The following is a 57,671-nucleotide window of genomic DNA, read 5'->3' on the forward strand; positions in this document are numbered from 1 at the left end:
ATCTATTTCCTAAAATTGTATCTCCCACAATATCACCGTCCTAATTATACTTTTATTACTATCACCGAAACATTATCTTTACCAGAAACATCATTGGCCATGCTTATCAATTCATCACTTATATCACTAATTCTCTCATATTCATAATCTAATATTAAACTTCTTATATCTTCGTCATAAATAAACCCGGTTAATCCATCTGTTGCAAGAAGTATTATATCACTTTTTTTGATTTCCTTCTTAAAAATATCTACAACAACCATATCATCTGTTCCAATTGCTCTAGTTATTCTATTTCTCTGTGGATGTCTTCTCGCTTCTTCTTCTGTAATAACATGAGCCATCATAAGTTCTTCAACCACAGAATGGTCTATAGTTATTTTATCAAATTTTTCATCTGTTAACAAATAACATCTGCTATCTCCAACATTTGCCACATACAAGACATTATTATACACTATCGCTGTAACTAATGTAGTTCCCATTCCTTCAAATGCTATATCTTCCATAGATTTCTTGTGCACAATTGAGTTTACATTATTATAAGCCTGTTTTAGTATATCATCTATATAGTCTATTTTTACATTATCATGCTGTAATAAGTTTTCTTTTAGAAAATCAATTATATTTTCTACTGCTAACTTACTGGCGACTTCCCCTTTTTTATGTCCACCCATTCCATCAGCTATGGCAAATATTCCTATTGGACCATGTTCTGTATCTATAACTTCTCCCTCACAATAGTCTTCATTGTTTTTTCTTACTTTTCCTATATGGGAGGCACAACTATAAACCATACGACTTCCTCCTTACATATTACTTGTATTTTCTTCTCAATTGGCCACAAGCTCCACTAATATCAGAACCCATAGACATTCTAACTGTAGCAGGTATATTGTTTTTCTCTAAACTATCTCTAAACTTATAAATAAATGCCTTGTCTGGCTTTTCATATTCTCTTTCTTCAACCTTATTTATTGGTATTAAATTTACATGGCATAGCATACCTTTTAAAAGCTTTGCTAGTGCCTTTGCCTCATTTTCTGAGTCATTTACACCTTTTATAAGAGAGTATTCAAATGTAACCCTTCTATTTGTCTTTTTTATATAATATCTACATGCATCTAGTATTTCTTTAATAGAATAGGCATTTGCTACAGGCATAATCTTTCTTCTTTCTTCATCATATGGTGAATGAAGTGATAAAGCCAAATTTATAGCTATTTTCAAATCAGCCAACTCGTACATTTTTGGCACTATCCCACAAGTTGAAAGAGTTATATGTCTATACCCTATATTAAGACCATTTTTTTCATTAATTATTTTTAAAAATTGTTTTGTATTTTCAAAATTGTCAAGTGGTTCACCACTTCCCATTAAGACAAGATTTGATACTCTTTTGCCAGTATCTTCTTGAATCTTAATAACTTGGTCTAAAATCTCCCATGGTTCTAAATTTCTAATCAGTCCATCCATTGTAGATGCACAGAAGTTACATCCCATTCTACATCCTACTTGATTAGAAACACAAACAGTAACCCTACTGTCATAATCCATCATCACAGTTTCTATTATATTTCCATCATCTAATAAAAACAAATATTTTTTTGTCCCATCTACCTTAGATTCTAACTTTAATTCTATATCTATATGACCTATACATGAAACTTCTTCTAATTTATTTCTCAAACTTTTTGGTATATTATTCATGTCATCGAAAGTTTTTGCACCTTTATATATCCAAGAAAATATTTGGCTCCCTCTAAAAGGTTTTTCATCTATAGTTTTCATAAATTCCTTGAGTTCATCTTCAGTCAAGTTTTTTAATACTATTTTTTTCTCTTCCATTCTATTCACTACCTTATTCTCTTTAATTTTGCTATAAAAAAACCATCTATACCATGAATATTGGGATATATTTTTAAATATCCTTTATCTTGCTTGTCTAAATCTACATTTATTGTATCAATTGGAGTCAATTCAAAATTATTGTTTTCTTCAATAAAAGAATTAATTATATTTATGTTTTCCATATCTTGAACTGTACATGTACTATATACTAAAGTTCCTCCAATTTTAACATACTTTGATGCATTTTCTAATATTTTCTTTTGTATAGAAGTAATATCTTCTAACTCTTCTTCTTTCTTGTATTTAATTTCTGGTTTACGTCTTATTATACCAAGGCCAGAACAAGGAACATCTGCTAAAACATAATCAAATTTATTTATGCTATTTTCATCAATTTCAGAAGCATCAAATCCTTCTACACATACATTTTTAAGACCAAGTCTATTTACAGTAACTTTTATAAGCTTTAGTTTATGCTCAAAAATATCTCTAGCTATTACTTGACCTGTATTATTCATTAAAGTGGCTAAGTGAGTAGATTTTCCACCAGGAGCACTACATACATCCAAAATCAATGAATCTTCCTTTGGATTAATTACTTTCCCTACTATCATAGAACTTATATCTTGAATTGTAAATAAACCAGCCTTAAATAACTCATTATTTTCTATATTTTTTAATTTTTCGACTTTTATAGCTTCTTCCACCATAGGGACTTTCAAACACATAATACCCTCTTGATTTAATTTTTCAATAAGCTCTTCTCTGCTGATTTTAAGTGTATTTGTTCTTATATAAATACTAGGCTTTTCATTGTTTGCTTCTAATAAATCTTCAGTAAATTCTTGTCCAAAATTATCTATCCAATTTTTTATAATCCAAGAGTTGTAAGAATACTTTATAGATAAGTATTTTACACTATCTTCCTCAGTTATGTCCATTATAGTATCTTTATTTCTTATTTCATTTCTAAGAATAGCATTTATAAAACCAGAAGATTTTTTATCATATTTTTTAGATAATTTTACAGTTTCATTAACTGCTGCATAATCTGATATACTATTTAAAAATAAAATTTGATATGTTCCCATTCTTAAAAAGATTTTAACATAAGTTGACATTTTTTTTACTTTTATTTTTGAAAGTTTATTAATTATATAATCTAAGTAATATTTATTTTCTACTACTCCATAGATTAACTCTGTTGCAAGTCCTCTATCCATGTCGCTTATTTCTAAGTTTTTAAAATGCTTATTTATTGCAATATTTGAATAGTTATTATTTTTCTCTATATCGCATAATACTTTAAATCCAATTTCTCTTGCATCCATATAAATTTCTCCCTTTTATTAAACATAAAAAAGGGTTGTTTCTAAACAACCCACTTTATTTTTAGTCATCTCTTCTTTGAGCTATTAGTAACAATCTAAGTAATTGAAGTATTGAAACTAGTGCTGCTGCAACATATGTTAAGGCTGCTGCTGAAAGCACTTTTCTACTTTGTCTTACCTCACCCTCATCTATAATACCTAGATTTCCAAGTTGAACAATTGCTCTACTAGAAGCATTAAATTCTACAGGCAATGTTATTATTTGGAATAATACTGAAGCTGAAAACAATAATATCCCAATTTTTAGAAATGGTCCAGCCATAATAAATCCTAGAAATATTAAAAACCAAGAAATGCTTGAAGCAAAGTTTACTACTGGCACCAAACTACTTCTTATTTGAAGAGGTGCATAACCTTTAGCATGTTGCATTGCATGACCACATTCATGTGCAGCTACTGCAACAGAAGTTATTGATGTTCCATAATATACATCCTCTGATAATCTTACAGTTTTTCTTCTTGGGTCATAGTGGTCACTTAAATGCCCTCTAACCATTTCTATCCTTACATCATACAAACCATTTGAATCAAGTACTCTTCTTGCTGTCTGTTCTCCAGTATATCCTCTACGTGTATTTACTCTTAAATACTTATTTGTTGTTGAGCTCACTTTAAATTGAGCATATGCAGTGAATAATATAGCTGGAATTAATATAATCATCGTTGGGTCAAATCCCCAAAAACCGCCATATACAGGGTACATAAATAACACTCTCCTAAAATATATTTTTATTATACATCCTCTTTAATATTCACATAACTTAAAAACAGTTTAATTACAAGCTAATATACTTTTCCTGTTAAAAAACTTATAGCTTTTTTAATATCCACTATATCTACATTAGTATTTATACAAGGTCCATTAGGTCTTTTGTTAAATACCCCTAAAACAGGAATTTTTTTAATGTCTTGTATTCCAGATGTTAAATCTCTCTCACATGCAACAGCTATAACAGCTTTAGGTTTATTGTCAATTATAATTTTTCTAGCTAGAGTCCCTCCTGTAGCTACAAATACTTTTACTTTAACACTTTTATTTAGCTCAGCTAATTCTCCTATATTGCATTTTCCACATTTCTTACAATTATCTATATCATTAGTAACTTTTAGTTTGCAACTATTCTCTTGAATACAATGAGGTATTAAAATTATTATATCCTCTGGATTAAAATTATATTTATTACTGTATATATATTCATTATTTAACTTTATATATATCCTTCTAATTTCACTTTTTGACATACCAAATGATGATGCAATAAAAGATATAATGGGAAATAATACACTAACAATTTTAAAATTTATTTTCATTATATTTGAGTTAACATTTTTTCCTTTAATTACTCTATACGTAACTATTGTTGAGCATAGTATTATAAGTATTAGTGATATTACTACAGTATTTATTCCTAAGGAAAATATTTGAGTCAAACTAATTATAAAAAAGTTTGTAACTCCCATTAAAATCCCTAATATTAAGACTAAAATACCAACACTTGTTAAATACTTTTTTATATCTGTCATACTTTTCACCTAACTCAATACTACACCAATTTCTATAGTATTTCCTTTTATATATTCTCCAACCAGCATTCTCTTCTTATTTGGCATCTGAATTTCTTCAATTAAAAGTACCTTATCTTTAGTACTTACTTTTATGCCATCTTTATTTACCTCAATTATTGTACCTGCATCTTTGGTACTTTCTTCCTCTAATACTTTAGTTTTCCAAATTTTCATTGTTACACCATTATAAGTAGTATAAGCACTTGGCCATGGATTTACACCTCTAACTAGATTGTGTATTTCCTTAGCATTTTTTGAAAAGTCTATATTACCTAGTGATTTATTCATTATTGGTGCATAAGAAAATTCCTCATGATTTTGTACTTCTCTTGGGGCAGTACCTTCTTCTATCAACTTTAATGTTTCTTTTAAAGTTTCTGCTCCTATATTCATCATTTTATCATGAAGTTCTCCTGCTGTTATATTTTCATCAAGATTTACTTCTGTCTTTAATATCATATCTCCAGTGTCTAAGCCTTCATCCATATACATAGTTGTAACACCAGTTTTTTCTTCGCCATTGATTATTACCCAATTTATAGGTGCCGCACCTCTATATTTTGGAAGTAAAGAAACATGTACATTTATACATCCAAACTTAGGAATTTCTAATATTTCTTTTGGAAGTATCTGCCCAAAAGCCACTACTACCATTACATCTGGATTTAAAGATTTCATTGTGTCTATAAAATCTTTGTCTCTAGCTTTAATTGGTTGATATACAGGTATATTATTTTCAATTGCAAGCTCTTTTACTGGACTCATGCCAAGTTTTTTACCTCTTCCTTTTGGTTTATCTGGCTGAGTTACAACTCCTAGTATTTCATACTTTTCATCTATTATTTTTTGTAAACAAGGAACTGCTATATCAGGAGTTCCCATAAATACTATATTCATCAAATCAACCCCTACTATTTTTCTATTTTATCAACAAATAGTATTCCATCTAGATGGTCTATTTCATGACAAAATGCTCTAGCTAAAAGTTCTTCCCCTTCTAACTCTATTGTTTCTCCATTTCTATTTAAAGCTCTAACTTTTACATAGTTTGGTCTTCTAACCTCTCCAGATTCTCCAACAACACTTAAACAACCTTCATCATCTATTTGTTCTCCAGATGTTTCTATTATTTCTGGATTTATAAGTTCTATAAGTTCTTCTCCAATATCAATTACTACCACTCTTTTTAAAATTCCAACTTGAGGTGCAGCCAGTCCAACACCATCTGCATCGTACATAGTTTCTGCCATATCGTCTAACAATTGTATTATTTTTGCATCAATTTTTTCAACTTTTTTTGATTTCTTTCTTAGTACTGGTTCTCCTATTTGAACTATTTGTCTTAAAGCCATTACACTTCCTCCTAAATTTATAATACACTATTTGGATTAATATCTATAGATACATTAATATTCTTATCAAATATCAAATCTCGTTTTGTTATACATATATATTTTATTATACCCTTTAAGAGATTAATTTCAATATTTTCATCTTTAAAGAGTATCTGCCATCTATAATTTTGATTTATTTTTGATATTGAGCATGGATTGGGTCCTAATATAAACTCTAAGTCATTTATACTCCTTTTTTCTAATAAATAAATCAAAGATGCATGCATATTTTTTATATTTTTTATAACTAATCTTTCATCTTCGCCACTAACAACTACACTTAACATGTTATTAAAAGGAGAATATCCAAATGCCCTTCTTATCTTTATCTCATCTTCATAAAAACCTTCATAATTGTACTCTATGGCATGTTTAATAGCATAATGCTCAGTATCATATGTTTGAAGTACTACTTTACCTTCTTTATCTGCTCTTCCTGCCCTTCCAGAAACTTGAGTTATCAACTGAAAGGTTGTTTCAAAACTTTTAAAATCAGGAAAATTTAGTATCATGTCTGCTGATAAAATGCCTACCAAAGTTACATTGTCAAAATCCAATCCTTTACTTAACATCTGCGTTCCTATCAATACATCTGCTTCTTTATCTTTGAACTTATTTAGTATTTCCTCTAATGAACCCTTTTTTGAGGTTGTATCTTTATCCATTCGCAAAGTTTTTATATTTGGAAAAATACATTTTAACTCTTCCTCGATTTTTTGAGTTCCTACTCCAAATGGCTTGACATAATGACTTCCACATTCTGGACATTCTTTTGGAATTTCTCTTTCATATCCACAATAATGGCATCTTCCAATATTACTTTTTTTATGATATGTCAAAGATATATCGCAATTTTCACATTGAAACACATAACCACACTTTCTACATGATACAAAATTTGCATAACCTCTTCTATTTAAAAATAGTATTACCTGACTATTTTCTTCAATCGCCCAACTTATTTCTCTTTGAAGTTTTAAGCTAAATATACTTCTATTACCTCTATCTAATTCATCTTTCATGTCTACAACTTCAATATTTGGAAGTGGTTTATTGTTTGCTCTATTTTTTATATTTATAAGTTTATATTCACCAGTTTTTGCTCTATAATACTCTTCAATTGAAGGTGTTGCTGAACCTAAAATAAGAGTTAGATTATTTTTTAATGCCATAAATCTAGCTACTTCTATAGCGTTAAACTTAGGATTTTTTTCAGACTTATATGATGACTCATGAAATTCATCAATTATTATCAATCCTAAAGAATTAAAAGGAGCAAATAGTGCTGACCTAGCACCAATTAAAACTCTTATCTTTCCAGCTTTAACAGCTTTATAAACATCGTGTTTTTCTCCTTCAGATAGTTTACTGTGAAACACTCCAACTAAATCCCCAAACCTACTCTTTAATCTATCTATAGTTTGGGGAGTTAATGCTATCTCAGGAACCAAAAATATACTATCTAAACCTTGGCTTAATGCAAATTCTATTATTTCCATATAAACTTCAGTCTTTCCACTTCCAGTTATACCATGAATTAAATATGGCTTTTTATCATCTATAAACATACTTGAATTTATCTCATCAACCGCTTGTTGTTGCTCATTGTTTAATTTTATACTTTTTGATATAGATTTGTAAATACTTTTTGGCTCTCTATAATAATCTTTAAATTCTAAAGTTACTAACTCTTTCTTACTTAAAGAATTTATACTCTGCTTTGAAGCATTTAATAAATCCAATAAATCATTTATCTCTACATTTTCATTGTTTTTAAGAAAATTTAATATCTCTTTTTGCTTGCTTCCTATGCTTATTTTATTTTGTTCTATATAATCATCAATTTTATCATTTTCTAAACCCAAAGATACATAGCATACTTTCTTCTCATTTTTATGATTTTTGTATTCCCAGCATAATTTTATAATTCCATTTTTATTCATTGTATATAGAGAATTATTTAGATTCGGTATATATTTTAACTTATCAACCTTAATTTTTCCTTTACTCTCAACTACTTTTTCTACTATCTCTTTATTTTTATCACTCAGCTTCGATATCTTTTCATCTAATTCAATCTCACTTAATCCATTTAGCTTTTCACCTAGTAAAACTACTTTGTAATTATTTAGTTTATATCCTTTTGGATATATCAAATTTATACACTCTATATAAGTACACAAATATCTATTTTTCATCCAGTAAACCAACTCTAAATCTTCTTCTCTAAATATTGGATTTTCATCTAATATATCTATGATTTCTTTAGTCTTTATTTTTTCATCTAAATTATCTGTAAGTTGAAATACAAAGGCTTCTGTTGGTTTATTACCTCTTCCAAATGGCACTAATATTCTATGCCCAACACTTATAACTTCCTCTAAAAATACAGGAATTTGATATGTAAATAAATTGTCTGTGTATATAGTATTACTTCTAACTATTACCTTTGCATATTTTTTCATTGTAAAACCCCTACTTAAAATTAATCTACTGCTCATATTTTAACACATTTTATAATATATCAAAAAATCTCAGCATACCTAAAAAGTTTCAAGTTATTACTAATATTAGATATATCTTAATAATTAACTATTAATCATATTTTATACTTTATGGCAAAATAAATGCTGAAAACCACAATTTAACTGACATTTGCGAGTTTTTACTCGCTAAAAGTAAATTGTAGCTTTCAGCCACTTTAGCTGTGATAAAATACACAAATATCATATTTAAAAAAGTTCTTATTTCTCAAGTAACACTTTAATCTTATTTAAGATAACATTAGCTACTTCTTCCTTTTTCATTTTAGGGTACTCAGTAATATTTCCTTCTGTATCTATTATTTTTACAATATTAGTATCAGTTCTAAAACCAGCTCCCTCTTTAGTTAAATCATTTGCCACAATAAAATCTAAATTTTTCTTTTCAATTTTTCCTTTGGCATGTTCTATTAGGTCGTTAGTTTCAGCAGCAAATCCAACTAATATCCTATCTTCCTTTATTTTTCCTATTTCATAAGCAATGTCATAATTCCTACTTAATTCTATTGATAAATCATCATTATTCTTTTTAATCTTTTTGTCAGAATAAGTTTTTGGCTTATAATCTGCAACTGCTGCACTTTGAATTACTATTTTATTTTCGTTTAAATTTGATACTACTGCCTCATACAAATCTTGTGCTGATTCTATTTGTACAAATTTTTTAAGGTTTTGTGGAATAGAGAGATTTGTAGGACCTGATATTAATGTTACATCAGCACCTCTAGATATAGCCTCTTTAGCTATAGAATATCCCATTTTACCAGAAGACCTATTAGTTAAATACCTTACTGGGTCTATACTTTCTACAGTTGGTCCAGCTGTAACTATTATACTTTGACCTTTTAAATCTTGCTCTTTCGTAAGATTAGCTAAAACTGCCTCTACTATTACATCTGATTTAGCTAGTTTTCCTGCTCCAATATCTCCACATGCAAGTCTTCCACTTTCTGGTTCTATAAATTTATATCCAAATTCCTCTAAAGTTTTTATATTTTTTTGGACAATTGTATTTTCATACATATTAGTATTCATAGCTGGTGCTATTAAAACTTGTGCTTTTGTTGCCATAACAGTAGTTGTTAGCATATCATCAGCTATACCATTTGCAATTTTTCCTATAAAATTTGCACTTGCTGGTACTATTAAAAACAAATCTGCTTTTTTCGCTAATGATATATGTTCAACTTCCCAAGATTTTGGTTCTTCAAACATATCCTCTACTACATAATTTTGACTTAGTGATTGAAGTGTAAGTGGTCTAACAAATTCTGTTGCTGATTTTGTCATTATAACATGGATATTTGCATTTAACTTTTTTAATTTACTTACAACATCACAAGCCTTGTATGCAGCTATTCCGCCGCTTATGCCAATTACAACAGTCTTATTTTTTAGCATTACCTTACTCCTCTTCTGAAATTTGTTGGTGTTGCTCAGCGTAGTGTCTAGCTTCTTCTATCTCTATTTCTTCTTCTGTTAATAATCTATATGTTATCTTTCCACTTGCAACTTCTTTAGTAGCTACACATACAGGCTTTTCTTTATCTTTGTTTGGAACATATGGCTCTTCTCCATCAATTAATTTTCTTGCTCTCTTTGAAACAGTCCCTACTAAATAATATCTGTTGTCTATTTTTTCTAGTACCTCATTGATAGATGGTTTTAACATAATTATAATTCCTCCTTGAATTTCTCTATTATAATATTTTTATATCTGCTAACTTTATTCTTTTCAGATGATATTATACCTTCTATTTCTTTAGCAGATATTTTTACATCTTCATTAAATATAAAATAATCATAATCCTTAATCATTTTTATTTCTTCATATGCACAACTAAATCTCTTTTCTATTTCTTCTTCTGTCTCTGTACCTCTTCCAACAATCCTATTTTTTAATTCTTTAAGTGATGGAGGTAGGACAAATATAAATACGCCTTCTGGACAAACCTCTTTTATTTGTTTTGCTCCTTGCATTTCAATTTCTAGTAGCACATCCTGTCCTTTTTCTAAACATTCCATTATTGCTGCTTTTGGAGTTCCATAAAAATTATCATAAATTTGAGCATACTCCAAAAACTCACCTTTTCCTATCATATCTTCAAACTTTTCTTTACTTATGAAGAAATAATTTACTCCATCAACTTCTCCTGCTCTTGGTTTTCTTGTAGTAGCTGATACAGAAAGTTTTATTGTATCATTCTCTCTAAGTAGTTCTTTGCAAATAGTACCTTTTCCTGCACCTGATGGACCTGATACAACTAGCAATAATCCTTTTTTTGTAAACATTTAAATATTCCCCTTCTAATATTGTATTCTTACTCTATATTTTGTATTTGTTCTCTTATTTTTTCTAACTCACTTTTCACTTCTACTACTAAATTAGTTATATTTATATCAGATGATTTTGAACCTATTGTATTAGTTTCTCTGTTCATCTCTTGTATTAAGAAATCAATTTTTCTACCTATAGAATCGTCTTTAAATATAGTTTTTTTAAGCTGACCAATATGACTTTTAAATCTAACTATCTCTTCTGTTATACTACTTTTATCTGCATATATTGCAACTTCTTGTGCTAACCTATTTTCATCTATTATACTTGGGTCTTCTAGCATTTCACTTATTCTTGAATTTAGTTTTTCTCTATAGTCTTCTACAACACTATTTGAATGTTTTTCAATTTCTTCTATATGATTTTTTAATAAGTCACATCTCATTGTAATATCTTCAGCTAGTTTTTTACCTTCTTCACTTCTCATTTCTCTTAGTTTTATCATTGCATCTTCTACAGCTTGATTCAACATCGACCATAATAAATCTTCATCTTCATCTTTTTCTTCTATTTTTATAATATCAGGAAATCTTGCAACATTCATAACACTAATATCATCTATAATATCAAATTTGTTTTTTATTTCTTTTAATATATCTATATATTGAGATGCTAATCCTTCATCGAAATTTAAGTTTACATCTTCTTTGCCTAGTAAGTCAAATTTTATGTATAAATCAACTCTTCCTCTTTTTACATAGTTTTTTACTAAATTTCTAACTTTATCCTCTAAAAATGAAATTTTTCTTGGAAGACGTATATTTATATCTGAATATTTATGATTTATTGTTTTACATTCTACTAAAAAATAATAGTTGTCGTCTTTGTATTCTCCTCTTCCAAAACCAGTCATACTTATAGCCATTACCTAAACCTCCAAAACACCTTCACATATTTTTACTGCTGGACCTGTCATATAAGAAAAATCTCCTATATCTATACGTACTGTTCCTCCTTGAGAAGTCACATTTACACTATTTTCTACCATATTAAGTAGATTACATACTATTGCTGATGCAGTCATACCTGTTCCACACCCTAAAGTATATCCACAACCTCTTTCCCAAGTATAGACATGTATATTATACTTATCTTCTACTTTTACAAAATTTACATTCGTTTTTTTAGGAAATATTTTATTATTTTCAATCTCTTTTCCATATTTACAAACTTCATCTACATTTAATTCATCCACTATAACCACAGTGTGAGGAACCCCCATCAACATAGATGTAATCTTAAACTCTTTATCTAAAACTTTTATATTTTCTTGTACAAAATGTTCTTTATCAGTTAACACAGGAACATCTTTAGCTAAAAAACTTCCTTTTCCCATATTAACTTTTATAGTATTTATTTCTCCATTTATAGTGTTTATTTTTATATTTTTTATACCATCTAGTGTATCTACTGTAAAGTTTTCTTTTTTAACTATGCCATTATCATAAACAAACTTACAAAAACATCTAAGTCCATTTCCACACATAGCTGCTCTTGAACCATCAGAATTATAATACACCATTTCTACATCTGCAATTTCTGAATTTTTCACAACTAGTAACCCATCCGCTCCTACAGAAAATCTTCTATGGCATACTTTTTTTGCTAAAACAGTATAATTTGATGAATCTATTTGGTCAAATCTTCCATCTATTGCAATAAAATCATTGCCTATTCCATGTAGTTTCCAAAATTTCATAAGTATCGCTCCTTTGTAAATTAACACTTAAACTATTATAACATAAAAAAATTCCCATAAACTTATAATTTATGGGAAAAGTTTTGTAATGACAACTATAATTTGAGGATGTGAGGGAGAGTTGCCATTACAATTAGGGTAATTATATTATGTTTTTAAGCTAGTTCTTTCTATGTTTATATAATAATATTTCTATATGAATTTTATGTATAGTTTATTTAAACTGTATATGAATTTTTAAAATAAAATATTTAACATATGCTATTTAGTTTTTTTGAACATACCTAATTAGCATACACCTATTAATTCTTTAAGTGTTTTTAAAACATAATCTAAATCTTCTCTAGTAATATCTACATGAGTTACAAATCTATACTCCCCATTTTCCATTTTATTGATTTTTATATTTCTTTCAAAAAACTCTTTTATTAAAACATCTTCTTTTATTACATCTTCACTCATTTTAAAGAATACCATACTCAGGTCTGGATTAGTGTTATTTACTTCAATGCCTTCAATTTTATCCAACTCACAAGCTAAATATTTTGCATTATCATGGTCTTCATTTAATCTCAGTGTCATTTTTTCAATAGCAATTATACCAGCTGCTGCAACTATACCAACTTGTCTCATTCCCCCACCCATAACTTTTTGCTTTCTTCTAGCTTTTGCTATAAATTCTTTACTTCCAGCAAGAATAGAACCCATTGGTGCAGCTAAACCTTTTGATACACAGAACATAACACTGTCACAACATTGTGCAATTTCTTTAGCTTCTACACCTAAAGTTAATGCTGCATTAAATAATCTCGCTCCATCTAAATGCACTGGTAAATTGTGTTTTTCAGCTATTTTTTTAATTTCTTTTAAATTGTCAAGACTTACAACAGTTCCACCTGAGTATGCATTTTCTACACATATAAGACCTGTTTGTGGTTCATGTATATCATCTCTCCTAATTGCCTTCTCAACAAGCTCAGGATTAAGAGCTCCACTTTCATCTTCATCTATAGTTCTAAGTTGAACTCCAGCTATTACAGCAGGTGCTCCAACTTCATGAGTCACAATATGATATCCTTTACCAATAATGATTTCTTGACCTCTTAGGCAGTGAGTAAACAAAGCTAACTGATTTCCAAAAGTTCCACTTGGAAGGAAAATAGCATCTTCTTTTCCAACTTTAGCTGCTGCTAATTCTTCAAGTTTATTTACAGTAGGGTCATCTCTAAAGATTGAATCTCCAACAGGAGCCTTTGCCATGGCTTCTCTCATTTCATCAGTAGGCATAGTAACAGTATCACTTCTTAAATCAATAAATTTCATTTTTTCAACCTTCTTTCATATTTATATATTATACAGCTTTAATATTTATTTAGTTTTGTAAAGTTTATATACTCTTATAAGTTATTCTTTACACACTAATTATACTACATTTGTTTTATATTTAAGCAAATTTAAATTATTAATTTGAAAATATAATGCTGATTCTATTGTGAGTATATCCTGTAAGTATAAATAATTATAAAATTTATACATTAATCCATGTTGTTTAAATTCCCCCTAGTCATAGAGCATATATTATGTGTATAATTAATTTACTGACTTATTTTGGTCAAAGAAAGGGGTGCTATATATGGCATTAGATGGATTAGTTATACATTCAATAGTAGATGAATTATCATCAAAACTTACAGGTGGAAAAATAGATAAGATTCATCAACCTGAAGATGATGAGGTAATTTTTAATATAAGAAACAACAAAGAAAATTTTAGATTGGTTTTAAGTGCAAGTGCTTCAAATCCTAGGGTTTATTTAACAAGCAATTATAAAAAAGAAAATCCCCTAAAGGCTCCTATGTTTTGTATGTTGCTTAGAAAATATATACAAGGTGGAAATATTATAGAAATTTCTCAAATTGGTTTTGAAAGAATAATAAAAATCAGTGTTGAGTCTTTAGATGAATTAAAAGAAAAGACAATCAAAAATATTATAATTGAAATTATGGGAAGACATAGTAATATAATAGTAACTCATAATGAAGATGATAAAATTATAGATTCTATAAAAAGAGTGCCTTTTAGTATAAGTAGAGTTCGTCAGGTTTTACCTGGTCATAGTTACTCATTGCCACCAAAGCAAGATAAACTTAACCCTCTTGATAATATATCTAAAGATTCATTTATTGGCAATCTAAATGAATTTGATGGCCCTATTTTTAAGTCCATATATTCTAAATTTTTAGGTATAAGCCCTACTATCGCCAAAGAAATTTGTTATAGGGCAGATGTAAATCAAAATGATATTATCAAAGATATATCTAGTCAGCAGTTTGATTCTTTATACAAGGAATTTTGTAGTTTATTTAATGATATAAACTCTAATAAATTTTCACCTTGTATTGTTATAGATAAAAAATTAGATAAAGTGGTTGATTTCAGTTGTGTCAATCTTACATTGTTTAATGATTTATCATATATCAATAAGGAAAGTATGTCTACTATACTAGAAGATTTCTACAGAAATAAAGATATTAAAGATAGAATCAATCAACGTTCATCTGACTTAAAGAAAAGCATATCTGTTAAACTGGATAGACTTTATAACAAACTTAGAAAGCAAGAAGAAGAATTGTTAGAGTCTGAAAATGCAGCTATTTATAAAGTAAAGGGTGAACTAATTACGTCTTATATATATATGGTAGAGAAAGGGATGGAAAGTGTTGAGGTTGCCAATTTCTATGATGAAGAGTGTAAAAATGTAACAATAGAATTAAATAAAAACTTGACTCCATCTGAAAACGCTCAAAAATATTTTAAAAAGTATACTAAAATGAAACATGCCAAAGTTGAAATATCTCACCAAATTTCATTGAACAAAGAAGAAATAGATTACTTAGAAAACATAATTTTGAGTATTGAAAACTGTGAAAATTTGGCTGAATTACAAGATATAAAAGAAGAACTTGGTAAAGTTGGATATATCAAAGCACAAAAGAAAAGTAGTAAAAAAGACACTATGCCTTCTACAAAACCTCATGAATTTATTTCTTCTGATGGATTTAAAATCTTAGTTGGAAAAAACAACAAACAAAATGATTATCTTACACTAAGACTTGCTGATAATGATGATTTATGGATGCATACAAAAAATATTCCAGGTTCTCATGTAATAATAAAATCTGCTGGTAAAGAAGTCCCTGATAACACTATATTTGAGGGAGCTATGTTAGCTGCATTTTTTAGCAAGTCAAAGCTTTCTTCTCAAGTACCTGTAGATTATACAAAGAAAAAAAATGTAAAAAAACCTAGTGGCTCTAAACCTGGTATGGTTATCTATGAAACTAATAGTACTATTTATGTTACTCCTGAAGAAGAAATGGTAGCTAAACTTAAGATTAAATCTGAATAAAGTATATCTCATAAATATAAAAATTACTGACTGATAAATAATAATATATTTATCATATTAACTAAAAGTAGTGGCATTCTTATTATATAAGAATGCCACTTTTAATTTTATTTATTTTTAGCTCTTTAATAACTAATGTATATATTTAAATCAATTAATTTCTGTTTTTATAAAAATCCAACAATTAGTTTAATTTTGAGAACTATTTTTTATACTTCTAATTTGTTTTAATAACTCATTATATTCTAATTCATAACACTCTTTTTTTAAGTTATCTTTTTCTATTGACAGCATAGATATAATGTTTGTAAGTCTGTTTTCTAATACTAAAAGTTTTTCTTGTTTAACTTTACTTTCTCTACTAGGAGTTTTTTTATTTCTACTAATGATATAATCATTATAATTACAATCAAACTCCTTTATATGCCTATCTTTTATTTCTAAAAAATAGTCACAAATATGAGATATAAATACTCTATCATGAGACACTATAAGCACAGTTTTATCAGTATTTATCAATGCTTTTTCCAATGCTTCCATAGATTTTATATCCAAGTAATTAGTTGGCTCATCAAGAACTAAAAAATTATTATCTTCTAGTATTATTTTACATAGAGCTATCTTTACCGTTTCTCCTCCACTAAGAACCTTAACTTTTTTATAAACAGTATCACCTTTAAATCCAAATAAACTTAAGTTTATTCTTATAAAAGACTCATCAAATGAACTATTTGATTTGATATTGTACAAAATACTCTTTTCCTTATCTAATGAATCTTGGTTTTGGTCAAAATAACCTATCTTTACCTTGTTATTTATCTTTATACAATCGTTTTTATTACTAAGTATTTCTCTTATCAGAGTACTTTTTCCACATCCATTATCACCTAATAAAGCTATTTTCTTCCCTCTTTTTACCTTGAAAGAAATATTATCCAATAAAAGCTTATTTCCTACCTTTAAAGTTAAATCCTTTAATTCCACTAAGTTTTTGCTGATTATTTCCATACCATCCTGTATTTTAATATTCATATCTGCAGAGACCTTAGGTTTATCTTTCACTTCCAATTTTTCAATTCTACCTTCTAATGCTTTTACACTTGAGTCTACTTTTTTCTTATTTTTTTGACCACCCATTTTATGCAATCTAGCTTCTGAATTCCCCATTCGTTTTGGAGTCTTCCTTATACCATCACTTAAAGATTTTTTACCTAAAAGAGCCTTCTCCAATCTTTTTTTCTCATTTATATATTCATGATATTCAAAGTCAGCTCTTTTTATCTCTTCATCCTTTTGTTCTAAATAATCAGTGTAATTACCTTTATAAGCTTTTAATTTGCCACTTTCCAGCTCCAATATAGTTGTACATAATTCATCTAAAAAACGTCTGTCATGAGATATTAATAATAATGCTCCTTTATGTCTTTTAAACATATTTTCCAAAATATCTATACTCTTTTTATCTAAATTTGAAGTGGGTTCATCTGCTATTATTATATTTTTCTTATTATTCAGTGCATCTGCTATCTTTAGCTTAACTTTTTCTCCTCCAGATAAATAATCTTCAAATTTATCTGGTGCATTTAATAGACTCTTTTCTTTACTATCATTACATTTTTCAATATTATTTTCACTCTGACTTATATATGAATAGCTATCTGTAAGATAAACACAACCATTATCAATTTCTATTTCACCTAATATTGCTCTTAATAAAGTTGTTTTTCCTTGACCATTTGAACCAACTAAACCTATTCTCTCATTCTCTAATATTTCAAGTTTATCTATATCCAAAATTAATTTATCAGCATAATATTTTTTTAAATTTTCTACTTTTACTAACATCATAAAAAAATCCCTCCCTGGTATACTTAAATATAAGGAGAGATTTACATAAATAGGCACAATAACTAAACGTATAGACTATAATCTACTCTCCTTAATTTAAGCATCATAAATAAAGCCACCAATATAGGCTTTTCAAAATTTACAATACTTTAAATTATAAAAAATAGATTATATTCTCATCTTCCCAGTTACCTTACCCTTTCTTTTATTTATTTTTAATCATTATATCAACATTAGTTACTAATGTCTATATAAAATTGATTATTTAAAATAATATATACTTAATTAATTATTATTTTTCAACTTTAAAATCTTGATTATTCAATATTCTATTTAGTACAATACCGACAATTGCAGCCAAACTAAGACCAGTTATCTTTACAGTACTTGTTATAGGAATTCCTATAGAAATCCCTTTATTAGATAAGTAGGTTGTTCCAAGACCTATCAATAATATAACTGCTATTATCAATATATTTACTTTACTTTCTACACAAGAACTATCTCTTATAGTTTTTAATCCAACATAAGTTATCATTGAAAATAACATTATACTTATTCCACCCATAACTGAACCTGGTATACTTTGAAGAAATCCTCCAAACTTCCCTACACATGCAAGCAATATAGCAAATACTGCTGTACGTCTAAGTATTGAAGGGTCATAGTTTTTAGTTATCGCAAGTACTGCTGTATTTTCTCCATAAGTTGTGTTAGCTGGTCCACCTAAGCAACCTGCTACTATAGTTGCAAATCCATCACCAAGTAACGTTCTGTTTAATCCTGGATTCTCTATAAAGTTTTTTCCTACAACGGCACCGTTAGTAGTCATATCTCCTATATGCTCCATAAATACAGCTAAAACAACTGGAGATATAATCACAATTGCACCTAAACTAAACTTAGGAATTGTAAAGTTAGGTATCGCAAGTAAACTTGCTTCTGTAATTGTAGTTATATCTACTAATCCCAGTACCAAACATATTATATATCCAGAAAAAACGGCTATTAATATACCTAATTGTTTTATAAATCCTCTACCAAACTTATTAGTCAAAATTGCTATTGCTAAGGTCATGAATGCTATTATAAAATTAGCTGAAGCCATATTAAAAGCTGTTGGCAATAAGTTTAAACCTATAACTGCTATCATAGCTCCTGTAACTTGTGCTGGAAAATATAACTTAATTTTATCCACCCCAACTACTTTCACTATAATTGACATTATAATATAAATTAATCCTGCTACTATTATACCACCCTGAGCATATGCTAAATCTCCTCCATAAGCTTCTTTAGCTGCTAGTATAACAGGGATAAAAGCAAAACTTGAACCTAAAAATGCAGGTACTTTTCCTTCTGTGCAAAAATGAAATATCAATGTACCAACACCAGCGCAAAAAATTGCAACTGATGGGTTAAAGCCTGTTAAAATGGGAACTAATACTGTCGCTCCAAACATGGCCAATAAATGTTGTAAAGACATTATCGTTTTTTTCATAAAAACCTCCAAAAATTATTATATATGAATAAATCCTTTGTTCAATTAATATATTTTAATTAATTATAATTCCCTAGATTCTATTTTTTAATCTCTATATACTTATTATGCAAATCATCATTTTTTTACATTTTACGACATTGAAAGCCCAAATAAAGGAGAATAGAAACTACATTAATCTACACATTAATAAACTTGTATTATTTATTTTGTGCAATATATGTAAGCTTTATCCTCCTCCATGACTATACAATGCTGAGCTTTTATATAATATTAAAAAATCACTATTCTTTGATTGTAACTGAATCTTCTCCATCAATTTCTAATAAACTAACAGATATAATTTCATGTCTTGAAGTAGGGACATTTTTTCCTACATAATCTGCTCTTATAGGCAACTCTCTATGTCCTCTGTCCACTAATACTGCTAATTGTATTGATTTAGGTCTTCCTATATCAATAATAGCGTCAAGTGCTGCTCTTACAGTTCTTCCTGTATATAACACATCATCAACTAAAACTACTGTTTTATCATCTACATTAAAGTCTAGATATGTTCCCTTGACTACTGGTTCAACATTAACTTTTTCTAAGTCATCTCTATAAAGTGTTATATCAATATCTCCAGTGTCTACTTTTGTTCCTTCTATTTGTTCTATTCTTTTAGAGATTCTATTTGCAATTGGTACACCTCTAGTCTTTATTCCAACTAATACTAGGTTTTCTACACCTTTATTTCTTTCAATTATCTCATGACTTATCCTAGTAATTGCTCTTGCTATAGCCTTTTCATCCATTAATTGAGCTTTTTCTACCATATCATAACTATTGTCAAAAAAATATACTCTCTTTTATTTTGACAAATCTACTCCTCTCTCTTAAATTTTTACAACACCACTTTATTAAAATTTTCAATTTAAACAACAAAAAACTTCTCATCACAAGACAAGAAGCTTTTATATAAAAAATATATAGTCTAATTCAGCAATTGTCTTACGATATCTCTGTATCGTTTAAAGATAATTTTTATACTCCATTAACTCAAATTATATATTTATATTTCAAATTTTTCAAGCTTTTTTAATCAAAATACTTTAATATAAAATATTTTAGCTAAACTTCACTAATTTTATGACTTGTATAAATCTAATTAGATGATTTATAATATCATATAAATTTTTATTTAATTTTTCTAAGAACTTCCTTAAAGTATTCTGGTAATTCTGAATCAAATTCAATATATTCCTTAGTGGTAGGATGTATAAATCCCAATTTCTTAGCATGTAAAGTTTGTCCCTTTAGTTTAAACTTATTTTCTTTAGGTCCATATACACTATCACCTAAAAGTGGATGATTTATAGATAAAGCATGCACTCTTATTTGATGAGTTCTACCAGTTTCAAGTCTAGCTCTCATATGAGTAAATTTATCAAACCTATCTACCACTTCAAAATGAGTTACTGCATTTCTTCCATCTTTTACTACAGCCATTTTTAATCTATCCTTAGGATTTCTTCCTATAGGTTTGTCTACAGTTATTTTATCTTCTTTAACTACACCATAACATATAAATTCATACTCCCTAGTTATAGAATGCTCTTTTAATTGTTCTGCTAAAAAATTATGTGCATAATTATTTTTAGCTACCATAAGAAGACCAGAAGTATCTTTGTCTATTCTATGAACTATGCCAGGTCTAATAACACCATTTATTGATGATAACTTATCTTTACAATGATACAAAATTCCATTTACCAATGTATTTTCATAATTTCCAGGAGCAGGGTGAACAACCATATCCTGAGATTTATTAATTATTAAAATATCATCATCTTCATATACAATATTTATTGGTATATCTTGAGCTACAACCTCTAAAACTTTAGGTTCTGGTATTTCTATAATAATCTTATCTTCTTCTTTAACTAAATATTTTGCTTTTTCTACTTTATTATTAACTTTTACTTTACCATCTTTTATAATTTTTTGTATGTAGCTTCTTGACATATCTCCTAATTGTTCTGCTAGATAAACATCAAGTCTAACCTCTTCTTCCTCTTCAAGCACTAAAAACTCTCTTACATTCTCCATCAAATCACCTACTTTTACTTTCAAAAAATAAAACATATATACATAAAAATACAGTTCCTACAACTACAAATACATCTGCTACATTAAATACATACTCCCATATAATCCTAAAGTCAAAATAATCTACTACAAACCCTAATCTAACTCTATCAATTAGATTTCCTAATGCACCAGATATTATTAATATGATTCCCAACTTCCCAGATGTATGTACTTTTCTTGTATTGAGATAGTATAACCCAAACACTGTTGCAAGTAATGCAACTATTATAAATATCCATTGATTATTTTGTAATAGTCCAAATGCTGCACCTCTATTTTCAACGTAAGTTAGATGAAATACATTCTTTATTATTGGTATTGTAGATACATTAACCAAATTGTTTAACACCCATAGTTTAGACAATTGGTCTAATCCTATAAGCAGAATTATTATTAACACATATAACAATGATTTTTCCCCCTATAAATTATTTAAAAATCAATTTTGATTTAAATTCACTATTACCATTATACAAAAAAAATACTATAAAGAGCAACTCTGTTAAAATTGAATTTTTTAGTGAAACTAATCAAAAATAATATTAACCTTTCTGTATTATAAACCGTTACACATTTAAAATTGTATTATTATATATAAAAGATTTAAAAGTACTCTATTATTCAATACTTTTGTGTATTTTATAGCTTAAAGATTAATGATGCTTGTATTTTAAATTTACAAGCATCATTAATCTTTAAACAAATATCCTTTATTTTTGCACTTGTTCATTTTTATCTAAATGTTGTATAAGTTCAGATACTGTTACAAATTTATACCCTTTTTCTTTTAACTTGGGAATTACTACTTCCAAAGCCTGTATAGTCTGAGATTTATTATTTCTCTTATTATTGTAATCATGTAAAAGTATTATATTTCCGTTTTGTACTTTTGTAAGAATAGTATTAATAATACTATCAACACCAGGATTTGACCAGTCTCTAGGGTCTAAGTTTGACCAAAGAATTATATTCATACGTTTAGAAACTATAATATCACAAACACTTTTGCTCATGGCTCTATATGGAGGTCTAAATATTTTTGGCTCTACTCCAATTACACTCTTTACAGCATTTTGTGTATCTGTTATTTCTTTTTCTACTTTATTATAGCTATTTTTTTCAACATTTATATGTGTAAATGTATGATTTCCTATCTCATGACCTTCTTCATACTGTCTTTTTAGCAATTCTTTGTTATATTCAACTTTTTCTCCAACTACAAAAAAAGTTGCCTTTACATCATTTTTCTTTAATATATCAAGTACTTGTGGTGTAAAGACCTCATCTGGTCCATCATCAAAAGTCAATGCTAGAATTTTTTCGTCATCATTTCCTTTCTTGATTATTACATCTTCATAATCGTCCTTTATATTGTCATTTAAACTATAGGCTTCTTTTGAGATATTTTGATTATGTGTATTTTGATTATATGTATATACACCTACTATTGATAATACGAATATACATATACCCCACATTGCTTTTTTCATGTCATTACCTCTTTTCTTAATTCATTCTAACAATATATGATGTCAATTTTTTAATCTCTTAATGTTCCATTTTTGTTTAAATCAGTTAAATTTGTTAAGTCTGTTGAATAAAAATTAGAATCCTCCACATCAGGATTTTCACTTGCATCTCCTAATAAATCCTCTTCTTTTTTTGCACACTCATTGCATAAATTTGTATCAGGTAGTATATCCAATCTTTCTAAATCTATTTGATTATGACATAAATCACAAAGTCCATATGTTCCATTTTCTATTTTAGATAATGCCAAATCTATTTGATATAATCTGCCTTCTTCATGATTTATTAAACTATTTTGCATATTTTGCATATATAAATCTGTTCCCATATCTCCTATATGATTATCATAACTAGATAACTCTCCTGATGAATACTTTTCACTGGTATGTTTAGTTGTATCTCCAAATAAAGTATTGTCTTTCATATCTCCCACTAAATTAGTCAAATTTTCTCTTTCTTTCAATAATTTATCTTTGTATTTGTTAGTATCCATTTTCAACACCTCTAATTTTAATATTTATATTGTAAAAATAGTATGTGGAAAACTAAATTAAAAATACAATAAAAAGTAAGATTTGATTTTTTCAAAAAAAATTTGTAGGCAAATTTTAAATTCACCTACAAATTTTTAAAACATAATTTAAATTTTATATTTTTTATTTTTTGTAATGATTGTATTAACTTGCTAATTTATGAGTATTTTGTTCTTTTATATCTTTAGCTTTTTTAAAGAATAAAATACCAAGAATTATTGCAACAGCAATACCTATTCCATTAGATATATTTACTGGTAGTCTAAAACCTTCTTTTGCTTGCATTATATAACTAAATGTCACTACAGTCATAAAAAGTGCTGGCAATGTAGTTATGTAGTGATTTTTATTTGCTTTAACCAAATATGCAGAACCAGTCCACAACATTATCATAGCAAGTGTTTGATTTGCCCAAGAGAAGTATCTCCAGATTATATTAAAATCTATAAACGTAAGAGCAACACCTACTGCAAACAATGGTAAAGCTATTAAAAATCTATTTTTAACTGCATCTTGATTGTAGTTCATTGCATCAGCTATTGTTAATCTGGCACTCCTAAATGCTGTATCACCTGAAGTTATAGGACATGCTACAACACCAAGTATAGCCAAAGCTCCTCCAATAGGTCCCATTAATCCAACAGACACTGTATTTACAACAGTAGCTGCTCCACCATCATTAAATATTACATTAAGTTGAGGTATACCATGGAAATATGACATAGCTGCTGCTGCCCAAACTAAAGCTATTATTCCTTCTGCAACCATTGAACCATAAAATACTGGTCTTGCTTCACTCTCTCTTTCAACACATCTTGCCATAAGTGGTGATTGTGTTGCATGAAAACCTGATATTGCCCCACATGCTATTGTTATAAATAAATATGGGAATAGAGGTGTTCCATTTGGATTCATATTTTGTAAATTTATATTTGGTATGTTATAACCCTTTATTATTAATCCTCCTGCTACACCTACTGCCATAATTAATAAAGCAGCTCCAAATAAAGGATATATTTTTCCAATTAACTTATCTATTGGTAAAACAGTAGCCATTATATAATAAAGAATTATTACTCCAACCCATATTTGTGTATTTACTCCTGTTAATGTTTTTAGTAATCCTGCTGGACCTGTTACAAAAACAACTCCAACCAATACCAAAAGAATAACACTAAATATTCTCATTGCTATTTTTGCACTATTACCTAAGTAAAGACCTACTAATTCTGACGCAGATGTACCTTTATTCTTCATTGATAAATATCCAGAAGCAAAGTCATGTACACCACCTGCAAAAATTGTCCCAAATACTATCCATAAAAATGCTGATGGCCCAAATAATGCACCTTGTATAGCACCAAATATAGGACCTAAACCTGCGATATTTAAGAATTGAATTAAGAAAATTCTTTTCCATTTCATTGGAACATAATCTACACCATCTCTACAAGCTATAGCTGGAGTTTGATTTTTATCATTAATTCCAAAAACCTTTTCTACAAATGTACCATAAATAAAATAACCTACTATAAGTACCACTATTGAACCTAAAAAACTTACCATAAATTCATCCCCTTAGTTTTTTATATAATTGCTTTATAAATTTTTATAAGTTTAAGAAAACTATTTCCAGTTCAAATAGTAATACTTTTTTGTACTAATATAAATGTTAATCACATTAAGTGCATATTTAAGTACATGAAATGACTTTATATATGCATTAATAGCCTGAATTCTTTTATTTTACTTCTACTTACAGTTACTTCATAATTGCTATCTTTTAACTTCAATATGTATGTATTATTAAACCATGGGATAATTTCTTTTACTTTAGTTAAATTTACTATGTAAGACCTATGTGTTCTAAAAAAAGTTTTATCATTTATTATATTTTCTACTTCTGATATGCCCTCTTTCAGTATAAAAGTTTCCTTTTCAGTATATATAAATGTCTGTCTTTCATTAGCCTCACAGTAGTATATATCATCAATATCTATTACAACCAATTTATCACCTTTCCAAAGGCTAATTTTATGTGTTATTTCCTCTATATTTTGATTTATTGTACCTTTTTTATCACTAGATACATAATTATTATCACTAGATATTTCACTACTATTTGTTTCACTTTTCTCTAACTTATCCAACATTGATGTAATTCTATCCTCAGAATAAGGCTTAAGTACATAGTCAAATACACCTAATGAAAAAGCATCTACTGCATAATTTTCATATGCCGTTATAAAAACTATTTTGGGTCTTGCTTTAAATTGATTTAATGTTTTTGCAAGTAACATTCCATCAAGATGAGGTATATTTATGTCCAAAAAAATTACATCTATTTTATTTTCTTGAATAAAATCTAGTACCTCTATACCATTAGTAAATTCACTTACTACCTCAATCTTGCTTTTATTTTCAATAAAATATCTTAATTCCTTTCTTGCTGGAAACTCATCCTCAACTATTATCGCTTTCATCTTCCTACTCCTTTACATAAAACATAATTAAAGTTCCTTTATCAGTTCTTCTCATATTAAGACCACTTCCATACATTAGCTTAAGTCTTAAATGAACATTATAAAGGCCAATCTTATTTTCTGGCATATTATCTTGATATACATTATTTATAACTTCTTCACTTATACCTATACCATCATCCTCAATCGATATTCTCACAGTATTTTCTAATGAATGTTGTAACTTTTTTATAGATATTTTTACTACACCAGCTCTTCCACTTTCCAAAATCCCATGTATTATTGCATTCTCTACTATTGGCTGTATAATTAAGCTTGGAATTTTTATATTTACATCATCTATATCATAAATTATAGTCAATAAATCTCCAAATCTAGCCTTTTCTATTTCTACAAAAGATTTAACTTGCTCAATCTCTTTATTTATGTCTATCAAGTTATCACTATATTCAAGATTGTATCTCAAATAAGTTGATAAATTTATTATGAGTTCTCTAGCTTTATCTGGATTAAATCTTATAAAGGATGCTATCGTATTTAAAGAATTAAATAAAAAATGTGGATTAATTTGCCTTTGAAGTGCTTTTATTTCCGCTTTATTTCTTGCTTCTATATCCTTTTTATCTTTTTCAATTCCCTCAACTATAGATATAACAAACCCTATACCAATTTGTCCGACAATTAAAGGTAAATATATCACATTAATTATTTTAATTGCCAGAGAATGAGGCTGTGATATTAAATATATAAGTAATATAGTAAAACTTTCAGAAATCATACCTACTAGTATTCCATATATCACTCTATGCTTTTTTGGTATCTTTTTATATAAAAACCCTGATAACACACCTGCTAGTATGCTTGATAAAAGGCAGGGCATGGATGTTATACCTCCAATATCCATAAAATACCTATGTATACCTGACAGCAACCCTGCTGTAATACCTACAATTGGTCCAAATAAAACACCACCTGATACTATAGATATTATTCGAGTATTTACTATTGACCCCATATAATTTATACCATTGTAAGTACCAAATATAGCTAGAAAAGTAAAAACTAAAGATATACAAATCAAATCATTCAAGCTATATTCTTCTTTTTGAAATATTTGTTTAAATGTTTTTAGCTTTGTTATTAGAAGAAATAATACTACAATAAGGCTTGTTTTCTCTACTAATGCTATTAAAATTGATGTTTTCATGTTTTTCCCTCTTATTTTCCCTGTTAAAAATAATTTTTACATATGTTATTGGTATTATTTTTATGGTTTATTAAATACATAAAAAATAATTGCCTTAATTATTGTATCATATCAGTTAAACATAAAATCAAACTCATTTAATTATATATATAAATTTTTTAAAACGTTTTTTTGATATATTATTGACAATTTTCTTTATAAGAGTTAAAATTAATTCATAAATTACATATTGAGTATAAAGTATAATGGATGTATGTTCAAGGTTAGTTCAGAAGGCTCTGGTTTTCTGATTTTTTTATGCTCAGTAGTGATATGCAAAAAAGAACAAAGTTAACGTCAGTTAACTTTTACCTTTATTCTACTTTCCCCAAAGTAAGAATAATCTAACCCCTTTGAGATGAGCAAAAGCTCATCTTTTTTTATTACAAAACTAAAGAGGATATTATCTTAATAATATCCTCTCTATTTCCTATAATATACTTTTTTAATAACTTTAAAATTTGTTTATTAAAGAAGATATATAATATAATTAATATCTTCTCTCTATAAATCCAACTTTTTTATAAACTTTTCTAAGAGTTTTTCTAGCTTGTTTTTCAGCCTTTTCAGCTCCCATAGTATATATTTTTTCTAAATAATCTTTATTATTAAGAAGGTCAACGTATTTTTCTCTTATCGGTCTTAAAGCTTCTGATACTACTTCAGCTACATCTTCTTTAAATACTCCATAACCTTTACCTTCATACATATTTGCAATTTCTTCTACACTCTTTTTGCTTAAATTAGAATATATATCAAGTAAGTTTTTAATACCAGGTTGTTCGTCAGTGTACTTTACAACACCTAAAGAATCAGTAACACTTCTCTTAATCTTTCTCTTTATAGTATCTGAATCATCTGCCAATAATATAAATGCATTGTCATTTGAATCAGATTTACTCATTTTCTTAGTTGGTTCTTGTAAACTCATTACTCTTGCTCCACCTTTTGGATAGTATCCTTCTGGAACTACAAATGTAGGTGAAAATCTATTGTTAAATCTATTTGCTAAATCACGAGATAATTCTAAATGCTGTTTTTGGTCATCTCCAACTGGAACCAAATCAGCTTGATATAATAGTATATCAGCAGCCATAAGAACTGGATACGTAAATAATCCTGCATTTAGATTTGCTTCACTCTTTTGTGATTTATCTTTAAATTGAGTCATTCTACTTAATTCACCCATATAAGTCATTGTATTTAATATCCACATAAGTTCAACATGTTCTTTAACATGTGATTGTATAAATATAGTATTTTTTTCTGGGTCTAATCCACAAGCTAGATATTGAGCAAGTAATTCTATAGTATTAGCTCTCAAAACTTTAGGGTCTTGAGGTACTGTTATTGCATGTAAATCAACAATACTATAATAACAATTATAATTTTCTTGAAGTTCAGTCCAGTTTTTTATAGCTCCTAAATAGTTTCCTAGAGTCATCTTACCTGATGGTTGTGCACCACTAAATATAACCTTTTTTTCACTCATATGATTTGTACCTCCTTATATATTTATATTGATTTTAACATGCTTAATACGATATCTTTAGAATTGTTGGCTGCCTCATGTACAAATACTTCATATGCAACACCAGCACTTCCATCTGCTTTATCAGACATCGCTCTTATTATGACAAATGGAACATTATTTAAGTAACATACATGAGCTATAGCTCCACCTTCCATCTCTCCACAATACCCGCCAAAATCATTTACTAATTCTTCTTTTAATTCTTTAGAGTTTATAAATATATCTCCTGTTACTACTCTTCCTTTTAATACTTTATGAGTTTTTGTTTCTTCTACAGAAGATTTATAGGCAGCTTCTACGAGTCTTTCATCTGCTTTAAATACAGATGTTTCCATTCTTGGTATAACACCTTTAGGGTCTCCAAATGCAGTAGTATCTATATCGTATTGTATCGCATCAGTTGAAATTACTATATCATTGACATCAAGATTTTCATTTAAAGCCCCTGCAACACCTGTATTAACAATAGCATCAACTTTAAATTCACTTATTAATATTTGTGCACAAAGAGCAGAGTTAACTTTTCCTATACCACATTTTACTAATACAACATTTTTTCCTTCTAAAGTTCCTTTATGAAATTCTAAGCTAGCTTTTTTTACAATTTCTTTAATATCCATTAAATTTACTAATATACTTACTTCTTCATCCATTGCACCTATAATTCCTATTACGTTCATTTTGCCTCCTAAATTTTCTATATTAAAAAATCCGTCCTAAATCAATAGGACGGATATATTTTCCGTGGTACCACCTAAATTTATATATACTCAAATCTGAATATATATATCTTAATATATGCTATAACGTGCACACACGATATCAGATAATCTACAGTCTTAAACTGCATTTCACCTTACTCCTCAAAGACCCATTCAATAAACACTTTTTATTAAGCTCTCAGCACCCTTAATTCTCTGTGTAAAAGTCTATTTATTTACTCTTTCTTATCTCAGGATTTAATTTATTAATTTCTTTATTTTATAATATTCCTTATGATATAAATTGTCAACTATATATATAATAATATCCAAAATATATATTTAAAATACATTTTTATTTAGCTGATCTCTTTTCGTATCTATTCCATAACCATAGACCAGATAAGATAACTAGAAGACCTCCACCAATCATTTCTATTTCATATATGATATTTTCAGCAAATGTAGGCATAACTGGTGCTGCTGATAACAATATACCAACTACAGTTACAGTTAAAACCATTTTAGCTAAACCTATACAAGTACTTGTTGATTTTGCCATAGTATATGGTCTAATTTCATCTGGTCTCTCTTTTCTTAGTTTAATATAAGAAGCATATAACAACACATATGGGAATAATGCAGTTAATGCTGTCATAGTTACAAGAACATTGTATATAGCATCAACAGAAGGCATTAATGTAGTCACCAATAATATTATAGTAACTATTATTGCTTGAAGTATAACTGCTTTAGAAGGTATCTTATGTTTATTTACTTCTACCAAACTATCTGGAAATACTCCTTTTTTAACACTACCAAATAACATTTTTATTGGTGATGCTATATAAAGAACTATTGCTCCTAATATTGAAAAAGCTATACCAAAAGCTATCAATTGAACTAACCAAGAACCTATTCCTAAAGATTCACAAACAGCTGCAAGTGCATCTAATACACCTTTAGAAGCAGTAATTTGGTCTGGTGGTATTATCATTGTTATTGCAATAGAACCTAATACATATAATGAAGCAACTATTCCAGCTGATATTAATATAGCTTTAGGGAAGTTCTTTTCAGGCTTATCTATTTCTGTTATAAAGTTAGCTGCAGTTTCTGCTCCTGCTAAACCAAACATTATAGCTGATATAGCAACAAATGCATCCATATTAAGTTTTGGAGTCATTGAAGCTATTGTATATGTTGAAGCTATATCATGTTTTTTCAATACTAATACTGCTAAAAATGAAAATATTATAAGTATAGCACTTGGTATTGTTGAACCTAATGCACCTGTATTAGTGAATATTTTTGTAAAACTTATTCCTTTAGTTGCTATAATAGATAATACCCAGAATATTACTAAAGATAATATAAGTACAAATATCTTATTATCTGCAAGTGCTGGATTTCCTATTGTATAAGAAACATTTACTGCTAAAAAAGTTAGGAATGAAGAATACCAAAATATTTTAGCTGTCCAGTTTAACCAAGAAACTAAAAATCCATATTTTTCTCCAAAGGCTTCCTTAACCCAATCATATAAACCTCCATCACCTTTTTGGTATGTAGAAGCTAATTCAGCACAAATTAAAGCTCCTGGTACGAAATATATAAATGAGAATAATAACCACATAGGTATTGCACCTAATCCTAAACCGAAGCTTGACGCTGTCGACTTAGCTATCCATCTTATACCATATAAAGCTGATACATTCATAAATACCAAACTCCATAGGCCTATTTTTTTCTTTTCCATCCTATTATAATTTCCCCTCTCTTTATTAATTAAAAATTGATTTCATAACTGTTAAAATAGATTCAGCCTATAAAATACTTCAATTTAACCTATAAAATACTTTAAATAGAAATATTTATACTTCAAATTTAGATATTTTGAAATCAAAATTTACTAAAAGTGATAAATTTTGAAAGTTCCATCACTTTCTCTTTAATGATACTAAATTTTTAAAATTGTTTCAATATTATTTTAATATAAAAATTTTTTTATTAATTTTCATAATTATATAACTATCTCAAATATATATTTTTACTTATTCAAGTTATTATTTTTATAAAATTTTCACAATATAAACTGATTTTACTTTTCTTTTAATGTAAAATGAGGAATTAAATTTAATATAAAAGATATATGTTAAAAATTTTTTATATTTCTAGAAGAAAAGTATACTAATTTTTGTTTAATAGTGCTAAAATTGATTTGTATCGAATTTTGATTAGGAGGAAATTATTATGAAGACTCAAAGATTAAATGCTGTACTTGAACAAATGAAAAAAGATGATATTTCTCAAATGTTGGTAAGTGATCCTACTTCAATATTTTATTTAACAGGATTACTAATCCACCCAGGTGAAAGACTACTAGCTTTATACCTAAATTTAAATGGTAATAATAAATTATTTATAAATGAATTATTCCCAGTTGCAGAAGATTTAGGTGTTGAAATGGTTTGGTTTAATGATACTCAAAATCCAATAGAAATAGTAACTGAACATGTAGACAAAAATGCTACTATGGGTGTTGACAAAAACTGGCCAGCTAGATTCTTATTAAGCTTAATAGAATCAGGTGGAGGAAGCAAATTTGTAAACTCATCTTATATAATAGATACTTTAAGAATGTGTAAAGATGAAGAAGAAAAAGAATTAATGAGAATAGCTTCAAGATTAAATGACAAAGGTATGGAACAACTTAAAGCTACTGTTTCTGGTGAACTTACAGAAAAACAACTTGTTGGTAAATTATCTAAAATATATGAAGACTTAGGTGCTGATGGATTTTCATTTGACCCTATCATAGGATTTGGTCCTAATGGAGCCAATCCACATGGAGAACCAGGAAATGCTCTTGTAAAACCAGGTGACGCAATAATATTAGATATAGGTTGCATAAAAGATAACTATTGTGCTGATATGACAAGAACTGTATTCTATAAAGAAATACCTGAAAAAGGTAGAGAAATATTTGAAATAGTTCTTGAAGCCAATAAGAGAGCTGAAGCTATTGTAAAACCAGGAGTTAGATTCTGTGATATAGATGCAGCTGCTCGTGATTACATAACTGAAAAAGGATATGGACAATACTTCACTCATAGAACAGGTCACTCTATAGGACTTGAAGTTCATGATAAGGGAGATGTATCTTCTATAAATACAGATACTGTACAACCAGGAATGATATTCTCTATAGAACCAGGTATATATTTACCAGGAGAGTTTGGAGTTAGAATAGAAGATTTAGTACTAGTTACTGAAGATGGTTGCGAAATACTAAACAAATATGACAAAGAAATATGTGTAGTTGGTTAATTATAAGATTAACTTAGTAACATCAAAATAAGCTGTATAAAAATGATTTTATTCATTTTTATACAGCTTTAACTTTTTAATTTATTATTTATATTGCAGTTATCAAAATTGCACCTTTTGAAGTATATGTTCCCATTACTGAACCAACTTCACAGATTACAACATCTTTATATTTAACATCCTTTTCCATAGCTTCTCTTACTTTTTGAGCCTTTTCAGGGCAGTTAGCATGTCCTATAAATAAAACCTTATCTTCTTTATCTATAATTTTTGATTCTACTAACTGAATCAGTTTTTTCAAGCTATTCCCTTCACCTCTTGCCTTATCTATTGGAGTTACAATCCCATCTGCAACTTGTATTATAGCCTTAAAATTTAATGTATTTATAATTTTTCCTGCTATTGGATTTATTCGCCCTCCTTTGATAGCGTTTTCTAGCGTCTCTAGAGTTCCATAAAATGGTGGATTGTCTTTATATCTATCTATTATTGAAACAATTTCTTCAAGTTCTTTTCCTTCTTTTATTAATATTGCCGCTTTTAATATTAATTGTCCTATGCCAATTGACCCACTAAGTGAATCTATAATTTCGATTTTTTTATTATTTCCTTCTTTTTCGAACATATCTTTTGCCAAAAGTGCACTATTATAAGTTCCAGATAATCCTGAACTTATATTAATTACTAATATACTTTCCTCTTCACATTGATATGCCTCTAAAAACTTATCTGGCGAAGGACATGATGTTTTTGGCAATAATTTACTTTCATCCATTTTTCTGTAGAAAGTTTCATTATCTATTTCCTTCCCAGATATATAGCTCTCTTCTCCAAAAGATACATTTAAACCAATAACTTCAATATTGTATTTCTCTATTATATGATTAGGTAAGTCACATGCACTGTCTACTATCAATTTTATTTTATCCATATTAACCTCACTATAATATATTGTTTTTGTTTATTCAGTCGGTCGTACGACCGATTTAATTATTATTTTATATTTTGAATTAAAAAAAGTCAATAGATATAGATTCTTGCTTTATTGACAATAATTTTCTATAAGCTTATAATGTTATTAATTTGTTATAAATATACATAGAAAGGTAGGTTTTATGAAAACAAATAATATGAAACAGGCTATTTTATTATCTGCTACTAATTTAATAGCCAAAAATGGAGTTCAAAATACTAGTCTTGCTGATATTGCAAAAGATGTGAATATAAGTAAGGGTACATTGTATTATCACTACTCATCTAAAAATGATATTATATATGACATTGCCGATACTCATTTAGAAGTTATAACTAGTGCTATATTAAACTGTGTAAAAAATGTCAAATCCAAAAATTCTCAAATAGAAATGGTCAACTTAATACTAGAAAAAATATCTACTATAGAAAGTCGTGGTAGAGTACATATGTATCTTATTTGTGAGGCTATTACTTCAAATGATGATTTGAAAGAAAGAATGAGATTAAAATATATTGAATGGCGAACTACCCTTAAATCTGAAATTATTGAATCCCTTGAAAAATATAGTGGTGATGAAAATGAACAGGATGCTGAATCTTTTTCTTTTTTACTTATGTCTATAGTTGATGGTTTGGTTGTCCAAAGCTTGTTAAAAACAGAAAAAATACCTTATGAAAATATTGCTTCTTTTTTAGTTAATCATTGGATTTAAACTTAATATTTTAATAATTAATAAAAGTGAACCATTAAAGTTTTTTACTTTAAACAGTTCACTTTTTTATTTGCTATGAATAATTTTTATTTAAACCTTCATGGAATCACAAAATAAAAATCATTTTATTAATTTAAAATATTTCTATTTATGTTGATGTGTATGCCCATCTAAATGTTCATGCCCATGTGTATGTGTATGTTCATGCCCATGCTCATGAGTCCCTGAAAATCCATCATCATGATTATGGTCATGCCCTACACCGTTTACGTGCTCATGTTCATGCCCATGACTGTGAGAATGTTCATGTGAATGTTGATTGCTATCTCCTCCACAACATCCTTCTCCTCCAGTTCCACAGCATCCATTTGCATGTGGATTATGATGATTTCTTACTACAAATCTTTCTCTTAACATATTATTATACCTCCTAGTATATTATTGAGCACTTCATGTGCCCCATTAGTTACAGTATACATCTAACTAGGTACAATAACAAGATATATGGTATTTTTTAACACTTATATCTTATAGAAATTTATCTTTAAAACCTCCACCTTTTACTTCTTCTACATTGTTTACAGAAATAAAAGCTTCACTATCCATATCATAAATTAAATCCTTAAATTTACCTACTTCATTTGCAGATATGATACAGTAAATCATTTTTTTCTTATTCTGCGTATATGCTCCTTCTGCTTCTAAAAAAGTTACGCCTCTACCCATCTTATTCATTATTACTTTTGATATTTCTTCATATCTATTTGATATTAAGAGTATAGATTTTTTTCTATCGAAGCAATCTTTTGCTATATCCATTGTAAAAGAAATTATATACATAGTAATTAGAGTGTACATTACCAATTTTGCTCCAAATAAAAATGCACCTGCACATACTACAAAAAAATTAATAAATAAAAATGTATTTTTCATTGGTATATCATACTTTCTTTTCATTATAGCTGCTATTATATCAAGTCCTCCAGCAGTAGCTCTTGCTTTAAATGTTAACCCCATACCTATACCAGTTAAAACACCACCATAAATACACTGCAGCATAGTATCATTTATAGGAAAATATTTAGCAATATCTTGTGTTACCCCAAGTGCAACAGAAAATAGCAACATATTGACAAAACTTATTAACAAAAATTTATTATCAAAATACTTTTTAGCTATAATAAATATCGGTATGTTCATCAAAAAACTAGATAATCCCTGATTTATACCAAATAACTTATATAATATAACACAAATTCCAGCTACTCCTCCACTTAACAACTTGGCTGGTGCTAGATATAAATTTATTCCTATGGTTGATAAAATCATTCCCAATATAATAAGACCATATTGCAAAAATATGTTATTATCAATACTTAGTTTTTTGCTTTCACCATACATCAAAACGCACCCCTTTGCATAATAAATAAACTACCCTGCATAATGCACAATAAATTCAAAAATAAATTTACCAGAAGTAGTTAACTCTAAAATATTATTCATCCTCACTTAAACGTTTATTCACTAACATTTTATCATATGCTATAAATAATTTATATGATTTATATAAATTTATTTATTGTAAATTTTGGAATATTAAAACATTTAATTATTAGTCTACTAAAGCAATTAATTAAATAAAGAAATAAGCTATCTTTTTAAAAAAAGCCCTATAGAAATTTACAAATAAATTTCTATAGGGCTCTTAATTAACAACTTATTATTTTTTATTTTCTTGTAACTTTTATACCTGTCATATGGTCATTTAAGTTTTGTTCTTCTAAAGATTTATCATCCACTCTATTTATTTCTAAAGCTAAAGTCTCAGACTTGATGTATTCATTAAAATGCTCAACAGCCTTAGCAATTTCATCATCACCACAGTAATCTATTACTATGTTGTCTAATACTTCAAAATTGCTAGATTTTCTCAATTGTTGTACTTTAGATATAAATTCTCTAGCATATCCTTCATCAATTAACTCATCAGTTAATTTAGTATCTAATATAACGAAAAGATTATTTTCAACAGATACATTAAATCCTTCTTTAGCAGTTATACCTATTAATACTAAGTCTTTATTAAACTCAAAAGCTTCACCATTTAAATCAACTGTTAAAGTTTCACCATTTTCAAGTTTATTAGCAGTTTCATGTGCATTTAATTTATTTAATGCTCCTACAAATAAGTTCATCTTAGCACCTAATACTGGTCCTGCTTCTTTAAAGTTTGGTTTTAAGCTAAAGTTCATATATTCATCCAAATCTTTAGCAAATACTACTTCTTTAACATTAAGTTCTTCTTTTATTAAATCAACTACATCACTTATTGTATCTTCAAACTTACCATCTACTAATACTTTTTGTAACGGTTGACGAACTTTTATTCTCTCAACTTCTCTTGAAGCTCTACCTAAAGTAACTAGATTCTTAGCTAAATCCATTTTTTCTTCTAATTTAGTATCAATTAGACTCTCATTAAACTTAGGATATTCAGCTAAATGAACAGATACTTCTCCAGTTAGATTTCTATACATTTCTTCTGACATATATGGAGCAAATGGTGCTATAGCTCTGCAAAGTCCATGTAATAATTCATAAGTTGTATTGTATACAGCTTTTTTATCTTCTGTTAATTCAGTTGCCCAGAATCTTCTTCTTGAACGTCTTATATACCAGTTAGATAAATCATCATTTATGAAATCTTGTATCATTCTTAAAGTTTTATTTAATTCAAATATCTCTAAGTTTTCTTCTACATCTTTCATTAAATTATTGAATTTAGATAGTATCCATCTGTCAAGTTCTGGTCTATCTTTGTATTCTACAAAGAATTCAGTTGGATTTATATCATCTGTATTTGCATATAAAGTAAAGAAGTTATATACATTCTTCATAGTACCTATAAATTTACTTTGGATTTCTTTTAATCCATCCATATCAAATTTAGTTGGAGTCCATGGTGGAGAAACATATAGTAAATACCATCTTAGTGCATCTGCTCCATATTGGTCAAACAACTGCATAGGATTTACTGTATTTCCTCTTGATTTACTCATTTTCTTTCCATCTTTATCAAGTACAAGGTCTGGAACTAAGACACTCTTATATGGTGCTTTTCCTAATACAAATGTTGATACTGCAAGTAATGAGTAGAACCAACCTCTAGTTTGGTCTATACCTTCTGATATATAATCAGCTGGGAATAGTTTATCAAAGTTTTCTTTGTTTTCAAATGGATAGTGGTGTTGTGCAAATGGCATAGCTCCACTATCAAACCAGCAGTCTATAACTTCTGTTACTCTTGTCATTGGTTTTCCACATTTTTCACACTTTAAGTGTATATCATCTACATATGGTCTATGAAGTTCTACAGTTTCTGGGTTTACATCTTCTACAGCTTTTTCAGCTAATTCTGCTCTTGAACCAACTGAATCTGTATGGCCACATTCACATCTCCATATAGGAAGTGGAGTTCCCCAATATCTAGTTCTTGATATTGCCCAATCATTTAGATTTTCTAACCAGTTTCCAAATCTCTTTTCACCTACAAAGCTTGGGAACCATTTTACACCATTATTATTTTCTATTAATTTATCTTTAAGCTTAGTCATTTCTATATACCAGCTTGGTTTTGCATAGTACACAAGTGGAGTTTGACATCTCCAACAATGTGGATAATTATGAACTACTTTTTCCTTACTATATAGTTTATTTTCAGAAGCTAGCCATTTTATTATTTCAACATCTAGCCCATCTTCCATTACAAATCTACCTTCCCAAGGAGTAGCTGTAAATTTACCAGTTTCATCTACTGGCTGTACAACTGGTAAATCGTATCTTTTACCTGTATTGTAGTCATCTTCACCAAATGCTGGTGCTGTATGAACTATTCCAGTACCATCTTCAGTGGTTACATAATCTCCTACTGTAATGAAAAATGCTTTTTTATCAACTTCTACAAAAGGCATTAATTGTTCATATTCTAATCCTTCTAAATCTTTACCTTTCATTTCTTCTAAAACTTCATAGTCTTCACCTAATACTTTATTAGCTAAAGGTTTAGATACATAATATACCTCATCACCTTTTTTAACTTTTAAGTAATCAACATCAGCATTTACTGTTAATGAAACATTTGATGGTAAAGTCCATGGAGTAGTCGTCCATGCTAAGAAGTATTCATTAGCATCTTTTTTCTTAAATTTAGCTACAACTGTATTTGTCTTTACCTCTTTATATCCTTGTGCAACCTCATGACTAGCAAGACCAGTTCCACATCTTGGGCAATAAGGAAGTATTTTATGCCCTTCATAGATATATCCTTCTTTATTGAATTTATTAAGTATCCACCATACAGATTCTATATAGTTATTATCTAAAGTTATATATGGATTATCTAAGTCAACTTCATAAGCCATTCTCTCAGTCATTATTCTCCATTGTTTTTCAAATGAGAAAACTGACTCTCTACATTTTTGGTTAAATTCAGCTATTCCATATTCTTCTATTTGTTGCTTGCTAGTAAGACCTAATTCTTTTTCTACTTGTATTTCAACTGGTAATCCGTGTGTATCCCAACCAGCTTTTCTCTTTACTTGATAACCAGACATTGTCTTATATCTACAAACAGAATCTTTAAGTGTTCTAGATAAAACATGATGTACTCCAGGATTTCCATTAGCTGTTGGAGGTCCTTCATAAAATACAAAACTTGGGTCGTCTTTACCTTTTTCTAGAGTTTTTTCAAGTATATCTATGTCTTTCCAATAGTCAAAAACTTGTGCTTCTGCTTGTTTTACAGAACTGTCCACCAATGGCTTAAATTTTGCCATATAAATCACCCTTTCTTACAGTTATTATAATTCCAAAGTTTTTATTCTTTTACATAAATTTGAATAATAAAAAACCCGTCCCCTTTAAACAAAGGGACGAGTTATCAATCGCGTTACCACCCTAATTCTATATGTGAACTTAACAATACTCACATATAACACTCTAATAGTATAACGGCACTAACCGGCACAGCTTAATAAAGTTTAATCGTTCAGCCTGCAGCTCAAGAGTGATTCTCATCTTTATAAATTCCTTGGTTCTCAGCATACCCAATTCTCTGTAAAATTATCTAAAGATAATTGTCTCTATCAACGCTTTTAAAAATTTATCTGTGTTTATATGAAATTCTATAACAAATAATTTGAATAGTCAATATATTTTTGAAAAATATAATAATTTATATTTTTCTTGTATTTTTATCCTATTTTTAGTTTTTGTTATAGTATTCTCAAACTTAAACAATAATTCTACCTAAAATCCAGTAAGATTATTGTTTATTCTAAAGTTGTAGCAGCTTCATCATTACTATAATTATACACTGATGTACCTTCAAATGCATTTACACATTTTTCATCTACATCATAAAAAATCTCATCGACACTTCTTATTTCATCTTCTAACAATGATTTAAATTTATTTCTAAATATCTTAAATTCTTTAACTAAAGCATCGTACTCTTTTCTTATCTCTATAACACGATTATTAGCCTGTTCTATAATTTGTCTAGCTTTTAAATCTGCTTCTTCAACGATTATCTTAGCTTTTTTATTTGCTGCACTACAAGTGTCTTCTGCTGCACTTTGAGCAGTTATTAAAGTAGCTTTTAGTGTTTCTTCAATATTTTCATATTTGTTTACTTGGTCTTGATATAATCCTAATTTTTCTTTAAGAGCTGTATTTTCTCTACACAGAGATTCATAATCTTCTTTGATGATATCTAAAAACTCATCAACTTCTTCATCTCTATAACCTCTTAAACCTTTTTTAAACTCTTTATTTTCTATCTCAATTGGAGTTAGCATTACATTTCCTCCCAGCTATAATTTTAATTAGTCCTTATACAATTAATTTTGCTTGAACTTTTATTCTTCCTTTTTTAGTAATATCTCCTATTTGTGTTACTTTAGCTCTTCCTTTACCTCTAATAGAAATTAAATCATCATTTTTAATTATTTTAGAAGTTGAAGTTATCTTTTCATAATTGACATGGACTTTTTCTCCATTTATGTATTTTGCACTATCTTGCCTAGATATATTGTAAAGACTACTTATGATACAATCTAACCTATCTGAAGATACTGTAAATGATACTTCCTTATATTTTGAAGAACTATTAACAATATTTTCTCTGGAAATTTCCTTTACAATTACACTATTTCTTGAAACTTTCTCTAAATTTATGATTATAAAATCACAAATATCACTACTTACAACTACTTGACAAAAACTATCATGTATAATTATATCTCCAATTTTTTCTCTTTTTATACCTAGATTCAAAATTGCTCCTAAATAATCTTTATGAGATATACTTTTAAATTTAAAATTTCCTTCTATCTGTAAAAATCTAAGAGTATCTTCTATATCCTCATATTCCATGTAAAATGGATAAATAAATACAGTGCTTCTTTCAGCTTGTTCGTAACCTCCATCCACACTGTATTTTATTTCATTAGTAGAATTTAATATATCTACAGCATTTCTCACTTCATATGGATTAAGAAACTCAGTAGACTTAACATCATAGTTTTTTATACAACTATTAGCCTTGTCTATTACTTTAAACATTTTATTTTTCAAGTCTATATCCTTTATGTGATTTGTCAATTTCAATTTGTCCATGTTATCACCTTAGAATATAACCAATACTAATTGTCTTAGGAACATCAATAATACTATTGCAATTAAAGGAGAAAAATCTATCGGCCCATTTGTGTATTTGTACATTATAGACCTTATTGGACCTTCTATTGGCTCTGTAAGATTTTCTAAAATCTCAAAAATTTTGCTTTGTCTTCCATTTGGAAACCAAGTCATCAAGCTTTTTATAACTATCATCCATGCTATTATGTCTAAAAGATAATACAGTGCAATTCTTATTGTTCCCATACATTAACCGCCTTTTTACTATTTATTTTGCCAAGGGAAGAATGCTTTGCTTTCTAATTCTTTTTTCATATTTGCATCTATATCTACATTATTAGGAGCTAGTATAAATATTGACTTAGAAACCTTTTGTATACTTCCATCTAAAACATAAACCGCTCCATTCATAAAATTAAATATAGATTTACGAACTTCAGAATTAGTCAATCCTTCCAAATTCACTATAACTGCCCTTCTTTGTTTTAGATGGTCTGCTATAGTTGCAGCTTCATCATAAACTTTAGGTTCAACTATTACAACTTTCATTTGAGAAGTTGTATGTAAATTTACAATTTTATTTGCTTTTGCAGCACTAAATCCTCCATTTATTTCTTCCTCTTGAACTATATCGTCCATACCACTTTCATATTCATCTTCAATATAATCTTCATCTTCATCAACTATCCAGTTCTTAAATTTAGATATTATTCCATTTGACATTATTAACTTCCTCCTTAGAATTTATTCAGATTTGAGTAATTATTTTTTATTGTAATTTCTTTCTCCAAAGATTGATGTTCCAACTCTAACAATGGTAGCCCCTTCCTCTATAGCAATTTCATAATCGTGACTCATTCCCATTGATAAAACATCCATACCTACATTAGATATGTTTAATTCTTTTATTTGTATTGATAAATCTTTAAGACCTTTAAATACACCTCTTATTTCATCTTCATCTGCTACAAAAGGTGCCATTGTCATTAGACCTTTTATTTTTATATTTTTATATTTTTCTGACACTTCTTTGACAAAATCTATAACTTCTCCTTTGTCAAGTCCATGTTTAGATTCTTCTTTAGATATATTCACTTGTACTAAGCAATCTATTTCTCTATTTATTTGCTCAGCCCGTTTTTGAATTTCCTCGCATAACGCGATTCTATCTAAAGAATGTATCATACAGACTTTATCTATTATGTACTTAACTTTATTTGTTTGCAAAGTTCCTATTAAATGCCAATTTAGTTTGTCACCTATAATATCATACTTTCTAGCTAATTCTTGAGGTTTATTTTCACCAACAGAAGTAATTCCTTCTTCCATTGCTTCACTAACTAAATCTACATCAACAGTTTTTGTAACTGCTAGAAGAGTAATCTCTTTACTATCTCTATTTACTTTTTTTGCGACTTCATCAATTTTACTTCTTACTTTAGATAAATTCTCTTTAACAGAACCCATTATTATCACCTACTTTATCCTTATATTTGTGTTTATTCTGTTGGGTCTTAAAATTATTTTGTCATATAGATTAACACTTTTAACTCCATTTATGTCATTTTTATAATAATCCACAAATACAGAAGATTCATTTTCATAAGTTATCCCTTCTAGTATGACAAATTTTACACTTTGTGATTGTTCATCAATTACATATACACCACGTTTATTGTCTTTTGTTTTTATAGAAGTTTTAGGTATTTTTAAACATTCCATCTGATTATATATTATATCAAATTCTTCGACACTTGTATCCTGATTTCCAATAATTTGGTTACTTATTTTTAATTTTACCATTATTTTATTATTATTTTTATATATTTTGTAAACTTTTGCATCTATTTTTTGTTTGTTATATTCAATTATGACATCTTGATTTTTTTTAAAGCTTTTAGAATCTTCTTTATCAACATATATTGATAAAAAACTACTCTGGTCATTAAAGTCTTTTTCTAAAGTACCTTCTGTACTAATTTTTGCATCGACTACTTCAGATTTTAATACTACTGTATCTACATTCTTACTAATAATCATTACTAAGATATTAAACACTAAATATATAAGAATACCAAGTATCACTAATCTGGTATATTTAACCTTTTTCAAATACTCTCCCCCTATAAAATTACTTTCATTATAAATACTTCTTCTAAAAAAGGTTTATTCCTTTTTTATATGATAATAATTGTTTTTTTTCATATTAAATTTATTTTTTATCAATCTTCCTATACAAGATTGTATTATTTATATATAATTATCTTATAAAGTATAAGTTTAACTTACATTTTAAACTTGCTTTATATACTTTTATAGTTATTTTTATTTTTAGATACAATATAAAACCAATTAAAATTTAAAATTACTTTTGTTCTGTTGTCATTAATTAGTTAATTATTTACACATTAGGATAACGTTATCATAAGCAAAAGTTTATGTCCTAAAAAAAATACAAGGAGGATTTTCTTATGTCAGAAATTTTATTAGGAACAGGTTTACTTTTATTGGTTCTATGTTGTTTCACAATTTTTAGTTACAAAGCTCCATATGGTATGAAAGCTATGGGAGCTCTTGCAAGTGCTGCTTGTGCTACTTTCTTAGTCGAGGCATTCAACCTTTCTTTACTTGGCGACGTTTTAGGTATGGAATTTTTTAGAAGTGTTGGGGCCGCTAATGGTAGCCTTGGTGGAGTTGCTGCTGCTATACTTGTACCTTTAGCTCTTGGTGTATCTCCAGTTTATGCAGTTCTAATAGGATTATCGTGTTTAGATTTTTCTATATTATCTGGATTCGTTGCTGGGTACTTTGTTTCTTTCTTGATTAAGTTTATAGAGAAAAAGGTACCACCTGGAGTGGATTTAGTAGTAGTAATCCTTCTATGTGCACCACTATCTCGTCTTATAGCATCAAATGTAGACCCATTAGTTAATAGTACACTACTACAAATTGGACAAGTTTTAATAGAGGCTACTAATATTAGTCCTATAGTGATGGGAATTATATTAGGAGGCTTAATAACAGTAGTTGGTACATCTCCACTTAGTTCAATGGCGCTTACATCTATAATTGGTCTTACTGGTCTTCCTATGGCAATAGGAGCATTAGGTGCTTTTGGTTCAGCTTTTATGAACTCAACACTATTTGCAAGATTGAAGTTAGGATCTAAAAAAGATATTATATCTGTCGCTATTGAACCACTGACTCAATCAGATATAATTTCGGCAAATCCAATACCTATATATTGTACTAATTTCTTTGGAGGCGCTTTTTCTGGTATCGTTGTAGCTTTGATGGGGCTTGTAAATATGACACCAGGTACAGCTACTCCTGTAGCTGGATTTGCTATAATGTTTGCCTATAATCCAGTTAATCAAGTACTTATAACAGCTGGATTGTGTGCCTTATTTAATGTAGTCGCAGGATTTTTAGGCTCAAAAATATTCAGTACTTTTAAAGTTCTTACTGCTGATGAAATACGTGGTACTGATATAGAAGAAGAAATTGCTTAAAAACAATAAGATTTATAAATTAATATTTTAAGTTGATATTTTAAATGATAGAGTTTTATATTGTAGGCAATTTTATTAATTGCAAGCGTTTTATTTTTATATTTGTTTATGATTATTATGTGTGTTAAATATTTAGATAGATTTTTATTTTTTTAAATTTAGTTTTTTATTTGGTTGATATAACTTATTAATATTTAAATATAATAACTTTTAAATTTTTTAAAATGTTTTACTTAATTACTTGAAAATATTATTAAATTTAAAATTCAAAATAAAAGGGGTTTTCTCAAAATTGATTTTTTCTAATCAAATTTTAAGTTTAACTCCTTTTTTGAATTTTTATATGTTATTTTTTATTACTTCTTTTTAATTAATATCTTAAACTTTAATATTGAGGAAATTTGGGCAAAAGAAATAAAGCATATGTATCTTAAAAAAATTTAATTACATAGCTATTTCAAATAAGTATTTTCCAAATTTTCTTTTCTGTATTCGATTATGCAATTTATCAATATCATATGCTAACGCCAATAGATAATATTAAGTTCTTACATTTGTAGTATTATTTTGTAACGCCGAAATGTCCTTCTACTTGAATAGAGTGATTCATTCTAAGCAAAATTCCTACTTTATTTTTAATATTATCTTGACTACGCTTCCTAAGTTTAGTTAAAACTTTAGAACATTCAATCTTTTTATTATTCTTACCTTTAAAGCATTTTCCACGTAAAAAGCAATTATTATAGCTTTCACATTTATACACTTGTACTTCATATGTATCCATTTTTATTTGTTTTCTTTTTAGATATGTAACTTTAATAAGTCTCTTATTAGCACAAGTATATACATCTGATTCAGAATCATATTTCATATTTATTTTCTATATTTTTCAAAATAGATGGAAAATAGAGTAGTTTCAAACTGCTCTACTTTTTTATCTAAAATAAAAAGTGTATATATAATTTATTATATAAGTTATTTTATTTATTCAATAAATGGAAAATTTTTTCAATATAAGATATGTTATAATAAATATTTAGTGTATGATATTTAAGAAAATAATGATTTTAAATTAGGGTTTTATATTAACTAAGTGATATGTAAATAAATTATTAGCATATGCTTGTTGTAAAGCCTATCCAAGTTTTATATTAACTAAGTGGTATGTAAATTCACCAGGTAAGATAAATTCATTAAATTTACCTGGAAGGTTTTATGTTAACTAAGTAGTATGTAAATGAAGGTCTTTCTATTGTTTTATTTAAAGAGTATTCTTTTTATATTAACTAAGTAGTATGTGAGTAGTTTCTTCCCTCCATTACTTTTTCTTCTTTCTACTCTAGTCTTATAGTGAATACGTACAAAACAAAATAGTTTCAAATTTCTCTGTTTCTTTATCTAAAACTAAATAAAAAATGTATATATAAATTTAAATAATTTTAGTTCTTTATATTTAGTTTATTTAATAAATCTAGATTTTTGCTAGATAAAATACGATATAATGAATATATAATATGCAGTGTGCAATATTTTGAAAATAAACGCTGTACGAATTGGAAATACTGTTTTACAAGGTGTTTTTTTAAATATCAAAAACACTACTCATAATTCAGTGCTTTGTGTGATTGAAAGTTTTGAAAATACTAGATTTGAATTAGTGTTTTATATTAACTAAGTGGAAAACAGGAGTTATCTCAAAATTGATTTTTTTCTAATCAAATTTTAAGTTTAACTCCTTTTTTAATTAGTATCTTAAATTTTAATACTGAGTAAATTTGAGAACAAGAAATAAAGCATATGTATAAAAAATTAACTACATAGCTATTTCAAATAAGTGTTTTCTGAATCTATATTTTTGTATTCGATTATGCAATTTATAAATATCAAAGGCTAACGCCAATAGATAATATTAATTTCTTACATTTATAGTCTTGTTTTGTAACACCGAAAGTTTCTTCTACTTGAATAGAGTAATTCATTCTAAGCAAAATTCCTACTTTATTTTTAATATTATCTTGACTACGCTTCCTAAGTTTAGTTAAATTCAAGAATATTCAATCTTTTTATTATTCTTACCTTTAAAGCATTTGCTACATAAAAAGCAGTCATTGCAGCTTTCACATTCATACACCTGTACTTCAGATGTATATCCACTTTTATTCGTTCTCTTTTTCAGATATATAGGTCTAAGAAGTCTCTTATTAGCACAAGTATATACATCTGATTCAGAATCATATTTCATCTTCTCTTTTCTTCCTACTATAGGATTTAAAGCTATGCTTTTTAATTTGTTTGTAATTTGCAGGTTTAATATATGAATTAAGGTTTTGATCTTCTAAATACTTATAGTTTTCTTAACTTTCATATCCAGCATCACATACAATATTTTTAAATTGCTTTTCTCTGTTTTTTTACAAAAAAAGAGATGATTCAAATTTTTATTTTGAGACATCCCCTTTATTATTGCTTTAATTCAAATAATTAATTTTAAATTTATATTCTTAGTTATAATTTTTTAATCTAGACTTTGTTCTAAATAGAAAACTATTTTTTCTTAAATTACACTAGATATGTAAATGTACTTAGTTTTTAAATGAATGTATAGGAGCTGGAATTCTTCCTCCTCTTTGGGTAAATAGTTCAGATGAATTTTTATTTATAGGCATTACTGGTGCTCGTCCTAAAAGACCTCCAAACTCGACCATATCACCTACATCGCATCCTGGTGCTGGTATAATTCTAACTGCTGTAGTCTTATTATTAATCATACCTATTGCTGCTTCATCAGCTATCATAGCTCCAAGTGTACCTGCTGTAGTGTCTCCTGGCACAGCTATCATATCAAGACCTACAGAACAAATTGCAGTCATAGCTTCAAGTTTATCTATACTTAAAGCACCCTTAATAACAGCATCAATCATACCTGCATCTTCAGATACTGGTATAAATGCTCCACTAAGTCCTCCAACATGTGAACATGCCATAACTCCACCTTTTTTAACAGCATCATTTAAAAGGGCTAATGCTGCTGTAGTACCATGAGTACCAACAACTTCAAGACCCATTTCCTCTAATATATTTGCTACAGAATCTCCAATTGCAGGTGTAGGAGCTAATGATAAGTCTATTATTCCAAATGGAACATCTAGTCTATTAGAAGCTTCTTTTGCTACAAGTTGTCCAACTCTTGTAATTTTAAATGCTGTCTTTTTAACAGTTTCTGCGACAACATCAAATGGCTCTCCTTTTACCTTTTCTAAAGCTCTCTTAACAACTCCAGGACCACTTACACCAACATTGATAATTCTATCTGCTTCACCAACACCATGGAATGCGCCTGCCATAAATGGATTATCTTCTACTGCATTACAAAATACTACTAGTTTTGCACAACCAAAACCTTTTGCATCTTTTGTCATTTCTGCAGTTTCTTTTATAATTTCTCCCATTTCTTTTACTGCATCCATGTTTATACCACATCTTGTAGAACCTACATTTACTGAAGCACATACCTTATTAGTACTTGCTAAAGCTTTTGGGATTGATTTAATTAATATCTTATCACCTTTTGTATATCCTTTTTGAACCAATGCTGAAAACCCACCAATAAAGTCTATCCCTAAATCCTCTGCTGCTCTATCTAATGTCTGTGCAAATTTCACATAATCTTCTTCATCTGTTGCACCTGCAATAATAGAGATTGGAGTTACTGATACTCTTTTATTTACAATTGGAATACCAAATTCACGTTCTATATCCTTACCAACTTTTACTAAGTTTTTAGCAGAATTCATAATTTTATTATATATTTTTTCTCTCGCTTTATCTCCATCAGGGTCTATACAATCTAGTAATGAAATCCCCATAGTTATAGTTCTTATATCTAACTGTTCTTCATCTATCATCTTGATTGTTTCAAGTATATTTCCTACATTCACTGTTATCACCTCTCCTTACTGTTTGCTACAGATTATGCATTGAATTAAATATTTCTTCTCTTTGAATTTTTACATCTACTGATAATTTCTTTCCTCTTTCAATTAAATCTTCAACTGTTTGCTCAAAAGAATTTAATGCTTTTTCTAAATCAACTACCATAATCATTGTAAAATATTCTTGAAGTATTTTTTGTGAAATATCTACTATGTTAATATTTTGTTTGTATAACTCATCACTAATGCCTGCTACTATACCTGGTTTATCCTTCCCAATTACTGTTAAAATTGCTCTCATAATAATATCCTCCCTTAATTTTTTTATAAATCTTACATTTTTACAAATTGAACTAGTTGTTAACATATATTTCATTTATTTGTTGGTAAATCACTTTTTATGTATATATTTAATATATTTTAATACCTATACATTCATTTGTCAATTTTTTTTCAATATTCTATTATTTTTATACTATTTAACGAAACTGTATATTATATATCCTTTTATTGATAGTAATATATAGTTTTCATAATACTGAAAGGTATTATTTATCAACTTTATAATTTACTAAATAATCCCTTTTTAAAAATTATTTTTTTATTTGTATGAATTCTATTACATTTTTTCTTACACTTGGATTTACAACTAATATAGAAACAATCATAGTTGGAGTTAATATACAAAGTAAAAAGAAAATCTCTCTATTTAAATTATATTTTTTAGATATAGATTTAAGATTCTCATTGTAATTTGCTATTTCATCATAATTATTTACTCCTAACTTTACATTATCTATTTCTTGATTTTTGTTTACAAAAACATTCCTATAGGAGAAATATTGATTATTATTGCTAAATACTGATTTTTGCTTTAAATTATAATTTCTATCATCTTCTGGCATTAAATTTTTACTATTAAATTTATTTTTATCCTCATAATCATTTTCTTTATCACTATTTATATTGGCATCTTCTTTATTATTTTGATGATTTTTATCATCAACACCACCAGCACTTGGTCCTATGTTATCTTCTGGAGCATTTGGTTTTCCTCCATTAGAATCATTATTTTCATTACTAGCACTGTCATTATTTTCTTTATTTTCGTCATTATTATCTTCTTTATTTTCATTGTTATTACCCTCATTTTTACTGCTACTGTCATCTCTATCTGGGTCATCTCTACCACCACCTCCACGGTCGCCTCCATCGATAATAACGTCTCGGTCATCTTCTGGTGTCATCTGGTCACTACCTCCACCTATCACAAATCCTGGTTTTAAAAATATATTTGAATATCCATCTCTCAATCCACCCTCTACATTTACTCTGAAGCATCTCAACTTAAAATCTTCAAAATTAAGTGTAGCTTGCTTGCTAATATAATCTAATTCTTTGCTTGCCCAATTTATACCATCATCAGAATATTCTACAAATACCTTCTTGGCATTATATGGCATACTATAATCGAAAAGAGCTGAATAACCCTTTCTTGAGTTTATAAAAAATACTTCTAAATCATTTATAGGTCCTTTATTTGTAATATGAACATATAAAATAGGAGCAACATTATCATTTAGCACTATATTCTTTTCATTTAGATGTTCTTCTTTAAATTTTCCTTTTATTATGAATTCTGTATCTTTATTTAAATCAGTATAGTAATTTGATAAATCCCAATCTACATCTAATGTTACAAACTTTCCACTAGAAGTTTTTAAAGTTACAGTTTGAGGGAATTTTAAATCTTCTATTTTATCTTCTTTTGTTATCATTATTTCCTCTTCAAAGACTCCAATACCTCTACGATTACACCTTATAATATTATAATCATCATCTCGAGGTATACCTGGCATTATCATATTTTGGTCTCCTATAATATAGACATTCTTAGTCTCTGATACAATTGATTTTCCTTTTTTAGAGTTACTTCCTACTCCTATACTTTGTTGTTTATTATCATCATTAACAATTACTGAAGTATCCTCTATTTCGACTTCTCCCTTAGAATAAATTCCTATAGCATTTTCTCCATCAACTTCAATTGTTTTACAGTCTACTCTAACATCATTTTCCGAATAAATTCCTATAGCGTTTTCTCCACTTGATTTTATGTTTCCAACCTCACCATAATATGTATCTATAAATAAATCAGCTTCTTTTTCTGCATATAAAGCAGTCCCATTTAAAGCAGTTATATTGTCTATTCCTATCCTTAGCTTTCCTCCTCGTTCTACATGAATTACACCTTCAGTTTCACCTTCTCCAACTATATTTAGTTCATTCCCATTGATAAAAAAATTCCCTTTATCTTTTATGAGTATCTTATACTTATTAGTATCTATTGTAATCTTAGTTCCATATGGAATATTAAGTTCAAAATAATCATCTATTACCATATCACAAGGAAGAGTGTAAACTATTTTTTCACTGTTATCTTCATTTTTCAAAATCCAACTTTTAAAATCATTCAGACAATTACTTTCTTGTGAAAAACTCTTATTTGGGAAAAGTACAAAAATCACAATTAACAAATTTATAAAAATAAAAGCTTTATTTTTTTTATTCATATCTTTATCCTACTAATTCCTTTCTCAAATAACATCAATTTCTTTAAAATAGTTTCACTCATTTTATTATTTAAATTTTATAAATTTACGAATATATTTTATAATACTTGGATTTACTGCTATCATTGAGCCTATCATAATTAAAGTAACAATTCCAATACCAATAATAACTCCACTATGAGAGTTTTGAATTTTATTATAGGGTTTAGAAGTAAGATTTATCTTCTTATTAGTCTTGTCACCATTAGAAATATATTCTCTATTTGGTAGATTCTCATAATTAGATTCACTTTTAGAAGATTTCTCATTTTCACTATACGCATATATTAATTTTTCTTTTAAGCTATTTTCAAATTTGTTTTCTATAATTAAAGTATTATTTTTAATATTATTGTCTTTATTATTTATATTGTTTTTTTCTTTATCAATCTTAATATTTTTTTCGTCTTGATGTGGCTTATTATCTTTTTCCTTATCATTAGATTCAATGATTTTGTCAGAATCCTCAGGTCTTTGCTCATCAGCATCATCATTTTTATTATCATTATTTTTATCCATAATAAGCCCACTGTCATCTCTATCTGGGTCATCTCTACCTCCTCCTCCACGGTCACCATCGATATCTTCGTTTTCTTGTTCATCATCTGGTGTTATTTGTCCTTCTCCTCCATCCATTACAAATCCAGGCTTTAGTACTATATTTGAATATCCATCTCTAAATCCTCCTTCTACTTTTATCCTAAAACAACGTAATTTAAAATCCTCAAAGAAGAGAATTACCTGCTCACTGATATCTTCTTGTTCCTCACTTATCCAATTGACTCCATCTTCTGAGTATTCAACAAAAACTTTATTTGCATTATATGGCATATCATAGTCCAATATGGCTAAATATCCATAACGTGTATTTTGAAAATCAAAACTTAAATTATCTATTGGCTTTTTTTCCACAATATGTACATCCAAAGTAGGAACAACATCATCATTTAATATTATTTTTTTTAGATTTAAATCTTCATCTTTGAACTTACCTTTTATACTGAAGTCATACCCCTTTACTAAATTTTCATAATAATCAGAAATATCCCATTCCATATCTATCTTAACATTAGTGCCACTAGAAGTTTGTATCAAAACATCCTTCGGAAAATTTATATCTTCTATTTTATCTTCTTTGCATACTTGTATTTTCTTATCAAACACATAAATACCTCTGGCAGAACATTCTATAATATTGTAACCAGAATCGTTTGAGATAGCAGGTATTAACTCATTATCATCATTAATTATATAAATATTTTTACTTTCTGATACAATGGATTGCGCAGTTTTATATAAATTTTTTAATAATCTATTTTCGTTATCATTGCCATAAGCTCTTACTGATGTACTTTCCAACTCAACATCACCCTTACAATAGATTCCTATAGCATTTTCTCCTCTTACTTCTATATCTCTATATGGAACCCTAATATTATTTCCAGAATAAATTCCTATAGCATCATTTCCGTTTGCTTTTATCTTTCCAACATTTTGATAGTAACAACTAAAATTTAAAATACCTCCTTCTTCAACATACAAAGCAGTTCCATTAGTAGCAATTATATTGTCTATACCTATACCTAACTTTCCTCCCTCTTCCACATGTATTACTCCATCTTTTCCGCCCTCTCCTATTATATTCAATTCATTATCTTCAACTATAAAATTACCTTGGTCTTTTATTAGTACTTTATGCGTATTAGTGTCTATTGTAAAATTAGTTCCATATGGAATATAAAATCTAAACTCTTTATCTATTACCATATCGCAGGGTAGAGTATAAACAATATCTTCAGTACTGTTTTTATTTTCTTGAACCCATTTTTTAAAATCTTCTAGACAATTTTCTTCTTGTCCAAAAACTTTATTTGGAAAAATCATAAAACATATCACTACTAAATTTATAAAAATAAATATCTCCGATTTTTTCACCTTACACCTCTAGAATTTTTTTAGTTTTAGTATAGTAATGTTGAAAAATGTACTTTCTCAATATAATTTTTCCATAAATAGTGTTTATTGTCAATTTATATAAATATTTTTACCAACTTTTATAAATAAAAAGCTACTTGTTAAAGTAAACAAATCTTTTACTTTAACAAGTAGCTATATTTTTATAATAAAATAGTTATAATATTAGAGCTTCCTTCATTTACAATTTTTTGTAGAGTCTTTTGCATCTTGACTCTTATTTCCTCTGGCATAGTATATAATTTACTTTGAAGCTGCTCTTTTACTAAATCATGAAGTGACTTACCAAACATATTTGACTCCCACAAATCTGCTGGTTGTTCTTCAAATACCTCCATGAGATATTTTATCATCTCTTCACCTTGATTTTGATTTCCAACTATAGGAGAAACTTCTGTAGATATATCTGCTTTTATAATGTGAAGTGATGGTGCATTAGCTTTTAACTTAATACCATACTGTTTTCCTTGTTTCATTATTTCTGGCTCTTCCAAGCTAAGTTCCTCTAAAGAAGGTGCTACTACTCCATATCCTTTTATCTTAGCATCCATTAAAGCACTTTCTATCTTATCATACTCATTTTTAACTTTAGATAATCTAGTTATCAGGCTAAGCAATTGATAATCTCCTTCAATTTTAAATCCACTTTTTTCTTCAAGGACATTATAGAATAAATCTTGCTTTGTTTGTAAGTCAATATTTATGACACCTTCTCCTAACTCCACATGGTCAACACCTGTATCATCTAAAAACTCTAACTCAGAGAAACCTTGCATAATTCCTTCTATATCTCTTATTTTACCTATGTCTATAATGCTCTGTTTTAATGTTGTTATTATACTGCTTTTTATCCAGTGATTTCTCTCAAGACCTTCCACCCATTTAGGTAAGTTTATTCTTATTTCTGTAAGTGGGAAATCATATAGTACAGTTTCCATAACTTCTTCTATATCCTCATCTTCCATTTCAACTATATTCATTGGAAGAACTGGAACTTCATATTTTTCCTCTAATTCATTTCTAAGCAGACTTGTTTCTTCACTTCTAGGACTTAATGTATTTAAAACCACAGCAAATGGTTTTTTAAGATTTTTTAATTCTTGTATAACTCTCTCTTCTGGCTCTACATAGCTTTTTCTGTCAATACCAGTAACTGAACCATCTGTCAAGACAACTATTCCTATTGTAGAATGGTCTTTTATAACTTTTTTAGTCCCTATCTCTGCTGCTTTCTCAAATGTCATAGCTTCTTGTGACCAAGGAGTGGATACTAATCTTTGCTTTCCACCTTCCTCATGACCTAAAGCTCCTTCAACTATGTATCCAACACAATCTACCATTCTCACTTTTAAAGATACTGTGTCTTTTATTTTAATTTCTACACCATCTGCTGGTACAAATTTTGGTTCTACTGTCATTATAGTTTTGCCTGAACCACTTTGAGGTATCTCATCTCTTGTTCTATCTTTTTTGAACTCATTGTCTATATTTGGGATAACCAACTTTTCCATAAACTTTCTTATAAAAGTTGATTTTCCTGTTCTTACAGGTCCCACTACTCCAATATATATATCCCCCTGAGTCCTTTTGGATATATCTTCGTATATATTATTATTCATATTATTCCTCCTATACATCTAATCTTATTAAATTATATTTAGATTTCGAGGTTAATATTCTTAAAATAGAAAAATAAAGACCAGCAATATTAATTTAGTTTACATATAGAAATTTGCAAATTTCAATGTAAATTAAATTATAATGCTAGCCCAAATAGTAGTGTATTATATTAACTAACTTTAGTAGTATTTTCATTTGACTTACTATTCATTTCAATAAGCTCTTTACGTCTTTCTTTAGTCATATTCATCCATATAAATGTAAACACCAATCCAATTATGGCTACTATAGTAAGAACTATGAAGTAGTACTTATATCCAGTTACACCTGGAAATGCATCTAATATCTTTCCTGCTGCTAGAGGACAAAGTACTTCTGGAAGATATCCTAATGTAGCAACTATACCTATAGCAGTTCCTGATATCGATAGTGAATAATTACCTTCTTCAAGTAACGAATAGTGTAAACCTTGAATGGCATACATAGATACATATATTGCAACACATCCAATCAATAGTACATAAATCATAGAAGATTTTGTTGGTGTAAATATTACACCTAAAAGTCCTGCAATCATAAGTATAAATCCATAAGATATAATCTTTGATGAACCAACTTTATCTCCAAGTAATCCAGAGGCTGCTGATGCTACTGGTCTACAATACTGAGCTAATATTGATATTGCAGATGCAAATACTACAGTTGCTCCAAATGCTTCAGTTGAATATGGCGTAAAATAGTAAAATGACATATTAGCTGAATATGAACAAAACATTATTATTGTTATTATCCATGTATGAGGCATTTTTATTACTGTAAAGAAAGCTTCTTTATCAAATTTGGCTGATACCTCTTTTTCATTATCTTTTAACTTAAAAAATACTAATAATCCAACTATTACATTTATAGCTGAATACAACACTATAATAGCTGTAAGACCAGATTTATCACTTACTTTTGATGAAATGTATCCAAATAATATTAAGACTAGAGATAAATGAATTGCATTGGTAATTCCACGACCACTTTCCATAAATCCAAAAGCCTTTCCTTGTTCATTTTCAGAGGCTAACATCCTAACAGCTTTTACAAGCGCTGGCCAAAAAGTAAGTATTGTTGTTATTCCCCATAAAGCATGGATTAAAAATACAATAGTATATGGAGGATAAAGTGTTAATACAAGACCCAATACTCCTGTAATAATTAAAGAACCTGAAAGTAGCTTTCTGGCTGAAATACGATCTGCTAAGAAACCACCAAAAAGGTATGATACCATTGCAAGTAAACCATAAATACTTCCTAAACTACCCATTTGTGTATTTGTAAGATTAAATGCTTGTGCAAAAGTATCATAATAATAATTTTTTAAATATGGTAAAGCATATATAAAGGCTCCTGCTACAAAGAGTATTATTAAGACTTTGAAATTTTTCCAAATGCTTGGTTTATTTACTTCAACTGACATATTTCCTCCTTATGTAAATACTCATAAATTTTTACGATAGCTAATTATTGATTTTTCAACATCCCAACATATTATAGATTTATTAATATATTATGTTAATTTATCCATAATTTTTAGTGAACTAAAGATAAATGCTTTTAGCTCACTAAAATAATTATATTTTTATTTATAGGAATCCCCAGAATTATTAGATACCTTCCTTTCATAGTTCTTCCATATCATTAAACCTGTTATTATAACAAAAAGACCTCCACCTATCATCTCAATCTCATAAACTATATTATCTTTTAAAGTCTCCATAACTGGTGCTGTTGAAAAAAGTATCCCCACTACAGTCACTACAAGTACCATTCTGGCTATATTGATACAAACTGAATCACTTTTTGCAATTGAGTATGGTCTTTCTTCGTTTGGTCTTGTCTTTCTAAGTCTTATATAAGACGTAAAAAGTAATACATATGGAAACAATGCTGTTAATGCTGTCATAGTAACAAGAACATTATATATATTATCTACTGATGGCAGTAAATTTGTTCCTATAAGAAGTAGACTCACTATTATAGCTTGAATTACTACAGCATTTGATGGTATATTGTGTTTATTTGTAACAGTTAATTGCTTAGGAAATACACCTTCTTTTACATTTCCAAAAAGCATCTTTACTGGACCTGCTATATAAAGTATTAGTGCTCCAAGTACCGATAAAGTTATACCAAATGCTACTACTCTTATAAACCAGCTTCCTATTCCTAAATCTTGTGCAACTTTAGCTAGTGCATCTAGTATTCCTGTTGATGCTGCAATTTCATCTGGAGGAAGTATCATTGTTATTGCTACTGAACCTAGGATATAGATTCCTCCTATTAAAACAGCTACTGTCAATATAGCTTTAGGAAAGTTTTTCTTAGCATTATCCATTTCAGTTATGAAATTAGCAGTTGTTTCAGCTCCTGATAGTGCAAATATTATAGCAGATATAGAAACTAGTGAATTAGCATCTATCTTTGGTATTATATTTTGGATTGTATATACAGATGCTGATGGAGCTTTTTTGAGAATAACTACAGACATAAATGCCATCACTATAAGTAATATAGCAGGAATTGTAGAACCTAATGCTCCTGTATTTGTAAAGAATT

51 protein-coding genes and 2 other annotated features (2 of these 53 running past the window's edge) are annotated in these 57,671 nt (G+C 28.1%); of the genes, 4 read left to right on the forward strand and 47 right to left on the reverse strand.

The window, feature by feature from the left end:
* The 15 genes from pknB to ltaE form a co-directional block, all read right to left on the reverse strand.
* Nucleotides 1-28, reverse strand: the start of a protein-coding gene (gene pknB, locus KGF41_RS01805) for a Stk1 family PASTA domain-containing Ser/Thr kinase (protein ID WP_227828120.1). Its footprint begins 1,955 nt before the window's first position; 28 of the gene's 1,983 nt are visible here — the first part of the coding sequence; its start codon is at nt 26-28; its stop codon lies beyond the left edge, outside the window.
* Between the two features lie 16 nt (nt 29-44).
* Nucleotides 45-797, reverse strand: a complete 753-nt coding sequence (locus KGF41_RS01810; protein WP_227432480.1) for a Stp1/IreP family PP2C-type Ser/Thr phosphatase — start codon at nt 795-797, stop codon at nt 45-47.
* Between the two features lie 19 nt (nt 798-816).
* Nucleotides 817-1,848, reverse strand: a complete 1,032-nt coding sequence (rlmN, locus tag KGF41_RS01815) for a 23S rRNA (adenine(2503)-C(2))-methyltransferase RlmN (protein ID WP_227828119.1) — start codon at nt 1,846-1,848, stop codon at nt 817-819.
* A gap of 8 nt (nt 1,849-1,856) precedes the next feature.
* Nucleotides 1,857-3,182, reverse strand: a complete 1,326-nt coding sequence (gene rsmB, locus KGF41_RS01820; RefSeq protein ID WP_227828118.1) for a 16S rRNA (cytosine(967)-C(5))-methyltransferase RsmB — start codon at nt 3,180-3,182, stop codon at nt 1,857-1,859.
* Nucleotides 3,183-3,243: 61 nt separating this feature from the next.
* Nucleotides 3,244-3,945, reverse strand: coding sequence for a zinc metallopeptidase (locus KGF41_RS01825; protein ID WP_227432477.1), 702 nt, complete (start codon nt 3,943-3,945; stop codon nt 3,244-3,246).
* Nucleotides 3,946-4,025: 80 nt separating this feature from the next.
* A complete protein-coding gene (locus KGF41_RS01830; RefSeq protein ID WP_227828117.1) occupies nt 4,026-4,766 on the reverse strand; it encodes a DUF116 domain-containing protein in 741 nt (246 codons plus the stop codon).
* A gap of 9 nt (nt 4,767-4,775) precedes the next feature.
* Nucleotides 4,776-5,705, reverse strand: coding sequence for a methionyl-tRNA formyltransferase (gene fmt / locus KGF41_RS01835; protein ID WP_227828116.1), 930 nt, complete (start codon nt 5,703-5,705; stop codon nt 4,776-4,778).
* 14 nt (nt 5,706-5,719) lie between these two features.
* Entirely contained in the window at nt 5,720-6,160 is a 441-nt protein-coding gene (gene def, locus KGF41_RS01840) for a peptide deformylase (protein WP_227828115.1), read from the reverse strand.
* A 17-nt stretch (nt 6,161-6,177) separates the two neighbouring features.
* Nucleotides 6,178-8,667 (reverse strand): primosomal protein N', encoded by a 2,490-nt coding sequence (gene priA / locus KGF41_RS01845; RefSeq protein ID WP_227856295.1) that lies wholly within the window; start codon nt 8,665-8,667, stop codon nt 6,178-6,180.
* A gap of 279 nt (nt 8,668-8,946) precedes the next feature.
* Nucleotides 8,947-10,146, reverse strand: coding sequence for a bifunctional phosphopantothenoylcysteine decarboxylase/phosphopantothenate--cysteine ligase CoaBC (coaBC, locus tag KGF41_RS01850; RefSeq protein WP_227828113.1), 1,200 nt, complete (start codon nt 10,144-10,146; stop codon nt 8,947-8,949).
* Nucleotides 10,147-10,150: 4 nt separating this feature from the next.
* Nucleotides 10,151-10,417, reverse strand: coding sequence for a DNA-directed RNA polymerase subunit omega (gene rpoZ / locus KGF41_RS01855; RefSeq protein WP_227828112.1), 267 nt, complete (start codon nt 10,415-10,417; stop codon nt 10,151-10,153).
* A 2-nt stretch (nt 10,418-10,419) separates the two neighbouring features.
* Complete coding sequence (gmk, locus tag KGF41_RS01860; protein WP_227828111.1) at nt 10,420-11,037, reverse strand: guanylate kinase; 618 nt, start codon at nt 11,035-11,037, stop codon at nt 10,420-10,422.
* A gap of 29 nt (nt 11,038-11,066) precedes the next feature.
* On the reverse strand, nt 11,067-11,948 hold the full coding sequence (locus tag KGF41_RS01865) for a YicC/YloC family endoribonuclease (RefSeq protein ID WP_227828110.1): 882 nt from the start codon (nt 11,946-11,948) through the stop codon (nt 11,067-11,069).
* 3 nt (nt 11,949-11,951) lie between these two features.
* Nucleotides 11,952-12,782, reverse strand: coding sequence for a diaminopimelate epimerase (gene dapF, locus KGF41_RS01870; protein ID WP_227828109.1), 831 nt, complete (start codon nt 12,780-12,782; stop codon nt 11,952-11,954).
* 288 nt (nt 12,783-13,070) lie between these two features.
* The gene (ltaE, locus tag KGF41_RS01875; RefSeq protein WP_227828108.1) at nt 13,071-14,105 is read right to left on the reverse strand and encodes a low-specificity L-threonine aldolase; all 1,035 of its coding nucleotides are present in this window, start codon (nt 14,103-14,105) and stop codon (nt 13,071-13,073) included.
* A 310-nt stretch (nt 14,106-14,415) separates the two neighbouring features.
* Between ltaE and KGF41_RS01880 the strand changes: the two genes are divergently transcribed.
* Nucleotides 14,416-16,191, forward strand: coding sequence for an NFACT family protein (locus KGF41_RS01880; RefSeq protein WP_227842077.1), 1,776 nt, complete (start codon nt 14,416-14,418; stop codon nt 16,189-16,191).
* A gap of 189 nt (nt 16,192-16,380) precedes the next feature.
* Here KGF41_RS01880 and cplR read toward each other — a convergent pair whose 3' ends face one another.
* The 13 genes from cplR to KGF41_RS01945 all read right to left on the reverse strand — a co-directional run bounded on the left by cplR (nt 16,381) and on the right by KGF41_RS01945 (nt 31,459).
* A complete protein-coding gene (cplR, locus tag KGF41_RS01885) occupies nt 16,381-18,039 on the reverse strand; it encodes an ABC-F type ribosomal protection protein CplR (RefSeq protein WP_227828106.1) in 1,659 nt (552 codons plus the stop codon).
* A gap of 292 nt (nt 18,040-18,331) precedes the next feature.
* Nucleotides 18,332-19,540, reverse strand: coding sequence for a uracil-xanthine permease family protein (locus tag KGF41_RS01890; protein WP_227828105.1), 1,209 nt, complete (start codon nt 19,538-19,540; stop codon nt 18,332-18,334).
* A gap of 284 nt (nt 19,541-19,824) precedes the next feature.
* Nucleotides 19,825-20,358 (reverse strand): bifunctional pyr operon transcriptional regulator/uracil phosphoribosyltransferase PyrR, encoded by a 534-nt coding sequence (pyrR, locus tag KGF41_RS01895; protein ID WP_227828104.1) that lies wholly within the window; start codon nt 20,356-20,358, stop codon nt 19,825-19,827.
* A 361-nt stretch (nt 20,359-20,719) separates the two neighbouring features.
* A complete protein-coding gene (locus tag KGF41_RS01900; protein ID WP_227842073.1) occupies nt 20,720-21,667 on the reverse strand; it encodes an RluA family pseudouridine synthase in 948 nt (315 codons plus the stop codon).
* Nucleotides 21,636-22,082 (reverse strand): signal peptidase II, encoded by a 447-nt coding sequence (lspA, locus tag KGF41_RS01905; protein WP_227828102.1) that lies wholly within the window; start codon nt 22,080-22,082, stop codon nt 21,636-21,638. Before lspA ends, KGF41_RS01900 begins: the two co-directional genes overlap by 32 nt.
* A gap of 301 nt (nt 22,083-22,383) precedes the next feature.
* Complete coding sequence (locus KGF41_RS01910; protein ID WP_227828101.1) at nt 22,384-23,163, reverse strand: polysaccharide deacetylase family protein; 780 nt, start codon at nt 23,161-23,163, stop codon at nt 22,384-22,386.
* 50 nt (nt 23,164-23,213) lie between these two features.
* On the reverse strand, nt 23,214-23,696 hold the full coding sequence (locus KGF41_RS01915) for a TraR/DksA C4-type zinc finger protein (RefSeq protein WP_227828100.1): 483 nt from the start codon (nt 23,694-23,696) through the stop codon (nt 23,214-23,216).
* A gap of 184 nt (nt 23,697-23,880) precedes the next feature.
* Entirely contained in the window at nt 23,881-25,302 is a 1,422-nt protein-coding gene (locus KGF41_RS01920) for a carbon starvation protein A (protein WP_227828099.1), read from the reverse strand.
* Between the two features lie 146 nt (nt 25,303-25,448).
* On the reverse strand, nt 25,449-26,219 hold the full coding sequence (locus KGF41_RS01925) for a LytR/AlgR family response regulator transcription factor (protein ID WP_227828098.1): 771 nt from the start codon (nt 26,217-26,219) through the stop codon (nt 25,449-25,451).
* 4 nt (nt 26,220-26,223) lie between these two features.
* Nucleotides 26,224-27,426, reverse strand: coding sequence for a sensor histidine kinase (locus KGF41_RS01930; protein ID WP_227828097.1), 1,203 nt, complete (start codon nt 27,424-27,426; stop codon nt 26,224-26,226).
* A gap of 529 nt (nt 27,427-27,955) precedes the next feature.
* Complete coding sequence (trpS, locus tag KGF41_RS01935; protein WP_227856296.1) at nt 27,956-28,957, reverse strand: tryptophan--tRNA ligase; 1,002 nt, start codon at nt 28,955-28,957, stop codon at nt 27,956-27,958.
* Nucleotides 28,958-28,980: 23 nt separating this feature from the next.
* Nucleotides 28,981-29,679 (reverse strand): 5'-methylthioadenosine/adenosylhomocysteine nucleosidase, encoded by a 699-nt coding sequence (locus KGF41_RS01940; RefSeq protein ID WP_227828095.1) that lies wholly within the window; start codon nt 29,677-29,679, stop codon nt 28,981-28,983.
* Nucleotides 29,680-29,721: 42 nt separating this feature from the next.
* Nucleotides 29,722-29,962, reverse strand: a binding site (T-box leader).
* A gap of 93 nt (nt 29,963-30,055) precedes the next feature.
* The gene (locus tag KGF41_RS01945) at nt 30,056-31,459 is read right to left on the reverse strand and encodes an amino acid permease (RefSeq protein WP_227828094.1); all 1,404 of its coding nucleotides are present in this window, start codon (nt 31,457-31,459) and stop codon (nt 30,056-30,058) included.
* Nucleotides 31,460-31,953: 494 nt separating this feature from the next.
* On the opposite strand from KGF41_RS01945, the gene KGF41_RS01950 reads away from it, so the two are divergent.
* The gene (locus KGF41_RS01950; protein WP_227432453.1) at nt 31,954-33,030 is read left to right on the forward strand and encodes a M24 family metallopeptidase; all 1,077 of its coding nucleotides are present in this window, start codon (nt 31,954-31,956) and stop codon (nt 33,028-33,030) included.
* Between the two features lie 88 nt (nt 33,031-33,118).
* Here the strand turns inward: KGF41_RS01950 and KGF41_RS01955 are convergent, their stop codons facing one another.
* Complete coding sequence (locus tag KGF41_RS01955) at nt 33,119-33,961, reverse strand: DegV family protein (protein ID WP_227829142.1); 843 nt, start codon at nt 33,959-33,961, stop codon at nt 33,119-33,121.
* A gap of 184 nt (nt 33,962-34,145) precedes the next feature.
* On the opposite strand from KGF41_RS01955, the gene KGF41_RS01960 reads away from it, so the two are divergent.
* Nucleotides 34,146-34,718 carry a TetR/AcrR family transcriptional regulator gene (locus tag KGF41_RS01960; RefSeq protein WP_227829143.1) on the forward strand — a complete coding sequence of 191 codons (573 nt, stop codon included), beginning with the start codon at nt 34,146-34,148 and terminating at the stop codon, nt 34,716-34,718.
* Between the two features lie 144 nt (nt 34,719-34,862).
* Here KGF41_RS01960 and KGF41_RS01965 read toward each other — a convergent pair whose 3' ends face one another.
* From KGF41_RS01965 to KGF41_RS02005, 9 genes are all read right to left on the reverse strand, one after another.
* Nucleotides 34,863-35,135 carry a hypothetical protein gene (locus tag KGF41_RS01965; protein WP_227829144.1) on the reverse strand — a complete coding sequence of 91 codons (273 nt, stop codon included), beginning with the start codon at nt 35,133-35,135 and terminating at the stop codon, nt 34,863-34,865.
* 111 nt (nt 35,136-35,246) lie between these two features.
* Complete coding sequence (locus KGF41_RS01970; protein WP_227829145.1) at nt 35,247-36,119, reverse strand: YitT family protein; 873 nt, start codon at nt 36,117-36,119, stop codon at nt 35,247-35,249.
* A gap of 326 nt (nt 36,120-36,445) precedes the next feature.
* The gene (gene ileS / locus KGF41_RS01975) at nt 36,446-39,553 is read right to left on the reverse strand and encodes an isoleucine--tRNA ligase (protein WP_227829146.1); all 3,108 of its coding nucleotides are present in this window, start codon (nt 39,551-39,553) and stop codon (nt 36,446-36,448) included.
* 89 nt (nt 39,554-39,642) lie between these two features.
* Nucleotides 39,643-39,875 (reverse strand) — a binding site (T-box leader).
* A 173-nt stretch (nt 39,876-40,048) separates the two neighbouring features.
* Nucleotides 40,049-40,576 carry a DivIVA domain-containing protein gene (locus tag KGF41_RS01980; protein ID WP_227432447.1) on the reverse strand — a complete coding sequence of 176 codons (528 nt, stop codon included), beginning with the start codon at nt 40,574-40,576 and terminating at the stop codon, nt 40,049-40,051.
* A gap of 34 nt (nt 40,577-40,610) precedes the next feature.
* Complete coding sequence (locus KGF41_RS01985; protein ID WP_227829147.1) at nt 40,611-41,396, reverse strand: RNA-binding protein; 786 nt, start codon at nt 41,394-41,396, stop codon at nt 40,611-40,613.
* 9 nt (nt 41,397-41,405) lie between these two features.
* Nucleotides 41,406-41,663 (reverse strand): YggT family protein, encoded by a 258-nt coding sequence (locus tag KGF41_RS01990; RefSeq protein WP_054274603.1) that lies wholly within the window; start codon nt 41,661-41,663, stop codon nt 41,406-41,408.
* A gap of 18 nt (nt 41,664-41,681) precedes the next feature.
* The gene (locus tag KGF41_RS01995) at nt 41,682-42,140 is read right to left on the reverse strand and encodes a cell division protein SepF (RefSeq protein WP_227829148.1); all 459 of its coding nucleotides are present in this window, start codon (nt 42,138-42,140) and stop codon (nt 41,682-41,684) included.
* Between the two features lie 39 nt (nt 42,141-42,179).
* Entirely contained in the window at nt 42,180-42,884 is a 705-nt protein-coding gene (locus KGF41_RS02000; RefSeq protein ID WP_227829149.1) for a YggS family pyridoxal phosphate-dependent enzyme, read from the reverse strand.
* A 9-nt stretch (nt 42,885-42,893) separates the two neighbouring features.
* Nucleotides 42,894-43,529 carry an HlyD family efflux transporter periplasmic adaptor subunit gene (locus KGF41_RS02005; RefSeq protein ID WP_227829150.1) on the reverse strand — a complete coding sequence of 212 codons (636 nt, stop codon included), beginning with the start codon at nt 43,527-43,529 and terminating at the stop codon, nt 42,894-42,896.
* 359 nt (nt 43,530-43,888) lie between these two features.
* Here KGF41_RS02005 and KGF41_RS02010 point away from each other — a divergent pair, with 359 nt between their 5' ends.
* Nucleotides 43,889-44,929 (forward strand): PTS sugar transporter subunit IIC, encoded by a 1,041-nt coding sequence (locus tag KGF41_RS02010; protein ID WP_227829151.1) that lies wholly within the window; start codon nt 43,889-43,891, stop codon nt 44,927-44,929.
* A gap of 562 nt (nt 44,930-45,491) precedes the next feature.
* Here KGF41_RS02010 and KGF41_RS02015 read toward each other — a convergent pair.
* The 9 genes from KGF41_RS02015 to KGF41_RS02055 form a co-directional block, all read right to left on the reverse strand.
* Nucleotides 45,492-45,800: a transposase gene (locus KGF41_RS02015; RefSeq protein WP_227829152.1), complete on the reverse strand. Its 309-nt coding sequence runs from the start codon at nt 45,798-45,800 to the stop codon at nt 45,492-45,494.
* Nucleotides 45,801-46,973: 1,173 nt separating this feature from the next.
* Complete coding sequence (locus tag KGF41_RS02020; protein ID WP_227829153.1) at nt 46,974-47,171, reverse strand: transposase; 198 nt, start codon at nt 47,169-47,171, stop codon at nt 46,974-46,976.
* Nucleotides 47,172-47,511: 340 nt separating this feature from the next.
* Nucleotides 47,512-48,867 carry a PFL family protein gene (locus tag KGF41_RS02025; protein ID WP_227829154.1) on the reverse strand — a complete coding sequence of 452 codons (1,356 nt, stop codon included), beginning with the start codon at nt 48,865-48,867 and terminating at the stop codon, nt 47,512-47,514.
* Nucleotides 48,868-48,892: 25 nt separating this feature from the next.
* The gene (locus KGF41_RS02030) at nt 48,893-49,162 is read right to left on the reverse strand and encodes an ACT domain-containing protein (protein WP_227432440.1); all 270 of its coding nucleotides are present in this window, start codon (nt 49,160-49,162) and stop codon (nt 48,893-48,895) included.
* Between the two features lie 292 nt (nt 49,163-49,454).
* Nucleotides 49,455-51,434, reverse strand: coding sequence for a hypothetical protein (locus KGF41_RS02035; RefSeq protein WP_227856297.1), 1,980 nt, complete (start codon nt 51,432-51,434; stop codon nt 49,455-49,457).
* 66 nt (nt 51,435-51,500) lie between these two features.
* The gene (locus tag KGF41_RS02040) at nt 51,501-53,408 is read right to left on the reverse strand and encodes a hypothetical protein (RefSeq protein WP_227829156.1); all 1,908 of its coding nucleotides are present in this window, start codon (nt 53,406-53,408) and stop codon (nt 51,501-51,503) included.
* A 182-nt stretch (nt 53,409-53,590) separates the two neighbouring features.
* On the reverse strand, nt 53,591-55,066 hold the full coding sequence (gene spoIVA / locus KGF41_RS02045) for a stage IV sporulation protein A (RefSeq protein WP_227829157.1): 1,476 nt from the start codon (nt 55,064-55,066) through the stop codon (nt 53,591-53,593).
* A gap of 170 nt (nt 55,067-55,236) precedes the next feature.
* Complete coding sequence (locus KGF41_RS02050; protein ID WP_227839456.1) at nt 55,237-56,532, reverse strand: MFS transporter; 1,296 nt, start codon at nt 56,530-56,532, stop codon at nt 55,237-55,239.
* 162 nt (nt 56,533-56,694) lie between these two features.
* On the reverse strand, nt 56,695-57,671 hold the 3' portion of the coding sequence (locus KGF41_RS02055) for an amino acid permease (RefSeq protein ID WP_255611291.1). Its footprint extends 478 nt past the window's final position; the window shows 977 of its 1,455 coding nt (coding positions 479-1,455); its start codon lies beyond the right edge, outside the window — the gene reads right to left on this strand; its stop codon occupies nt 56,695-56,697.

It is taken from the genome of Clostridioides sp. ZZV14-6150, from assembly GCF_020657875.1.
In the GTDB taxonomy this organism is placed as follows: domain Bacteria; phylum Bacillota; class Clostridia; order Peptostreptococcales; family Peptostreptococcaceae; genus Clostridioides.

Coding starts and splice junctions, on each gene's coding strand:
- spoIVA (WP_227829157.1), bottom strand. CDS start 55,066: ATGAATAATAATATATACGAAGATATATCCAAAAGGACTCAGGGGGAT.
- ltaE (WP_227828108.1), bottom strand. CDS start 14,105: ATGAAATTTATTGATTTAAGAAGTGATACTGTTACTATGCCTACTGAT.
- KGF41_RS02020 (WP_227829153.1), bottom strand. CDS start 47,171: ATGAAATATGATTCTGAATCAGATGTATATACTTGTGCTAATAAGAGA.
- KGF41_RS01970 (WP_227829145.1), bottom strand. CDS start 36,119: ATGTATGGTGAAAGCAAAAAACTAAGTATTGATAATAACATATTTTTG.
- coaBC (WP_227828113.1), bottom strand. CDS start 10,146: ATGCTAAAAAATAAGACTGTTGTAATTGGCATAAGCGGCGGAATAGCT.
- KGF41_RS01920 (WP_227828099.1), bottom strand. CDS start 25,302: ATGGTAAGTTTTTTAGGTTCAATAGTGGTACTTATAGTAGGTTATTTT.
- KGF41_RS01925 (WP_227828098.1), bottom strand. CDS start 26,219: ATGAAAGCGATAATAGTTGAGGATGAGTTTCCAGCAAGAAAGGAATTA.
- rlmN (WP_227828119.1), bottom strand. CDS start 1,848: ATGGAAGAGAAAAAAATAGTATTAAAAAACTTGACTGAAGATGAACTC.
- trpS (WP_227856296.1), bottom strand. CDS start 28,957: ATGAGTGAAAAAAAGGTTATATTTAGTGGTGCACAACCATCAGGTAAG.
- ileS (WP_227829146.1), bottom strand. CDS start 39,553: ATGGCAAAATTTAAGCCATTGGTGGACAGTTCTGTAAAACAAGCAGAA.
- pyrR (WP_227828104.1), bottom strand. CDS start 20,358: ATGGTAGAAAAAGCTCAATTAATGGATGAAAAGGCTATAGCAAGAGCA.
- KGF41_RS01995 (WP_227829148.1), bottom strand. CDS start 42,140: ATGTCAAATGGAATAATATCTAAATTTAAGAACTGGATAGTTGATGAA.
- dapF (WP_227828109.1), bottom strand. CDS start 12,782: ATGAAATTTTGGAAACTACATGGAATAGGCAATGATTTTATTGCAATA.
- KGF41_RS01880 (WP_227842077.1), top strand. CDS start 14,416: ATGGCATTAGATGGATTAGTTATACATTCAATAGTAGATGAATTATCA.
- KGF41_RS01960 (WP_227829143.1), top strand. CDS start 34,146: ATGAAAACAAATAATATGAAACAGGCTATTTTATTATCTGCTACTAAT.
- KGF41_RS01930 (WP_227828097.1), bottom strand. CDS start 27,426: ATGAAAACATCAATTTTAATAGCATTAGTAGAGAAAACAAGCCTTATT.
- KGF41_RS01865 (WP_227828110.1), bottom strand. CDS start 11,948: ATGGCTATAAGTATGACTGGTTTTGGAAGAGGAGAATACAAAGACGAC.
- KGF41_RS01940 (WP_227828095.1), bottom strand. CDS start 29,679: ATGAACGTAATAGGAATTATAGGTGCAATGGATGAAGAAGTAAGTATA.
- rsmB (WP_227828118.1), bottom strand. CDS start 3,182: ATGGATGCAAGAGAAATTGGATTTAAAGTATTATGCGATATAGAGAAA.
- KGF41_RS01910 (WP_227828101.1), bottom strand. CDS start 23,163: ATGAAAAAAGCAATGTGGGGTATATGTATATTCGTATTATCAATAGTA.
- KGF41_RS02030 (WP_227432440.1), bottom strand. CDS start 49,162: ATGAGAGCAATTTTAACAGTAATTGGGAAGGATAAACCAGGTATAGTA.
- KGF41_RS01950 (WP_227432453.1), top strand. CDS start 31,954: ATGAAGACTCAAAGATTAAATGCTGTACTTGAACAAATGAAAAAAGAT.
- KGF41_RS01915 (WP_227828100.1), bottom strand. CDS start 23,696: ATGGATACTAACAAATACAAAGATAAATTATTGAAAGAAAGAGAAAAT.
- KGF41_RS01830 (WP_227828117.1), bottom strand. CDS start 4,766: ATGACAGATATAAAAAAGTATTTAACAAGTGTTGGTATTTTAGTCTTA.
- KGF41_RS01900 (WP_227842073.1), bottom strand. CDS start 21,667: ATGTTTTATTTTTTGAAAGTAAAAGTAGGTGATTTGATGGAGAATGTA.
- KGF41_RS01980 (WP_227432447.1), bottom strand. CDS start 40,576: ATGCTAACTCCAATTGAGATAGAAAATAAAGAGTTTAAAAAAGGTTTA.
- KGF41_RS01990 (WP_054274603.1), bottom strand. CDS start 41,663: ATGGGAACAATAAGAATTGCACTGTATTATCTTTTAGACATAATAGCA.
- KGF41_RS02050 (WP_227839456.1), bottom strand. CDS start 56,532: ATGTCAGTTGAAGTAAATAAACCAAGCATTTGGAAAAATTTCAAAGTC.
- KGF41_RS01965 (WP_227829144.1), bottom strand. CDS start 35,135: ATGTTAAGAGAAAGATTTGTAGTAAGAAATCATCATAATCCACATGCA.
- KGF41_RS01955 (WP_227829142.1), bottom strand. CDS start 33,961: ATGGATAAAATAAAATTGATAGTAGACAGTGCATGTGACTTACCTAAT.
- cplR (WP_227828106.1), bottom strand. CDS start 18,039: ATGATGTTAGTAAAAGTAGAAAATTTAAAAAAATATTATGCTGATAAA.
- priA (WP_227856295.1), bottom strand. CDS start 8,667: ATGAAAAAATATGCAAAGGTAATAGTTAGAAGTAATACTATATACACA.
- KGF41_RS02015 (WP_227829152.1), bottom strand. CDS start 45,800: ATGAAATATGATTCTGAATCAGATGTATATACTTGTGCTAATAAGAGA.
- KGF41_RS01890 (WP_227828105.1), bottom strand. CDS start 19,540: ATGAAAAAAACGATAATGTCTTTACAACATTTATTGGCCATGTTTGGA.
- KGF41_RS01810 (WP_227432480.1), bottom strand. CDS start 797: ATGGTTTATAGTTGTGCCTCCCATATAGGAAAAGTAAGAAAAAACAAT.
- KGF41_RS02035 (WP_227856297.1), bottom strand. CDS start 51,434: ATGAATAAAAAAAATAAAGCTTTTATTTTTATAAATTTGTTAATTGTG.
- KGF41_RS01985 (WP_227829147.1), bottom strand. CDS start 41,396: ATGGACAAATTGAAATTGACAAATCACATAAAGGATATAGACTTGAAA.
- def (WP_227828115.1), bottom strand. CDS start 6,160: ATGGCTTTAAGACAAATAGTTCAAATAGGAGAACCAGTACTAAGAAAG.
- gmk (WP_227828111.1), bottom strand. CDS start 11,037: ATGTTTACAAAAAAAGGATTATTGCTAGTTGTATCAGGTCCATCAGGT.
- KGF41_RS01825 (WP_227432477.1), bottom strand. CDS start 3,945: ATGTACCCTGTATATGGCGGTTTTTGGGGATTTGACCCAACGATGATT.
- rpoZ (WP_227828112.1), bottom strand. CDS start 10,417: ATGTTAAAACCATCTATCAATGAGGTACTAGAAAAAATAGACAACAGA.
- KGF41_RS01945 (WP_227828094.1), bottom strand. CDS start 31,459: ATGGAAAAGAAAAAAATAGGCCTATGGAGTTTGGTATTTATGAATGTA.
- KGF41_RS02000 (WP_227829149.1), bottom strand. CDS start 42,884: ATGGGTTCTGTTAAAGAGAATTTATCTAAAGTAAGAAGTAAAATTGAT.
- KGF41_RS02010 (WP_227829151.1), top strand. CDS start 43,889: ATGTCAGAAATTTTATTAGGAACAGGTTTACTTTTATTGGTTCTATGT.
- fmt (WP_227828116.1), bottom strand. CDS start 5,705: ATGAATATAGTATTTATGGGAACTCCTGATATAGCAGTTCCTTGTTTA.